This window comes from Microbacterium sp. NPDC087665 (genome assembly GCF_044743285.1).
GTDB lineage: Bacteria > Actinomycetota > Actinomycetes > Actinomycetales > Microbacteriaceae > Microbacterium.
Map to the genome: position 1 here is coordinate 1 of NZ_JBIUWD010000001.1, position 55,874 is coordinate 55,874.

Below are 55,874 nucleotides of genomic sequence, written 5' to 3' on the forward strand. Positions count from 1 at the left end.
GAGACCTTCGTGTGATCGAACAGGAACCTAGACAGCTCCCACTCGACACCGAAGGTCTCTCCTACGTCAACAACGATCCGGGTCAGTACAGCTAGCGCAGCACGAGCGCCGCGGCACCGATGAGCGGCCCCTCGTCACCGAGCCCTGAGCGCACGACGCGCGCGCGGCGGGAGTACTCGTGCGCCGCGCTCGCGGTGAGCGCCTGCTGCACGAGGTCGATGTAGTCGGCCGACACCCGCGAGAAGCCGCCGCCGATCGCGACCATGTCGAGGTCGACGAGGGTCGCGGCATCCGCCAGCGCCTCGCCGACGGCCTTCGCCGAACGCTCGATCGCGGCGCGCGCGATGGTGTCGCCGGCCGCGGCATCCTTCGCCAGGTCTTCGCCGGTCGCTCCGGTCCACCCCTGCTGCTGCGCCCAGGCCGCACTCGCCGGGCCGGAGGCGATCTCCTCGAGCGTGAGCCCACCCTCGCGGCGCACCTGCCCGAGGTGGCCGGCGTTGCCGGAGGCGCCCGGGATGTACGCCCCGTTCACGACGAAACCGCCGCCGACGCCGGTCGAGACGACGATCGACAGCGAGGCCCGGGCATCCTGCGTCGCACCGAGCCAGGCTTCGGCGAGCGCGAGCGCTCCGCCGTCGTGGCCGAGGATGGTCGGGAGGTCGCGCCCGAGAACCGCGGATGCTTCGCGCCGTACTGCCTCGGCGAGGCCGTAGCCGCGCGCCGAGGGCATGTTGACCGGCACGATCGTGCCGGTCGGGCGGTCGACGGGTCCGGCGCTGCCCGCTCCGGCGCCGACGAGCTCGGCTCCGGCGGGGAGGGCGGCCAGCGCGTGCTGCACGATCGCGGCGACCGCGGCGTCGAGCGAGGCGGGGGTGGCCTCGCGGCCGGTCGCCTGGCGGCTGCGGCTGCCGTCGACGAGAGAGCCGTCCTCGGAGACGAGCGCGGCCTCCATCTTCGTGCCGCCGACGTCGACGGCGAGGGCGTAGCGGGTCACTGCGGGTCGAGTCCGAGGTCGTCGAGGTCGAAGGCGGCGAGCCAGGCGAGACCCTCGGCTTCGATGGCGGCCTGCGCGCCGGTCTTGCGGTCGACGATCACGGCGACGGCGACGACCTCGGCGCCCTCGCGGCGCAGCACTTCGACGGCCTTGAGCGCCGACTGCCCGGTGGTCGAGGTGTCTTCGAGCACGACGACGCGCTTGCCCGCGACATCCGCGCCCTCGATCTGACGGCCGCGGCCGTGGTCCTTGGGCTCCTTGCGCACGACGAAAGCGTCGAGCGGGCGGTCGGTCGCGACCGAGGCGTGCAGCACCGAATTCGCGATCGGGTCGGCCCCGAGGGTGAGGCCGCCGACCGAGACGACATCGAGGTCGCCGATCAGGTCGAGCATGATGCGGCCGATCGCGGGGGCGGCCCGATGATCGAGCGTGAGCTTGCGCATGTCGACGTAGTACGTCGCCTTCTTGCCACTGGAGAGAGTGAAGTCGCCATGGAACACCGCCTCGTCCTTGATGAGGTCGAGGAGGTTCTGGCGGTCTGCGTCGAGTGCGGTCACGGCATTCAGTGTAGAAGGTTCGCGCTATGACTGCGCTGTCACATGTCGAACGGATGCTCCGGCCGACGCTGTCCGACCCCGCAACTAGGCTGGACGCATGCGCTTGGCCACCTGGAACGTCAACTCCATCCGCACCCGTGTCACCCGCACCGTCGAATTCGCCGTGCGCGAAGACATCGACGTGCTGGCGATGCAAGAGATCAAGTGCAAGCCCGAGCAATTCCCCTACGAGAAGTTCGAAGAGGCCGGCTACCAGGTCGAGGTGCACGGCCTCAACCAGTGGAACGGCGTCGCGATCGCCAGCCGCCTGCCCATGAGCGACGTGCGCACCGGGTTCGACGGCATGCCCGGGTTCGCCAAGGGCCACGAGGGTCCGGATGCTCCGCTCGAGGCCCGCGCGCTCGGCGTGATGGTCGACGGGGTGCGCGTCTGGAGCCTGTACGTGCCCAACGGCCGCTCGCTCGAAGACCCGCACTACACCTACAAGCTGCACTGGCTCGAAGCGCTCAAGAACTCCACCGCCGCCGAGCTCGCCGCGAATCCCGACCTGCCGCTCGCGCTCGTCGGCGACTTCAACATCATCCCCTTCGACGGCGACAACGGAGACCCCGACATCGTCGAGGGCGTCTCCACCCACGTCTCCCCCGCCGAACGCGCCGCCTTCTTCGCGATGGCCGACGCCGGACTCACCGACGTCGTGCGCCCGCTGATCCCCGAAGGGTTCACCTACTGGGACTACCAGCGACTCAAGTTCCCCCGCAACGAGGGCGTGCGCATCGACTTCATCCTCGGATCCCGCACGTTCGCCGACGCGGTGACCGCAGCATCCATCCACCGCGAGGAGCGCAAGGGCGAACAGCCCAGCGACCACGTGCCCGTCGTCGCCGAGCTCGACTTCGGCGGGGCCGAAGACGACGACGACCTGCCCATGATCTTCTCGTGACGCTGCACCCGTGAGCGTTCAGCTGATCGCGACCGACCTCGACGGCACACTTCTCGACTCGTCATCGTCGGTGACGCCGCGCACCCGTGCGGCCCTCGACGCGGCGCGGGCGCGCGGCTGCCGCGTCATCCCGGTGACGGCGCGGCAGCCGATCGGCCTGCGCGCGATCGCCGGCGACGCCGACTTCCGCGACTGGGCAGTGTGCAGCAACGGCGCCTATGCCACGCACCTCACCGACGGGCGGATGCTGTTCGCCGAAGAGCTTCCCGCGGCCACGATCCGCACGCTGGCCGAGGCACTGCGGGCGAGCATCCCGGGCCTGCTGTTCGCGAGCGTGCGCGAGGGCGGCGAGACGTTCGTCGCACAGCAGGGATACGCCGAGATCGCCGACCTCGCCGATCACAAACGCGACCCGAAGACCATGGGCGGAGTGCCGCTCGACCAGGTGCTCGCCGCCCCCAGCCTGAAGTTCGTGATCCGGCATCCGGAGCTCGCACCGACCGTGCTGTTCGACGCCCTGCGGTCGCTGGGCCTCTCGGGCTTCGAAGCGACCCTGTCGGGTGCCCCATTCGTCGAGATCATGGCCCAGGGCGTCACGAAGGCCACCGGTCTCGCGCGCCTCTGCGGGCACCTCGGCATCGATCGCGCCCACGTCGTGGCCTTCGGCGACGCCCTCAACGACGTCGAGATGCTGCGCTGGGCCGGTCACGGCGTCGCGATGGCCGGCGCCGACGACATCGTGCGGGATGCCGCCGACGAGGTAACGCTGTCGAACGATGAAGACGGGGTCGCGCGGGTGATCGAGAGAGTCGTCGCGGGCGGTTAGATCGCGGGCCGGCTTGGCGTGGGGTGGGGGGCTGGGCGTGGGGTGGTGCATCGGGTCGCCGAGTCACGCATCGGTTGTCGGGCCATCTGTCGGCTCGCCGGGTCACGCATTGGTTGCCGGGTCATCCGTCGGGTTGCCGAGTCACGCATCGGGTTGCCGGGTCACGCATCGGGTCGTCCGACGGTCCGAGGGCCATTTACCGTGCCGCCTAGGCCAGCCATCGGGTCGCCGAATCATCCATCGGGTCGCCGGTCAGTGCATCGAGTCGCACGCATCGAGAAGGCGCCCACCGCCGGCCCGCGATCTGCGTGTCGTGGCGCGCGGCCCCCAGGGGGGGGTAATCGGTCAGGTCACCGGCCGGTGCATCGTCGCCGACGACTAGAAGGTGCCCACCGCCGGCTCGCGATCCGTGCGGCCGTAACGCAGCAGCGTCACACCGTTGTCGTCGGCGACCGGCGGCGCGAGTAGGCGGAGCACCGTCGGGAATGCCCCATCATCGAAGACCTTCTTTCCGGCACCGAGCAGGATCGGATACACCCACAGATTCAGCTCGTCGAACAGGCCCTCAGCGAGCAGGGAATGCACGAAGTCGAGGCTCCCGATCACGTGCACCTCGCGATGCGCCGCGCGCATGTCGGCGATCTCGGCCTCGAGGTCGGCCCCGATGCGCGAACTGCCCTCCCAGTCGAGAACGATGCCGGTATCCCGCGACGCCACGTACTTCGGAACCCTGTTGAAGAGCCGACCGATCGGTCCTTCCTCACCCTCGGTGTGATGAGGCCAGTACCCGGCGAAGATGTCGTACGTGCGCCGCCCGAGCAGCAGCGCGTCCAGCCCGCGCATGCCCTTCTCGATCTCGGGCCCGACACCCTCACTGGGATAACCGGCCTGCCAGCCGCTGAAGCGGAACCCGCCGGAGGTGTCTTCGTCGGTGCCGCCCGGGCCCTGCGCGACCCCATCGAGTGTCATGAACAGATCGATCAGGATGCGACCGCGGCCGTCGTCAGACATGGCTAACTCTCCTTCGCCTGCGCACCGAGATGCGCGTCGGGGCCCTGCTCGGCAGCCGCCTCACTCATATAGAGGAAGCCGAGCGAGTTGCCGTCGGGGTCGTCGAGGTCACGCGAGTACATGAATCCGTGGTCCTGTGCGGGCTTGGGCTCCGAGCCGCCCGCGGCGAGCCCCCGGGCGAGGATGGCGTCGACATCATCGCGCGAGTCACGGCTGAACGAGACCGACACCTGCGCTTCGATGAGCGGATCGATGATCTTCTTTTCGGTGAAGGTCGCGAAGTACGCCCTCGTGAGCACCATGAAGAACACGTCGTCGCTCCACACGATGCACGCGGCATTCTCGTCGCTGAAAAGCGGATTGATCTCGCAACCCAGCGCCGTGTAGAAAGCCTTGCTGCGCTCGAGATCGGCGGTGGGCAGGTTGACGAAGACCTTGGTCATGGGGCTCCTTCGATGGTGTGCGCCCCGACACGTGCCGACTCGCTGCAGCGATCCTCGCAAAGTGCCGATGCGCCGTCAACGGGTTCTCCCCCGAGTTCTCCCCCGGTTCTTTCTTGCGATTCTTCGGGGTTTCGCTTCGGGGTTTCTTCGGGGTGTTTTCAGGGTGTCGAGTTGTCCACAGGACAGGGCGAGTATCGAACCTATGTTCTAATATGGACATCATGACGAACTCCTCCCTGACCCCGCTGACCGAGGCGGTCACTCGCCTGGAACGCGCATGGGCGGGGTCCGATCACGCGTCCGATCTGACCCGCGGCCAGTTGCTTCATGCGAGTGAAGCGATCGGCGTGCTCCAGCGATGCCTCGATGCGGTCCACGCCGATGTCGCGGCAGCGATCGCGCACGAATCACGCGCCGAACTGGGGGCAACGGGCCTTGCGAAGCAGCAGGGCTTCCGCACTCCGGCCGCGATGATCGCATCGACGGTAGGCGGATCGGCGGGTGACGCCGCGCGGCTGGTGAAGGTCGGCGAGGCGACGGCGCCGCGCACGAATCTCGTCGGCGAGCCTGTTGCCGCGAGATACCCGGCGCTGCAGAGCGCCCTCCGCGAAGGAAGACTGGGGGCAGGCGCGGCAGCCCTGATCGTCGCCGTCCTCGATCGGCTACGGGTGCAGGCGAAGGTACGAGCCGGTGACATCGCCGAGATCGAGCGACAGATGGTCGCGCGCTCCCGCGGCCTCGCGCTCGACGAGGTAGGGCGCCTCGTGACTCTTGCGCGCGACCGGCTCGATCCCATCGGAGTGGGCCGACGCGAAGACGAGGCACGCGCTCAGCGCGCGCTGACCATGTTCGAGCGCGACGGCATGCTGCATCTGAATCTGCAGACCGACATCGCCTCCGGCGCGCCGATCAGAGCGGCCGTCCAGGCGTATGTGACGGCGACCTTCCAGGCGCGCGCGACGGCACCGGCTCCCGAGGCGGCGGACGCCGACCACCGCACGGTCGCGATGATCCAGGCCGATGCTCTCACCGCGATCTGCGGGCACGCGACCGGGTGCGACAACGGCGGTATGCCGCTGACGGGCGCGACCGTCGTCGTGCGCGTGAACCTCGACGACCTGCGGGACGGCACCGGTGGCGCCGTGATCGACGGCAGCGATCAGGCCGTGAGCATCGGTGCATGCCGCCGCCTCGCCGCCGGCGGCGGCGTGATCCCCGCGGTGCTCGGCGCACACAGCGAGATCCTCGACTGGGGTCGGGAGAAACGTCTCTTCACCCGGGCGCAGCGTCTGGCACTGGTCGAGCGAGATGGCGGATGCGCGATGTGCGGCCTGCCACCGCAGATGACGAAGGCCCACCACATTCGGTGGTGGAGCCGCGACGCGGGGCCCACCGATCTCGACAACGGCGTGCTGCTCTGCGAGAGCTGTCATCACCGCATCCACGACAACGGCTGGGAGATCCGTATCTCCCGAACAGGCATACGTTCGCGGGTCTGGTTCGTGCCGCCGCCGAACGTCGACGCCGCACGCACACCCCGGCTGGGCGGGAGGGCGCGCTATGACACCGCGGCATGAAGACGCGGCGGGCGAGTCGACGCTGTGCGCGCGACCCACCGGTGCGCTGACGACCGTCGTCCCCCCTGCGGGGGATGCCGTGGAGGCACCCTCCCCCTACGGTGGAGAGATGTCCGTCGAGTTCATCCGCACGCCGACTGCCCGCGAGCGCCGCAGCGACACGCTGCTCGCCGCCGTGCTGTTCGTCGGCGCGATCCTCAGCTCCGTGCTCTCGTCGATCTCTCAGATCTACGGCGACCAACAGGCCGAGATGTGGACCGCGCTCGTCTACGCCGTCGTCGTGACCGTCCCGCTCGCGTTCCGGCGTCGCTGGCCAGGAGCCGTCGCGATCATCGTGTCGGCGGCCTACTTCGCGGCTGTCACGATCCGGATCCCCGAGATCTACGTGGGCAACATCGCGATGTTCATCGGTATCTACACCGTCGGTGCGTGGATGAACAACCGTCGCGCCGCCGTGCTCGTGCGGGTCGGAATCATCGTCGGCATGTTCGGGTGGCTCCTCATCTCGATGTACCGCGACGCGATCAGCGAAGCAGACAAGGCCGATGTCGTCGCGGGAGCCATGTCGCCCTACGTCGCGTTCATGCTCATTCAGATCCTGCTCAACATGCTCTACTTCGGCGGGGCCTACTACTTCGGTGAGCGCTCATGGCTCGCCGCCTCCGAGAAGTCCGTGCTCGAACAGCGCACGACCGAGCTCGAACGCGAACGCGAGGTCACCGCGGCGCAGGCTGTGGCCCTCGATCGCGTGCGCATCGCTCGCGAGCTGCACGATGTCGTGGCGCACCACGTCTCGGTGATGGGGGTGCAGGCCGGAGCGGCGCGGCTCGTGATCGATCACGACACGACGCAGGCGAAACACATCTTGACGGGTATCGAGTCCTCCGCGCGTGATGCGATCGGCGAACTCCGCCAACTGCTCGAGACCCTCCGCACTCCGGGCGGCGACACGACCGAGTCGGCATCGACGCTCGGCCTCGACGACGTTCCGGCGCTCGTCGAAGCATCGACCGAGGCGGGGCTTCCCACGACCTACACCGTGATCGGCGAGCCTGTCGACGTGCCGTCAGTGGTGGCCGTCAACCTTTACCGCATCACGCAGGAGTCGCTCACCAACGCTCGCCGTCACGCGGGTATCGGCGCCACCGCCGACGTGCGGGTGCGATACGACGACCACGGCGTCGAGGTCGAGATCGTCAACACCGGGCGCACCGTCGGACACCTTCGACCGGGCCTCGGGCAACTCGGCATGCGCGAACGCGCCGCGGCCTCCGGTGGCACGATCGAAGTGACGCCTCGACCGCTCGGTGGCCTGCGGGTCCGCGCCCGCGTGCCGCTGTCGAAGACACGCCCCGTTGGCGCGGCAAGAACACCGTCGTCGACAAGTCCCACAGATGCACCGGCAACACCGTCGTCGACACCACCCGCAGACGCAGCAAGGACCCCGGTGAGGAACCCCGAATGACCGACTCCCCGATCCGCGTGCTCCTCGTCGACGACCATGCCATGCTCCGCGCCGGGTTCCGCACGATCCTCGAGACTCAGGCCGACATCACGGTCGTCGGAGAAGCGGCGACCGGAGCAGACGCCGTCGCCCAGGCCTCAGCCCTTCTCCCCGACGTCATCACGATGGACGTGCAGATGCCCGACATGGACGGCATCGAAGCCACCCGGCGCATCGTCGCCGACCCCCGCGTCAGCTCAGCGATCGCCATCGTCACGACCTTCGACCGCGACGACTACCTCTACACGGCGCTCGACGCCGGCGCGAGCGGGTTCCTACTCAAGAACGCGGCGGCGGAAGACCTGATCGCCGCGGTCCGTGCACTCGCCGCCGGCGACGGGATGCTCGCGCCCGAGGTCACGCGCCGCGTCATGGCCCGGTTCGCGTCAGAGCGGGCAGGGACGGATACCGGTGGCCGAGGCACGGCATCCGCGCCTGCTCCCGCTGCAGCATCCGTGCCGGTCGCCACCGTGCTGGCCGAGCCGCTCACCGACCGCGAAGCGGAAGTGCTGACCCTTTTGGCCGATGCCCGCAGCAACGCCGAGATCGCGGCCGCACTGTTCATCGGCGAGGCGACCGTGAAGACTCACGTCTCGCGCATTCTGCAGAAGCTCGGCGCGCGCGATCGCGTGCAGGCTGTGGTGCTCGCCCACCGCCTCGGGCTCGCCTGAAGGCTAGTCCCAGGGGAGGAATTCGACCGTGACCTCTTCGCCGTCGACCGTGTACTTGCCGACGAGAGCGGTCGAGGAACGACTCGTGCCGTCTGACGACCACGTGCCATCCGCAGCGGGGTACGAGAAGACCACGGAGACCATGAATTGGCGACCATCCACGAACGACAGGTCGTGCGGTGCCTGAACGACCGCCGTGGCTGATGGGTCCTGGTGCCTGATGAAGATTGGGCAGGCGGCATCCGTCGAAGTTCCGGGTTCGACGCAGGCGTCGGCCCGGACCTTGGCCGCATCCAGCAGGGCCGTGCTCAGCTCCTCGGTTGGCTCTACCCAGAGGCCCGCCACCGCCGGCGAGATGGCCACCAGCTCGCCGGGCTTGATCGTGAAGTAGGGGCCCAGGTCGGGTCCGGTCACGTCATAGACAGCGGGATACACCTGCACCCCAGCCGTCCGGGAACGCGAAGAGTCTTCGGTGAGATCAATTTCGGTCCCAGCGAGGTCGACCTGCTCTACGTCGAAAGAACCGCCGTCCGCCACGACCACGTCCGCGTCGACCGTCAGCGGCGAGGAGTCTGCGTGCCACCCCGGCTGCAGCAACCAGAAGGCACTCGCATCTCGGGTCACCGTGAACGTATGGGTGAAGGTCTGCGAGGCGAGGCGCATCGTCGCCTCCACGTCCGCGGTGTTGCCCTCACGCTCGGTCGTCGAGACAGACACCACCTCGATGCGCTCGGTGGCGGCGCCGAGGACATCATCGGTCAGGTAGGTCGTATCGATGTCGGACTCTGCGGGGTCGATGATCTGCGCGGCGGCAGACGCATCGCCGTCGGCGATCGCCGCGAGGTACGAACTCACCACCTCCGACGGATCGCTGGAGTTCGATACCAGCACTGCCGCGGTCAGATAGCCACCAACGGCGAGCGCGACCGCGCCCACCATGATCCACACGCGTCGCTCACGGCGTGCCGTAGACATCGTCGGCGAACTGCCCGTCGTAGAAGCTTTCGTCATTGGTCCGATCCCTGTCGCTCAGGTACTCATCGGCCCTTCCCCACACGCAGTATTGCATTCCCGGAGCGATAGCCTCGGATCCATGTCCGTCGACACGTCCGCTGCATCCGCCGCCCCGCTGTCGCGCCCGATTCTGGCGGGCGTCGTCACCGCACTGGTCGGGTTCACCAGCTCGTTCGCGGTCGTCCTCACGGGCCTCCATGCCGTCGGCGCATCCTCCGCGCAGGCCGCCAGCGGACTCCTCGCCGTCAGCATCACGATGGGGCTCTCCTGCGTCATCCTCGCGTGGCGATACCGGATGCCCATCACCGTCGCGTGGTCGACGCCCGGGGCCGCGCTCCTCGCCGCGACCGGCTCCGTCGACGGAGGCTGGCCCGCCGCGGTCGGCGCGTTCCTCGTCACCGCCGCACTCATCCTGCTCACGGCGCTCTGGCCCGCGCTCGGCAGCCTCATCGCACGCATCCCTCCGTCGATCGCGCAGGCGATGCTCGCAGGAGTGCTCCTCCCCCTCTGCCTCGCCCCGATCACCGGCCTCGTCGCCAACCCCTGGGGCGTCCTCCCCGTCGTGCTGACCTGGCTGATCGTCGCCCGACTCGCCCCGCGCTGGGCCGTGCCGCTGGCGTTCGTCGCCGCGGCGATCGTCGTGGCCGCCTCACTCATCCGCGCAGGCGCGCCCGTCGACCCCGGCATCCTCCTCCCCCACATCGAACTCACCGCGCCGACGTTCACCCTCGGCGCACTCGTCGGCCTCGCCCTCCCCCTCTTCATCGTGACGATGGCCTCGCAGAACGTGCCGGGCGTCGCGATCATGCGCAGCTTCGGCTACGAAGTGCCCTGGCGACCCGCCATGCTCGTCACCGGCATCGGCACCGCCCTCGGCGCACCAGCCGGAGGCCACGCCATCAACCTCGCCGCGATCAGCGCCGCCCTCGCCGCAGCACCCGACGCCGACCCCGACCCGAAGCGCCGCTGGGTCGCCGGCGTCTCCACCGGCGCCTCCTACCTGGTGCTCGCCATCTTCTCGGCCGCGTTCGCCGCGCTCGTGCTGCTCGCACCGACCGCCGTCATCCCCGCCGTCGCCGGACTCGCCCTCTTCGCCGCCTTCGGCTCGGCCGTGCAACAGGCGATCGACGACCCCGGCGAGCGCCTGCCCGCCGTCGTCACCTTCCTCGTCGCCGCGTCCGGCATCGCCGTGATCGGCGTCAGCGCCGCATTCTGGGCCCTCGTCGCCGGACTCGTCGTGCGCACCGTGCTGCACACCCGCCGCTGACACGAACCTCAGGACTCCCCGAGGAACGACCGCACGATCAGCATCCACCACGACGCCCAGCATCCCGACCAGCGCCGATCCGGATGCCGAGCGTCACCCGCGTGCAGATCGTCACCGCCCTCCACCCGGGTCATCCGCACGGCGGACAACGGCGGACAACAATGAACAGCCGACTATCCCCCGCACGGGGGATGCCCCGCCCCACCCGCGTTCCCTAACGTGGAGGCATGACCACAGGAAAGCTCGAACTCCACGGCATCACCAAGAGCTACGGCTCGCGGCGCGTGCTCGACGATGTCTCCTTCGACGTCGTCCCCGGCCGGCTCACCGGCTTCGTGGGCGGCAACGGTGCGGGTAAGACGACGACCATGCGGATCGTCCTCGGACTCCTCTCCTCCGACGCGGGAACCGTGAACCTCAACGGCGCCCCGATCACCACCGAAGACCGCCGCAGCTTCGGGTACATGCCCGAAGAGCGCGGCCTGTACCCGAAGATGAAGGTGCTCGAGCAGATCGTGTACCTCGCCCGCCTGCACGGCTTCAGCAAGCCGGATGCCACGACCCGCGCCACCGCGCTTCTCAGTGAGCTCGGGCTCGAAGAGCGCCTGAACGACACGATCGAATCGCTGTCGCTCGGCAACCAGCAGCGTGCGCAGATCGCCGCGGCCCTCGTGCACGACCCCGAGGTGCTGATCCTCGACGAGCCGTTCTCGGGCCTCGACCCTCTCGCCGTCGATGTCGTCGCCTCGACGCTGCAGGCGACCGCGGCCAAGGGCGCGTCGATCCTGTTCTCGTCGCACCAGCTCGACGTCGTCGAACGCCTCTGCGACGACCTCGTCATCCTCGCCAACGGCACCATCCGCGCGGCAGGCTCGCGTGACGGCCTGCGGGCCCAGCACGCCGGAAGCCGCTACGAACTCGTCTCGGCGGGCGATGCCGGATGGCTGCGCACCGAACCGGGCGTCACGGTCGTCGACTTCGAGGGCGGCTACGCCCTCTTCGACGCCGACGGTCCCGAGACGGCACAGCGCGTGCTCCGCGCGGCCGTCGACCGCGGCGATGTCGCCAGCTTCGCGCCCAAGCATCCGTCTCTCGCTCAGATCTTCAAGGAGGTCATCCAGTGAACGCTTCGACAGGCTCAGCGACCGCACCCCGGGGCGGCACGCCCATCCGCAGCTCCAGCGGCATCTGGCTCGTCGCCGAGCGCGAGATCGGATCGAAGCTGCGCAGCAAGGCGTTCGTGATCTCGACCGTCGTGCTCATGCTGATCGCCCTCGCCGGCATCCTGATCGGCGGTTTCGCCAGCAAGAACACCGACGCGACGCCGATCGCCGCGACGTCGCAGACGGCATCCGCCGTGTCGGCCCTGCCCGATGTGAAGGTCACCGAGGTCGCCGACGCCGATGCCGCCGAGGCGCTCGTGCGCGACGGCAAGGTCGATGCGGCCGTCGTGCCGGGTGATGGAGCGACCGGCTTCACGGTCATCGCGCTGAAAGACGCACCGAGCTCGATCGTCGCGGGCCTCTCTCAGGCGCCGACCGTCGAGATCCTCGAACCCGCGACCACCAACCCGCTGCTGCGATACTTCATCGCGCTCGGCTTCGGCATCGTGTTCCTCATGGCCGCGTCGACCTTCGGCGGCACGATCGCGCAGAGCGTGGTCGAAGAGAAGCAGACCCGTGTGGTCGAGCTGCTGCTGTCGGCGATCCCGGCGCGCACGCTGCTCGCCGGCAAGGTCATCGGCAACACGATCCTCGCGATGGCGCAGATCGTCGGTCTGGCCGCGATCGCGACGATAGGACTGATCGTCACCGGGCAGAACGAGGTGCTGTCGGTGCTCGGCGCCCCGATCATCTGGTTCGCGGTGTTCTTCCTGTTCGGCTTCGTGCTGCTGGCCTCGATGTTCGCGGCGGCCGCTTCGATGGTGTCGCGTCAGGAAGACATCGGCGCGACGACCACTCCGATCACGATGCTGATCATGGCGCCGTACATCCTCGTCATCGTCTTCAACGACAACCCGCTGGTGCTCACGATCATGTCGTACGTGCCGTTCTCGGCGCCGGTCGGGATGCCGATGCGCCTGTTCGTCGGCGAGGCGCAGTGGTGGGAGCCGCTGCTGTCGCTGGTGATCCTGCTCGTGAGTTGCGTGGTCGCGATCGCGATCGGCGCGAAGATCTACGAGAACTCGCTGCTGCGCATGGGCTCGCGCGTGAAGCTCGGCGAGGCGCTGCGCGGCTGACACGCGCACGCACGCGCAGAACCCCCGGAGGCGGATGCTCGCCACCGGGGGTTCTGTCATGACACGACGCCACGACACGACGCACAGCGAAACCATCGGGAACACGGGAATATGCATGCGCGCACATGCGTTTTCACCCCCTGTACGCGGACGACGGAGTCCGACCGGCTCTTCCGTCTGAAAGGCACCACCGTGAGCACTCCCACCATCGATCGCACCGCTCCCACCGAACACCCCGTCCTCGACGTGCTCGCAGCGCGCTGGAGCCCGCGTGCCTACGACGCGCAGAACGCGATCGATGAGACCAAGCTCGCCGTCTCGCTCGAGGCCGCCCGCTGGGCGCCCTCGGCCAACAACTCGCAGCCCTGGCGCTTCATCGTCGCGCGCCGCGGCACCGCCCTGCACGCGCAGATCGTCGACTCGCTCATGGGCTTCAACCAGGCATGGGCCGTCAACGCGGCCGTGCTCGTCGTCGCCGTCGCCGAGACCACCACCGAAGAGGGCGCACCGATCACCCACGCGCTCTACGACCTCGGCCAGGCCGTCGCCCACTTCTCGGTGCAGGCGCACCACGAGGGTCTGCTCGTGCACCAGATGAGCGGCTTCGACCCCGAGGTCGTGCGCGAGTTCGCCGACCTCGACCCGCGCTTCTCCGCCGTCACGGTCTTCGCCGTCGGCGAGTTCGGTGACGTCGAGACCCTGCCCGAGGTTCTGCAGCAGCGCGAGACCGCGCCCCGCGTGCGCCGCCCGATCGCCGAGACGGTCATCCTCAGCGCCTGAGCTGAGGCATCCGCTTCGACGCTCCGGTCGCAGAAAAGCCCGGTATGCCTTCCGCATACCGGGCTTTTTCGCGACCGGAGCGTTTTTGTGAGGGACACAGCGCGTCGACCACGACCTAGAATCGTCCGCATGGCCATTCAGCGCAGAGTGAAATCCGTCGAACAGTCGATGGCCGAAACGCACGACGAGAAACGCTCCCTGCGGCGCTCGCTCGGCGTCTGGGACCTCGCGGTCATGGGTGTCGCGGTGGCCGTCGGCGCCGGTATCTTCTCGGTCGGGGCCGAGGCATCCGCCCGCCACGCCGGGCCCGCCGTCATCATCTCGTTCATCATCGCCGCGGCCGTCTGCGGCCTGGCAATCCTCTGCTACGCCGAGTTCGCCTCGTCGATCCCCGTCGCAGGCTCTGCCTACACGTTCACGTACTCGACTCTCGGCGAGTTCCTCGCCTGGATCATCGGCTGGGACCTCATCCTCGAGATGCTCATGGCCTCGGCCGTGATCGCCAAGTACTGGGGCGTCTACCTCGGTGACACGGTGTCGCTGTTCAACCTCGACATCCCCATGTCGATCCAACTCGGCTCGGTCTCATTCGACTGGGGTCCCGTCGTGATCGTCGCGATCTTCACCCTGCTGCTCGCACTGGGCACCCAACTGTCGAGCCGCGTGAACAGCGTGTTCACGATCATCAAGGTCGCGATCGTGCTGTTCGTGATCGTCGTCGGACTGTTCTTCATCAACGGCGCCAACTACTCGCCGTTCGTGCCGCCCGCCGGAGCCGGAGCCGCCTCGGAGAGCGTCTGGACGCAGTCGCTCTTCTCGTTCATGACCGGCTCCGACCCGACGGTCTACGGCGTCTTCGGCATCCTCAGCGGAGCGGCGCTCGTGTTCTTCGCGTTCATCGGCTTCGACGTCGTCGCCACCAGCGCCGAAGAGACCAAGGACCCGAAGCGCACCGTGCCGCGCGGCATCATCCTGGGCCTCATCATCGTCACCGTGCTCTACGTGCTCGTGGCCATCGTCATCACCGGCATGGTCTCGTACACCGAGCTCGCGAAGCTCGATGAGCCGTCTCTGGCCAGCGCCTTCGAACTCGTCGGCGCGACGTGGGCGGCTCAGGTGATCGCGATCGGCAGCCTCGTCGGCCTCACCACCGTAGTGATGGTGCTGCTCATGGGTCTCGCGCGCGTGATGTTCGCGATGAGCCGCGACGGCCTGCTGCCCCGCGCGCTCAGCGTGACCGACAAGAAGCGCGGCACCCCGATCCGCATCCAGCTGATCGTCGGCGTCATCATCGCGATCATCGCGGGATTCTTCGACGTGCAGGTGCTGGGCGACATGATCAACATCGGCACCCTGTCGGCGTTCGTGCTCGTGAGCATCGGCGTGCCGATCCTACGCAAGAGCCGCCCCGACCTGGAGCGTCCGTTCATGGTGCCGCTGTCGCCGTGGCTGCCGTGGATCTCGGCGATCGCCTGCTTCTGGCTCATGCTCAACCTCAGCACCGAGACCTGGGTGCGCTTCGCGATCTGGCTGGCGATCGGCATGGTCATCTACTTCGCGTATTCGCGGCGCCACTCGATCATCGGGCAGGGCCTCGAAGCCGACGCGATCAGCGGGATCCGCAGCGAACGACTGAAGTAGGGCGGCCCTTCGACAGGCTCAGGTCCCGGTTACTGGGTCGCCGAGCCTGTCGAAGCGTCGGGCCGCAACGATCAGTCGTCGAGCAGTTGGGCTTCGATCACATCGTCGTCATCCGGCTCAACGGCCGGAGCGGTCGAGGTGAGCACGAGTCCCGTGCCATCGGCGGCCACATCGACCCGCACCGTGTCGCCGTCGCGCACGCCGCCCGAGAGCAGCGCCGTCGCCAGCTTGTTCTGCACCTCGCTCTGGATGAGGCGGCGCAGCGGCCGGGCTCCGAACATCGGATCGTAGCCGCGCTCGGCGAGCCACGACCGGGCATCCGGGGTGACCGCGAGTGTGAGGCGACGGTCGCGCAGCCGCGCGTGCAGCTGATCGACCGACAGCTCGACGATCTGTGCGAGATCGTCTTCGCTGAGCGCCTGGAACATCACGATGTCGTCGAGCCGGTTGAGGAACTCGGGACGGAAAGCCTGGTGCACGAGCGCCATGACCTGTTCGCGCTTCTGGTCGGGTGCGATCATCGGGTCGATGAGGATCGGGGATCCGAGGTTCGACGTGAGGATCAGGATCACGTTCGTGAAGTCGACCGTGCGCCCCTGCCCGTCGGTCAGGCGACCGTCGTCGAGCACCTGCAGCAGCACGTCGAACACCTCGGGGTGCGCCTTCTCGACCTCGTCGAGCAGGATCACACTGTAGGGACGACGCCGCACCGCCTCGGTCAACTGGCCGCCCTGCTCGTAGCCGATGTATCCCGGAGGGGCGCCGACGAGCCGCGACACGGAGTGCTTCTCGCCGTACTCCGACATGTCGATGCGCACCATGGCGTGCTCGTCGTCGAAGAGGAACTGGGCGAGCGCCTTGGCGAGTTCGGTCTTTCCGACACCGGTGGGTCCGAGGAACAGGAACGAACCGGTCGGGCGACCGGGATCGCTGATGCCCGCTCGCGAACGGCGCACGGCATCCGACACGGCCTTGACCGCGTCCTTCTGCCCGATGAGTCGCTTGCCGAGCTCGGATTCGAGGTGCAGCAGCTTCTCGGTCTCACCCTGCAGCAGACGCCCGACGGGAATGCCCGTCCACGCGGCGATGACGCCGGCGATGTCTTCGTCGGTGACCTGGTCGTTGACCATGCGGCGCTCATCGGATGCTTCGCTCGACTCGGCCTCCATCACCTCGCGCTCCAGCGCGGGGATCTCGGCGTAGAGCAGTCGCGAGGCGCGTTCGAGGTTGCCCTCGCGTTGCGCCCGTTCGGCGTCGCTGCGGGCGGCGTCGAGACGCGTCTTCAGGTCGCCGACGCGGTTGAGCGACGCACGCTCCCGCTCCCATCGGGCCTGCAGCTCGCCGAGCTTGGCCTGTTCGGTGGCGAGGTCGGCGCGCAGCGTCGCGAGACGCTCCTTCGACGCGGCGTCCTTCTCCTTCTTGAGAGCGAGTTCTTCGAGCTTCAGACGGTCGACGTGCCGGCGCAGTTCGTCGATCTCGACCGGCGCCGAGTCGATCTCCATGCGCAGGCGCGAGGCGGCCTCGTCGATCAGGTCGATGGCCTTGTCGGGCAGTTGGCGGGCCGGCAGATACCGGTTCGACAGGGATGCCGCGGCCACGAGCGCACCGTCGGAGATGGCGACCTTGTGGTGCGCCTCGTAGCGCTCCTTGAGCCCGCGGAGGATGGCGATCGTGTCTTCGACCGTCGGCTCGCCCACGTAGACCTGCTGGAAGCGGCGTTCGAGCGCCGCATCCTTCTCGATGAACTCGCGGTATTCGTTGAGCGTGGTCGCGCCGATGAGGCGCAACTCTCCCCGCGCGAGCATGGGCTTGAGCATGTTGGATGCCGCGACCGACCCTTCGCCACCACCCGCGCCCATGAGTACGTGCAGCTCGTCGATGAAGGTGATGACCTGCCCGTCGGACTCGGTGATCTCTTTGAGCACCTTCTTCAGTCGCTCTTCGAACTGCCCCCGGTACATGGCACCGGCCACGAGAGCCGAGATGTCGAGGGTGATCAGCTCTTTGTCCTTGAGCGACTCGGCCACGTCGCCGGCGACGATGCGCTGGGCGAGGCCTTCGACGACGGCGGTCTTGCCGACGCCGGGCTCGCCGATGAGCACCGGGTTGTTCTTGGTGCGGCGGGTGAGCACCTGGCTGACGCGGCGGATCTCGCTGTCACGTCCGATCACGGGGTCGAGCTTGCCCTGGCGTGCACGGTCGGTGAGGTTGATCCCGAACTGCTCGAGGGCGGACTGCTGGTCGTCGTTCTGCGGGGTGGTCATCTGTCCCTCCTGGGAGACTCCTTCTGGTCAGTATCACTCAAAGTTGAGTGACGTTGACTCAAGTTTAACAGGGTGCGGCATTTTCGACAATGTCCAGGTCAGCGCACCATCTGCACCGCATCCCAGATCGCGGTCGCGACCTCTCGTTTGCTTCCGGATGCCTCGCCCACCACCGCGCCATCGGCCCCGATGATCTCGATCGCGTTGTCGGCGCGCTCGAAGCCGTGCTCCGCATCGGCGAGGTTCACCGCCAGCAGGTCGACGCCCTTGCGCTCGCGTTTGCGGCGAGCGCGCTCACGCCGCTCGTCGGCATCCGTGAGGGTCTCGGCGGCGAAGGCGACGATCGTCTGCCCGTCGGGCGCACCACCCGCGGATCGCGCAGCCGCGAGCCCCGCGACCACGTCTTCGTTCTCGACCAGGTCGATGCGGTCGAGCACACCCTGCTCCTTCGTGAGCTTGTGCTCCGCGACCCGCGCCGGCCGGTAGTCGGCGACCGCGGCCGCCATGATGATGACGTCGGCGTCGGCCGCGGCATCCGCCATCGCGACCGACAGTTCGGCCGCCGTACCGACGTTCTCGATGCGGACCGACGGATGCTTCGCCATCGCGCGCACGTCGGACTCGACGTGCGCGGCCACGAGCACCACGTCGGCGCCGCGCGCAGCCGCCTCGGCGGCGAGAGCGACACCCTGCCGACCGCTCGATCGATTGCCGAGGAAGCGCACGGGGTCGATCGGCTCACGCGTGCCGCCGGCCGACACGACCACGCGCAGACCGGCGAGATCGCGCGGGGTGAGCAGCGCCTCGGCGGCGGCGAAGATCTCCTCGGGCTCCGACATGCGCCCGGGGCCCGTGTCGCCGCCCGCGAGCTCGCCCTCGGCCGGTCCCACCAGGTGCACCCCGCGACTTCGCAGGGTCGCGATGTTCGCCTGCGTCGCCGGATGCCGCCACATTTCGGCGTGCATGGCGGGGGCGATCACCACCGGGGCGACCGTGGCGAGCAGCGTCGTGCCGAGCAGGTCGCTCGCGAGGCCCGCCGTCATCGACGCGATCGTGTTCGCGGTGGCCGGGGCGACGATCACCAGGTCGGCCGCCTGGCCCAGGGCGACGTGGCGCACCTTCGCGACGTCGTCGTGCACGCTCGTCGTGACCGGGTGCCGGCTGATCGCCTCCCAGGTGGGCGTGCCCACGAACCGCAGCGCGTCTTCGGTCGGCACCACCGTCACGTCATGACCGGCCTTCGTGAGCAGGCGCACGAGGTGCACGGTCTTGTAGGCGGCGATCCCGCCCGTCACTCCGACGACGATGTTCACCCTTCTGATTCTGCCGCAGCATCCGGCGGCGCGGGCGGTCACCTCTCGGGGTGGCTCTGCCCTCGCCCCTTCCCCGCGAGGGGTCAAGACACGCCGCACGCACCCTCGTTCACGCGGCGTGTTGTGGCCCCTCACGATCCGTCAGCCCTCGCCCTTCCCCGCGAGGGGTCAAGACACGCCGCACGCACCCTCGTTCACGCGGCGTGTTGTGACCCCTCACGCGGATCGGTCTCCTTGCTCGGGGGCCGATCTAGACTCGAAGACGTGTGCACGGTCGTGATCGATGTCGAAGATGCTGGATCCGCGCGACTGCTCGCGGTGCGCGATGAAGACCCCCTCCGCGAGTGGGACGGGCTTGGCCCCTGGTGGCCCGAGCAGTACCCGGGAGTGATCGGCATCCGCGACCGGCGCGCGGGCGGCGCCTGGCTGGCCGTCAACCCGGCCGAGCGGCGTCTCGCCGTGCTGCTCAACCGCGCCGACGTGCGCGACCTGGCCGACGACCGAGCGGTGTCACGCGGCTCGCTCGCCCTCGAATCGGTCAGCGGACGTTCCCCCGACGGTCCCCTGCCGATGCACGGGTTCAACCTGCTCGAGGTCGGGCCCGACGGCGCTCGCGTGATCTCGTGGGACGGCGTGACCCTGCGCGTGACGCCGGTCACACCGGGCACGCACATGATCGCGCACGATGATCTCGATGATGCCGTGACCCCGCGCATCCTCACCTGGTTGCCGCGCTTCCGCGCTCTCGAACCCGCGTCGGCGCGCGACGACTGGGCCGCGGACTGGATCGCCCTGCTCGCCGAGAGCGCCGGACTCGCGCCCGAAGACGATCGCGCGATCATTCGCGACAACCGTCCCCACGGCTACCCCACGCAGTCGCTGCTGTACGCCACGGCATCCGTCACTACCGCGGGCGTCGACGTGCACGACCACGCCCTCCCCTCGCCCGCGCACTGGGAGTGAGGCCGGGCTCTGCGCGGGGCCCTCGTGACGACGGTGAACCCTTCGTCTCGTCGCTGCGCTCCCCGCTCGGTTCCTGAGCGAGCGCAGCGAGACGAAGGATGCCGGATGCTCAGGCGGCGGGCGCCTCCGACGTCGCGCACGAGAACCGGGCGCGATAGGCCGTCGGAGTGGTGCCGATCACGCGCGCGAAGTTCTGGCGCAGCACGGCCGCCGATCCGAAGCCGCACTCGTCGGCGATGCGCTCGAGCGAGAAGTCGGTGCGTTCGAGCATCCGCTGGGCATGGATGATCCGCTGTCGGGCGAGCCAGGCCGCCGGCGTCGCGCCGTACTCGGCCTTGAACCGGCGGGCGAAGGTGCGCGGCGACATGAGAGCGCGCGCCGCCAACTGATCGACGCCGAGGTCGTCACGCAGATGCTCGACGGCCCAGTCGGCCACCGCGGCGAGCGAATCGCTCGGCACGACCGGGATGGGGCGGTCGATGAACTGCGCCTGGCCACCGTCGCGCTGGGGCGGCACGACCATGCGGCGGGCGATGCGGTTGGTGAGCTCGGCGCCGATCTCCTGACGCAGCAGGTGCAGGCAGGCGTCGATGCCGGCGGCGGTGCCGGCGCTGGTGATGATGCGCCCGTCCTGCACGAACAGCACGTCGGGGTCGACGTCGACCTCGGGGTACATCGACGCCATGATGTCGGAGTACATCCAGTGCGTGGTCGCGCGGCGGCCGTCGAGCACTCCGGCAGCGCCGAGGATGAACGAGCCGCTGCAGACGCTCAGCACCCAGGCTTCGCGATCGACCGCATCGCGTGCCACCTCGAGCAGGAGCGGGTCGATCTGGGGCCAGTACGACCGCGGCACCGGGCAGAAGACGACGAGGTCGGCCTCGTAGGCGAACGAGAGGTCGTGCTCGACGTTGATCGAGAAGCCGAGCTTCGACTGCACGACGCCGGGGTGCGGAGCGACGACCCGGAAATCGAAGTTGGGCACGCCGTCGTCGGCCCGGTCGAGACCGAAGGCCTCGCACGCCAGGCCGAACTCGAACGGCGCGAAGCCGTCTTGCACGATGCAGGCGACCGTCTTCATGCACACACTCCCCGGTTGGCAGATTTCCTACGATATACGTCTAATCTGCCACTCGTGGCAGATTCCCGACAACCGTAGCATTTCTGCCATGGTACTCCTCATCGCTCTCGCCGCACTCCTCATCTGGGCGGTCGTCGCCACGGTCATCGAGCTCCGCCGTGACGGCTACCGCGCCACCCCCACCGACTGGACCCGCGTGACGAACGGCGACCCGGTGCACCGCGCCGAGTCGGGTCACGTGTATCGCTGATCGACGGGCCTCTCCCGCACCGGAGCGCACCCGGCTACGCTCGGGGACATGAGCGAGCCGCAGCAGCCCCCTGTTCCCCCGACAGACCCGAACGCGCCGTCGGCGCCGTCGTTCCCCGCCGAGTCGTATCCGCCGGCTCCGCCCGCCGCGGCTCCGCTCCCTGCCGAGCCCCAGTACCCGTCGGGCGGGCAGCCGCCCACCGCCCCGCCGCACCCCTCGGCACCGCAGTACGCGCCTCAGCAGGCGGCACCTCAGCAGGCGGCACCGCAGCCGCCGTCGGCACCCGCGCATGCGCCGAGCACCCCGGAACAGTCCGCTCCGCAGCCGCCGTTCGGACAGTCCGCTCCGCAGCCGCCGTACGGACAGCCGACCTACGGACAGCCGACACCGCAGCACAGCGCCCCGCAGTACGGTGCCCCGCAGTACGGTGCCCCGCAGCAGCAGAATGCCCCGCATCCCGGCGCCGCGCCCTACGCGGCCACGCAGCCGAACTATGCCAGCGCCCCCTCCGCGCCCGCTCGCCCGAAAGAGGCGGGCGACCCGCTCGGGCGCACGGCCTTCATCATCGCGCTGGCCGCACTGGGAGTCGCGCTGATCACCACCCTGAGCGGCCCGTTCCTCTGGCTCTCGTCTGTGAACACCTATTCCACGTATGGCGTGGTCGGCGGGTTCGTCAACCTCCTCGTGCTGGCAGGGGCCGCCACGGCCCTGGTCCTCGGCCTGCTCGCCGCGCGCCGGCCCGGTTCGAAGCTGCTCCCCGGCATCGCGATCGGCATCGGTGGAGCGCAGGTCGCCAGCATCATCGTCAGCTGGATCTCGACGCTCTTCTACTCGTTCTTCTGAGCGCGACGATCTGCACTCGGTGCGACGCTCGGCATCCGCCGGCCGGCCATTCCGGGTGCAGATCGTCCGCGTGGATGCGGATCGTCACGGCTGAACCATCCGGGGGCTCAGCGCCCCGCGAGCACCCGCTCGTAGACCTCGATCATGGCCGCGGTGCGCGATGACTGACGGAACGCCTCGGCGACTTCGGGCAGCGGGGTCGGTGCACCTCCGACGGTGATGTCGGATGCTGCGCCCCGCAGCGTCTCGGCCAGCGCGGCGACGCGTCGCGGCTCGGGCGCATCGGCATCCGGAACCGTCCAGAATCCGCCGCCGAGCTCGTCGGCGATATCGGGGTCGCAGATGATCGACGGGGTTCCGAGGGTCGCCGCCTCGAACGGGGTCATGCCCTGCGTCTCGAAGCCGATCGACGTCTGCACGAGCGCGTCGGCGGCGGCGATGCGGGCGAGCGTCTGCGGGTACGTGAGGCGTCCGGCGAACCGCACGCCCTCGCGTCCGGCGACGATCTTCTCGGCCGCCGCGCGCTGCCCTCCGCCGCCGATGATCTCCAGGTCGGCGTCGATGTCGGCCGCGACCCATGCCTCGAGAAAAGGCAGCAGCCGCTTCTCGGGGCTCATGCGCCCGAGCCACACGAACCGCGGTCGACCCGCCGGGCGTGACGCCGGCGCGGCGGCGAGCGTCGCCTCGCGCACGTCGTCGTCGATGCCGTTCCAGATCACGTCGACCGAGTCGAAGACGCCGTGCTGTTCGAGCCGACGGGCGAAGTGCGTCGAGGGAGCGGTGACGGCGGATGCTCCGGCCGCGAGACCCCGCAGGAACGCCCATCCGTCACTCCCGGCGACGCGGGCGCCGATCGAGCGCATCGCCGTGCGGCGCCATACGTTGAGCGCCCCGAGCACGGGACGGTGCAGCGGAGTGACCGCGGCGATGCCGACGTCGACGCGGTTGTGCATGGTGTGCACCACGGGGATGCCGTGGCGCTGCGCGAACCGGTGACCGATGAACGCCCCCCAGAAGTCGGCCTGCACGTGCACGAGGTCGACGGGCGCACGCGTGGTCATCGCCCGATCGAGCACGCGGTCGGTGCCGCGCCCCGGCCAGCTCATCGAGTACTCGCGGTCGAGGGTGATGGGCATCGAGGGCAGGTCGAGGTACGCGGCATCCGCCTGTCCGCCCGCCGCCGCGCGCGCGCCGTGCATCCGGGGCGCGACCACCGTCACCGTGTGCCCGGCGCGTTCGAGGAACTCCCGCTGCAACCGCATCGACACCTGCGCCCCGCCGAGCGAGTCGAGGTGCTGGTCCCCGAAGAACACGACGTGCATGGGTGTCACTCGGGCAGCGGTGCGTCGCGGTACAGCGCCTCGAAGGTGTCGAGGGTGCGGTTGATGTCGTGGATCAGCACGCCGTCGAGCGATGCCTGCTGCATGCGCTCGTACTCGGCGGGCTCCGCGGTGAGCACGTCGGTGAGGCGGGCGGCGAGCTCGTCGACGTTGCCCGGCTCGAACAGGTAGCCGTTCTCGCCGTCGTGCACGAGGTGCGGCAGGGCCACGGCATCCGCTGCGACGATCGGCAGCGCCGACGCCATCGCCTCCATCGTCGCGATCGACTGCAGTTCAGCGATCGACGCGATCACGAACAGGCTCGCCCGCGACAGCACGGCCCGCAGTTCTTCGTCGGAGGTGCGCCCGTGGAAGGTGACCCGATCGGCGAGGCCCAGCTGGGCCGTGAGGCTCTCGAGCTGCTTGCGCTGGTCGCCACCGCCGACGATGTCGAACGTGGTCTCGAGCGCAGGGTCGAGCTTCGTCATCGCCTGGAGGATGACCTCGACCTGCTTCTCGGCGGTGAGGCGACCGACGAACACGATGCGGTTCTTGTCGCGCGGGCCGATGACCGGCGTGTACTGGGTGCGGTCGATGCCGCAGCTGACCGGGATGACGCCCGTGATGTCGACCGTCTTCTCGAGGAAGTCGGCCGCACGACGGGTGGGCGTCGTGATCGAGCGCGTGAGGCCGAAGGTGCGCTTCGCGTCGGCCCAGGCGAACTTCAGCACCAGGTTGTCGATGAAGTCGGGGAAGACCGAGTGGTCGAGGATGTTCTCGGCCATGACGTGGTTGGTGGCGATCACCGGAATGCCGCGCTCGTGGGCGATGTGGGCGAGACCGCGGCCGATCACGATGTGCGACTGGATGTGCACGACGTCGGGGTTGACCCGATCGAGCACGGTGCGCGCGTAGTGCTTCGAGCGCCACGGCCACACGAAGCGCAGCCAGTCGTGCGGTGCCCAGCGCACCGACGGCAGCCGGTGCAGCGTCATGCGCTCGCCCTCGATGATCTCGGTGTGCGCCTTCGCCCGGCGGTAGGCCTGGTTCGGAGCCGAGACGTGCACCTCGTGCCCGCGCTGCACGAGGCCGGCGGCGAGGCGCTCCGCGAAACGAGCGGCGCCGTTGATGTCGGGGGCGAACGTGTCGGCGCCGATCAGGATGCGCAGCGGTCGCTCCCCGGTGTCGGGTGCGCTCGTCGGGTCGGAGGGAGAAACAGACATGCTGCCTTACGGTTCGCGGCCAGGAGTGCCCCTGCGGGCGCTGGCAACTCTACCCGAGGGGCATGAGCGGGCGGCCCAGGCCCACCGGCATCCTCCCGGCAACACCGTCTACCGTGGAAGCATGCGACTGACTGCCGATGCCGACCCCGCGCTCTGGATCCCTGTGACGGACTCCCTGGGCTGGAAGGGCCGTCGCCACCGCAAGGCGGCGATTCGGATGCTCCTGGGCCAGGCGAACACGGCCCTCGGCGCGACCGAGCGCCCGGGCTCCCGGTTCGGCGCCTGGGTGATGAGCCAGGCGGCCCCCGCACTGATGAAGCGCGCCGACGGCCGCGTGCTCGTGTGGACGTGGAAGGCCGACCCCGAACTCGTCGTCGCGATGGCGACCGCACAGGAGCTCACCCCCGAAATCCGCATCGCCCGCGCCTCGATGCCGATGGACTACGACGACACACAGTCGTTCCCCACCCGGCTCGGCGCCGGCGAGAAGCTGGTCGTCGCGATGCCCGAATCGCCGACCGCTCCCCCGTTCACCACCTACACGTGGGACACCGGCACGCATCTCATCACCCTCACCGCGATCGGCAACGAGCGCGAGCGGTTCGGCACGCTGTCGGGCGCCCTCGACGACCTGGCGCGCAGCATCCGCATCTCCGACGACCTCACCGGCGGCGAGACGCCGGGCGTGCTGCGGCTGCCGCCCGCCTGAGCGCCCGTCGGGGGCGGACGATCTGCATCCCGTCCAGGGTCACTCGAGTCCGTGGGCGTCCAGCCACTCGCGCACGACGCGCGCCGGCGCCCGCGTCAGCCAGGCATCCGCGATGATCTCGCCCAGCCGCTCACGGTCGATGTTGTCGAGGCGGGCGAGCACCGCCGGGTAGCCGTCGAAATGCGGGATGGTGAAGAGCGCGTCGGGCTCCGCGGCGAGGAGCGCCTCCTTCTCCTCCAGACTCCCCACACGGATTCCGAGCACCGGGCCGTCCGGCCACTGCCGACCGAGCTCGGCGAGCTGCCGCAGGTCGGTGCCCCGCGGCCGCGGCCCGCGCATCCAGGCGAACTGACCGCTCTTCAGTCGCCAGGCCGGCTCGCCGGTGTGCCCGCCCACCTTCTCCTCTGCGCCGGGCAGGGCGAGAGCGATCGCGCGCACGTCATCGAGGGTCGCCATCGCGTCATCGTCTCACCTCGGGCGCCGCCGTGGAACCCGCTGCGAGCGGCGCTCGTAGACGCGGGAGGCTCAGCCGCGCTGCATGCAGACGAGCCGCTCGCGCGATTCCCACGACGGCATGCGCACGAAACCCCGCGACTCGTACAGGCGGATGACGTCGGTGCGCCAGTCCCAGACCGACAGCCGCGCAGCCCCACCGCCCGCCGCGATCGCCGCGTCGAGCAACCCCGACCCCACGCCGCGGCCGCGCGCCCGCGGCAGAGCCCAGAGCCGCTTGATCTCGGCGACCCCCGGCTCGGCACCTGAGGTTCCGGGGCGCAGCACGACCACGCCGGATGCCTCGCCGTCGACCTCGGCGACGAACACCCGGTATCCGGCGTAAGCACTCGCCGGGGCATCGACCTCACGCCGATGAGCATCGTCGAGCACGTCGGCGGCACGCGGCGGGATCACGCCGTGCTCGGCCTTCTCCCGCTCGGTCTGCAGCAGATACTCCGCCACGAGTCGCCCCACGGCGACGGCATCCGTCCCACTCAGATCTGCCTCACGAATCACCCCTCAAATCTCTCACGCCGCCGGCCCCGCTCCGCACCCGGGAGGAGATCGGCGTTCGGGAGGGTGCTTTCGCGAAATCCGCCCTCCCGAACGCCGATCTCCTCCCGAATGACAGCGAGAACGCGGCCCGGCAAGGCGGATGCCCCTGACTAGGCTGGCCCGATGGACACCGTCGCCCTCACCCCCGCCGACCCCCTGCGCTTCGGCGCGAACTACACGCCGCGATCGCAGTGGATGCACGCGTGGATGTCGCTCGATCTCGACGAGGTGCGCCGCGACTTCTCGGCCCTCGCCGATCTCGGCCTCGACCACCTGCGCATCTTCCCGCTGTGGACCGTGCTGCAGCCCAACCGCACCCTCATCCGCCAAGAGGCCATCGACGACGTGCGCGCGGTGATCGACGTCGCCGCCGAGTTCGGACTCGACGCGAGCGTCGATGTGATCCAGGGACACCTGTCGAGCTTCGACTTCATCCCCTCGTGGCTGTTCACCTGGCACGACAAGAACATGTTCACGCACCCCGAGGCTCTGAGCGGGCAGGCCGAGTTGGTCACGCGCCTGGGCGAACGGCTGACGGATGCTCGCAACTTCCTCGGCTTCACCCTCGGCAACGAGACGAACCAGTTCTCGGCGCAGACGCATCCGTCACCCTGGCCGGTCACCGAGGCCGAGGCGGCGAACTGGATCACGACGCTGCTCGATGCGGCCGAAGCATCCGCCCCCGCGCAGCAGCACGTGCACAGCGAATACGACGCCGCCTGGTACATGGATGGCCACGGCTTCACCCCCGCGCTCGCCACTCGGCTCGGCGCCCTGACGACCGTGCACTCGTGGATCTTCAACGGCACCGCGCAGAGGTACGGCGGGCGCTCGGGCGCCTCCGACCGCCATGCCGAGTACATGATCGAGCTCGCGCGCGGCTTCGCCACCGATCCCACCCGCCCCATCTGGCTGCAGGAGGTCGGCGCCCCGTCGAACTGCCTCACGCCCGAGCAGACGCCCGACTTCCTCGAGGCGACGCTGCGCTCGGTCGTGCGCAGCGACAACCTGTGGGGCGTCACCTGGTGGTGCTCGCACGACGTGAGCCGCGATCTCGCCGACTTCCCCGAGCTGGAGTACACCCTCGGCCTCGTCGACCAGACCGGCACGGCCAAACCGATCGGCCGCCGGTTCGCCGAACTCATCCCCGAGCTGCGCGAGCGTCAGCCGGTGCCGGCCCGCCCGCTCGGCATCGTGGTCGAGGTCGACGAGAACGAGACGCCGATCAGCCGCGGTGCGATGAGCCCCGGCGGCACGATCTTCCAGGCGTGGGTCGACGCGTGCGAGGCCGGGGCCGACCCGACGTTCGTCACCTCGAAGGATGCCGCCTCCCCCGCCGCGCTCGCGGCCCGCGGCATCTCCGAGCTGGTGCGACCCGTCGTCGAACGCACCGAGTACGCCTCGCAGAACACCGTCGTCTGAAGCTTGCGGGCCCCTTCCGATTCGGTGAGAGGTCAAGACACGCCGCGCCTCGCACGTTGCGAACGGCGTGTCTTGACCCCTCACCGTGGGCCGGGACGCAGACAGAGAGGGGCGGATGCCGAAGCATCCGCCCCTCCTCCCCCTCCGGGGGCTCAGACCGCGACGTCTCCGACGAGGTTGACCTTGATGCCCATGCCGGCGAACATGGCGGCCTTCGCCACGAGCGCCTTGTCGGCGGTCTCGGCGTCGGGCGTGTAGACGAGCTGGGCGTGGTTGGCCTTGTGACGGGCCATGAACTGGTCGCGCGAGATGCCGTGCAGCACGACGTGCGCGATCGGCCACTCCGGGTTGGTGGCGTCCTTGCGGCGCTGGGTCTCTTCGGCGGGCAGCTCGACGACCGACGCACGGAAGATGTCGGCCTGCAGGATGCCGTCGGCGATGAACACGCGCGAGAGCACGATCTCACCCGGCTTCGAGACGCCGTTGATCGTGGCGCCGCCCGCGGGGAAGAACACATGGCCCTGACGCCAGCCCTCGGCGTTCTGCCATCCGCCGAGGTGTGAGGCGGGGACCGATCCCGAGATCTCGTAGACCCACACGAACTGGCCGTCGTAGTCCTCGCCCCAGCGCACGTCGTGCAGGGTGTTGTCGGGCACGAGGCCCATCGCACGCCACACGCGATCGGTGACGAGCGCGTCGACCGCGACGCCCTCGTCGGCCTCGTTGAAGTGCGGGAAGGCACGCCCCTCGTGTAGCACGCGCGAACCGTCGCGCGAGGTGACCGGCGGGCGCTCGGTGGAGTTCAGGATGCCTTCGGCGAGGTCGGATGCCGGCACCAGGTCCTTCAGACCCTGCTGGTACTGGATGCCGACCGCGTCGAGACCGAAGTCATCGGCGATGCGGAGCGCGGCGATGTACATCTTCAGCTGCCACTGCACCTGCTCGCGGGTGAGCTCGGTGGCGGCATCCTCGCCGTACTGGAACGTCATCCCCGCGTCGATCAGCCAGTCGTAGGCGGCGTTCGCCTCGTCTTCGGAGACCTCGAGCATCTCGGCGTAGAGCGCCGACTGCGACAGGCGCTCCTTGTAGATGCCGGTCTGGTTGAGCAGCTCGTCGTCGAAGATGGCGTTGTACATGCCCATGCAGCCCTCGTCGAAAACGCCGATGATGGCCTTCTCCGCGAGCAGCTCGGCGGCGAGCGCCTCACCCAGCTGCTTCTCGGGGCTCTCGGGCAGCTCGGGCAGGGGGCGCACGTGCGAGGCGTCGTGGGTGATGGCGCCGGTCTCGGTCCACTCCTTGATGCCGTTCTTGAACCACTCGTCGCTGAAGTCGACCGACCAGATCGATGCGTAGGGCTTGTCCATCTTGGTGAGACCGGCGTTCAGGCCGAGCAGACCGACGAGTCCGGGCCAGTCGCCCGCGAAGTTCGCGACCGTGAGGATCGGCCCCTGGTGCGTGCGCAGGCCGGCGAGCACGTGGTGCGAGTACTGCCAGACGGCCTCGGCGACGATGAGCGGAGCATCCGTCGGGATGTTCTTGAAGACCTCGAGGCCCATGCGCTGGCTCGAGATGAAGCCGTGGCCGGTGGCGGGGTCGACGCCGTTGGCGCGGATGACGGTCCAGCCGAGGTCGTTGAAGACGCCGGTGACGCCGGCTTCGAGTTCGACCTGCACGGGCCAGCCGCCGGTGTTGGCGGCCTCGCGCAGGTCGCCCGAGGCGATCAGGTAGGCCGTCTTCGGCGCGGATGTCGGGCGGGATGCCGTGGTCGGGAGTGCGTAGGTCATGATTCCTCCGTTGCGGGGGTGGATGCGGTGGTCGATGAGGTCGTGGGGCGGGTGGTGCCGCGCTGCTCGGCGGCGAGTTCGTGCACGATGTCTTTCGTTCCGGCGTACAGGCGCACGTACCGGTCGAAGAGGGTGTCGTACTGGGCGCGCAGCGCCGGGTTCGGGGTGATGGTCTGGGCGACCGGGTTCCAGTCGGTGATGAGCGGGGTCGGTCCGTCGGTCGCGACGGCGGTCGCGGCGAGGAAGGCGGCGCCGTAGCTCGCGCCGATCGTCGTCGCCGGAACCTCCTGCACGAGGCCTGTCACATCGGAGACGACCTGCAGCCAGAGCTGCCCCTGCGTGCCGCCGCCGACGGCGACGATCCGGCGGATGTCGGCACCCGCCGACCGCATGGTCTCGACGTTGTGTCGCACGCCGAGGGCCGTCGCTTCGAGCGCCGCACGGTACAGGTCACCGCGGGTGTGCTCGAGGGTGAGGCCGGCGATCACGCCGCGGGCATCGGGATCCTGGATGGGGGTGCGCTCCCCCGCGAAGTACGGCAGCACCAGCAGGCCGCGGGCGCCGGGCCCGGATGCTTCGGCCTCGGCGAGCAGCTGCGGGTAATCGGCATCCGTCAGGTCTTTGAGCCACGCGGTGAGCGCACCCGAGGTCGAGAGGCCGCCGGCGAGGTTGCGGGTGCCGGGGAAGGCACCGGCCGTGGTCCACATCGACGGGGTGCGGAGGGTCTCGTCGCCGGTCGCGACGAGGAACATCGTCGTGCCGTACATGAGCATGAGATCGCCGACCTCGTGCGCGCCGACGCTGACCGCCTCGGTCCACGCGTCGATCGTGCCGGTGATGACGGGCGTGCCGACCGGGATGCCGGTGAGCTCGGCGGCCTCGGCGGTGACGGAGCCCGCGATGTCGCCCGCCCAGGCGAGGGTCGGCTGCTCGATCGTCGCGGCGTACCGCTCCCAGAACGGCGCGTGCCAGCGCTCGTTCTCGATGTCGTAGAGGGGCGAGACCTGGCTGGCCGACTGGTGGTCGAGCACGTACGCGCCCGTCAGCTTGCGGGCGAGCCACGACGCCGGCATGAAGAGACGGCGGGCGCGCGCCCAGGCATCCGCTTCTTCGTCGGCGACCCAGGCGATCTTCGGACCGCCGGCCTGCGAGGTGAGCACCGATCCGCCGACGCGGGTGATCTCGTCGGTGCCGAGCTCGGCGGTCATGCGCTCGATCTGCGCGGTCGCGCGCGTGTCGACGCCGTAGAGGATCGCGGGGCGCACCGGCTCGTCGCGCTCGTCGGCGAGCAGCACGCACGGGCCCATGCCGCTCACGCCGACGGCGGAGATCTCGGCATCCGGGTGGGCGGCGATCAGATCACGCGCGATCGAGACGAACTCGTCCCACCAGATCGCTGCATCCATCTCGACCCAGCCCGTGTGCGGGCGCGAGACGTCGTGCGCGCGGGTCGCCGCGGCGACGATCGTGCCGTCGCCGGTCACGAGCACGCCCTTGGTGCTCGATGTGCCGACGTCGACCCCGAGGGTGTGCCGCATGGTGTCCTCCTTGATCACGCTGCTCTCCGGAAAGAATATCTGAAATCGATTTCATGGCGCAAGCGCGAGTGCGGTCTCGGCTCGGGGCTGTCCCTAACTCAGGAAAAAGCACCGATTCGAGGTGGCCCACGCCCCCTCAGCCGGGTTTGTGCCCGACCTGTCCTGAGTTAGGGACGGAGATCCGTCGGCAGGGCACCCTTCGACGGGCTAGACGCGCACGGCGCTCGCGTGCTGCACGTCGCCCCGCAGCACCACGGTGCGGGCGGGCTGCGCATCGCCCGCGATGCGCTCGATCAGCATGCGCGCGGCCGTCACGCCCATGTGCCGGGCGGGCAGTCGCACCATCGTCACCGCGGTCGGCGAAAGCGTCGTGAACGGCAGCGAACCCACCACGGCCACCCCCACCTGCGGCGGGGTGAGCTCCCGTTCGGTGAGCACCTGGATCGCGCCGACACCGATGAGATTGTTGCCGGCGACGACGGCATCCGGCGGTTCGGGCAGGTCGAGCAGCTCTTCCATGGCGGCGCGCGCCCCGTCGACGCGGAACGTCGCGAACCGCTGCAGCGCGTCGATGTCGGACGAGCGTCCTGATGCGGCGAGCGCGGCCCGCCACCCGGCCGCACGGTCGGCGGCGGTGTCGATGTCTTCCGGCCCGCCGATGTAGGCGATGCGCCGGTATCCGGCTTCGATCAGCGATTCGGTGGCCGCGATGCCGGCGGCCCGGTTCGCGATCACGACGCCGTCGACGTCGTAGCGGGTGGCGCGGTCGACGGCCACGACCGGTCGCCGGGTGGCGAGGATGCTGTCGAGACTCGATGATTCGGATGCCGTGGCGATGATGACCCCCGACATGTTCTCGGCGATCGCGATCTGCAGGTACGTCGCCTCTTTCTCGGTCTGCGAGTCGGAGTTGCAGAGCACGACCGAGTACCCGGCCTCACTGGCGACGTCTTCGACCCCGCGCGCCATCTCGGTGAAATACGGGTTCTCAATGTCGGGGATGACGAGTGCGATGACCTCGGAGCTCTGCGTGCGCAGCGTGCGGGCGGCACGGTTCGGCGTGAAGTTCAGGTCGGCCGCGGCCTTGCGCACCGCGGCGACCTTCTCGGGCGAGACGTTGGTGCCGTTGAACACCCGCGAGACGGTCGCGGGCGAGACGCCGGCGCGCTCCGCCACATCGTAGATCGTGGTCATGGGCACTCACTGTAACCGATTTCATCCCTCTCGACGGAGGGGCGGCGCACCACAACGGCGCACCACCCCTCCGTGCCGACTTCTCAGATGTCGGCGAGGAACCCGTCGAGCGTGCGTCCGAGCACGTCGAGACGCGCACGGTCATCCGCCGAGAGCGACCGGAACGGCTTGCGGCAGTCGCCGAGAGAACCGGCGCCCTCCGCGCTGCGACCCGAGAGGTACTTCGCCGCGGGGAACACGTCGACCGCCACGAGCTCGGCGATGACGTGGTTGATCCGCCCCTGCACCCGCTGCGCGCCCGCCAGATCGCCGGCGTCGAGCAGGGCGCGAGCCGCACGGAAGAGCTCGACCTGCAGGCCGACCGTGGTGCCGATCGTGCCGCGCGCGCCCGCCGCGATGGCGGGCACGAACACCTCGTCAAACCCGTTGATGTAGGCCTTGTCAGGGAACGCCGCCTTCATCCGCTCCAGCGCGTACATGTTGTGCGCCGTCTGCTTCACCCCGATCACCCGGGGGTCGCCGAGCAACTCCGCGCCGGAATCGACGGTGAACTCTGTGCCGGTGAACTGCGGGATGTTGTAGACGATCAGCGGCAGATCGACCGCATCGAGCACGGCCCGGTAGTGATCGATGACCGCCGCGTTGCCGTACGAGTAGTAGATCGGCGGGATCATCGAGATGGCGGATGCTCCGGCCCGATGCGCGCGCTGCGCCAGGTCGATCGCCTCTCGCGTCGACAGGGCACCCACGTGCGCGACGACCGGGATGCGTCCGGCGGCGGCATCCACGGCGGCCTCGACGACCGCCGTGCGCTCGTCGGCGGTCAGCAGCAGCCCCTCGCCCGACGACCCGCAGCAGTAGATGCCCTCCACCCCGCGCGACACGTAGTCGTCGACGAGGGTCGAGATGGCGGCGGTGTCGACCGCGTCGTCGGCGTCGTAGGGAGTGGCGATGGCCGCCATCAGCACGCCGAGGTCGGCGGCGGTCACCATGCCGTCCACCCTCCGTCGACGACCAGGTTGGCGCCGGTCATATAGCTCGAGGCATCCGACAGCAGGAAGACCGCCGCACCGTTGAAGTCGGTCGCATCGGCCATGCGCCCCACCGGGATGCGGTCGGTGTAGTTCTTCTGGAACGTCGCGTCCTGCGTATCGCGCCCCACCCCCGACGGGGTGAGAGTGTTGACGCGGATGCCCTGCCGGCCCCAGTAGGTGGCGCAGTAGCGGGTGAGGTTGTAGAGCCCCGACTTCGCCGCCGAGTAGGCAACGGGCTTCACGAACGGCACGCCCGTCTGCTCCTCCTTGTAGGCGTAGATGTCCTGCACCGGCGAGACCATGCCGTAGATCGACCCCACGTTGATGATCGACCCCGGTCGCCCCGCAGCCCGCATGCGAGAGCCGGCAGCCTGGGTGACGATGAACGTGCCGACGAGGTTGACGTCGACGACCTCGCGGAACACCTCGAGGGGGAAGTCCTCGAACGGACCGGAGACCTCGGGCGGGGCGCTGGGCTGCGTGTCGATGCCGGCGTTGTTGATGACGGCATCCGGCGCCGCACCCCAGTGGCGCTCGATCTCGTCGAGCCCGGCGTTGACGCTCTCCTTAGAGACGATGTCGATCGCGACGGGGAGCAGACGGTCGCTGTCGGCGATGTCGGGGAAGACACTGCGCAACCGCTCGGCGTCGGCGGTGCGCGATGCCACGGCGACCCGCGCACCGCGCGCATGCAGTTCGCGCACGAAGGCGGCACCGATCTGGCCGAGGCCGCCCGTCACGAGGACGATGCGGTGGGAGACGTCAAAGATGTCTGTCATGGCGTGCACTCCTCGACTCAACGCACCGCGAGGCGCGCGAGGTTCTCTCGGTCGTACTCGAGGCCGTTGCCCGGAGTCTGGTTCGGCACGAAGAAGCCGTTCTGCGGCAGCTGCGGCTTGATGACCCCCAGGTCGGTGAGCGTCCCGCCGTCGGTCATCTCACCGAACAGCGCGTTGGGCACCGCGCACAGCACGTTGGCCGTGAGCTCCATGACGAAGTGGGGCGTCATGGGGGCGTTGTACGCGCGACCGAGGGCGGCGATGTCCATGTACGGCGTGATGCCGCCCACGCGACCCACGTCGGCCTGGATGAAGTCGCACGCGTCGGCCACCAGGTACTGGTTGAACTGCTGCAGCGTGTACACGTTCTCGCCGAGGCCGATCGGGATCGGCGAGCGAGCCCGCAGGCGCGCGTGCGACTCGACATCGTCGACCCGCAGCGGCTCCTCGACCCAGTAGAGGTTGAGATCGCGGAAGCGCGTGACGGCCCGCACGGCCTCGCCGTAGGTCCACCCCTGGTTCGCGTCGACCATCAGCGGGTATTCGCCGACCGCTTCACGGATCTTCGTCAGGCGGTACACGTCTTCTTCGAGGTCGGGCTTGCCCACCTTGACCTTGGCGGCTGCGTAGCCGTCGGCCTTCCAGCCCTTGACCTGCTCGACGACCTCTTCGGCCGAGAGGTTGAGGTTGATGCCGCTGCCGTAGAGCGCGACGCGATCGCGCACCTGTCCGAGCAGCTTGGCGAGCGGCTGCTGGTAGTTCTTGCCCAGCAGATCCCACAGAGCGATGTCGATCGCGGCGATCGCGAGAGTGGTCGTGCCGCCGGGGCCGTTGTCGCGCAGGTACTGCCACGAGTGGTGCCAGATGCCGCGCGGGTTGACCTCTTTGCCGATGAGGGTGGGGATGAGCTCGCGCAGCGCGGCCATCATCATCTGCCCGCCGACGCCCGACGTGTGGCTGAAGCCGGTGCCGACGAGTCCGGTGTCGGTCGTGATGTCGGCGAGGATGATCTCGATGTGCGTGACCTTGTGGATCTGATCACCCCACGGCCCCTTGGGCAGGGGGATCCGGGAGAGCTGGATGTCGATGGATTCGATTTTCACGCGTGGTCCTTCCGATGGGCGTGGGGGAATGAGGGGTGTGCGGGGTCAGCCCTTGACGGCGCCGGCTGCGAGGCCGGCGACGAGGCGCTTCTGCACGATGAGGAAGCCGATCACGACGGGGAGCACCGAGAGCACTCCTCCGGCGGTGAGCAGGTCCCAACGGATCTGGTATTCGCCGATGAAGAGGTGCAGTCCCACCGGCAGGGTGCGCGTGGCGGTCTGCGAGGTGAATGTCAGGGCGTAGAGGAACTCGTTCCAGGTCAGGATGAACGCGTACGTTCCCGCCGCGACCATTCCCGGGCGCAGCAGCGGCAGCAGCAGGATGCGGATGATCTGCGCCGAGGATGCTCCGTCGATCTGCCCGGCCTCTTCGATCTCGCGCGGGATGGAGTCCGCGAAGCCCTTGAGCAGCCAGGTCGCGAAGGGGGTGGCGAACGCGGCGTGCACGAGCGCGAGCCCGAGGGTCGTGTCCATCAGCCCCATGCCGCGCAGCTGCCCCTGCAGCGAGATGACGAGCAGCACGGCCGGGAACATCTGGGCGAGCAGCAGACCGATCATCACGGCGCCGCGGCCACGGAAGTCGAACCGCGACATCGCGATCGCCGCCCCGGTCGACACGATCAGGGTGATCGGCACCGCGATCGCCGCCACCAGGAGGCTGTTGCGCAGGTAGCTGAGGAACGGCGTCGTCGTGACGAGCTCCTCGTACGAGGCGATCGTGAACTCCGACGGGATCAGGTTCGCCCCTGCTCCCACGAGCTCTTCGCGGGGAGTGAGCGAGGTGAGGAGCATCACGATGTACGGCCCGAGAACGAGGGCGAGCACACCGATCAGGGCGATGCCGAATCCGGTCTTCCCGGCGTAGCGTCCGACGCGGATGCGTGTGGGCGTCGAGGTACTCATCGGTTGGCGTCCTTCCGGGTGAGGCGAACGTAGAGCGCGATGAACACCGCGAGGAACAGCGCCTGGATGACCGCGTAGGCGGCACCGGAACCGAAGTCGCTCGCCTTGTAGGTGGTGAGGTACGACTCGAGGGCGAGGGTCGTCGACGATGTGCCGGGGCCTCCGCCGGTGAGGATGAAGATCAGGTCGACGTAGTTCGAGGTCCAGATCAAGCGCAGGAGGGTCGTGATGAGGATCGTCGGCAGGATCGCCGGCAGAACCACGTGGCGGAACACCGACACCGGCCCGCATCCGTCGATCTGCGCCGATTCCTTGAGCTCGCCCGACACGCTCTGCAGCGCCGCAAGGATCATGATCGCGAAGAGCGGGATGCCCTGCCAGACGTCGATCATGATGAGCGTCGGCAGTGCGGTGCTGTTCTGCGAGAGGAACTCGATCGGCGCGTCGATGATGCCCGCGCCGAGCAGCCACTGGTTGAGGACTCCGTTGTTGGGGTCGAGGATCCACTTCCACATGAGGGCGACGAGCACGCTCGGGGTGGCCCACGGGATCATGATGAGCCCGCGGTACACACCGCGCATCGGGAACCGGTTGTTGAGCATGAGCGCGAGGCACAGCCCGCCCACGAGCTGGAGCGAGACAGCACCGAACGTCCAGACCGCCGTGCGGCCGAGCGTCGGGTAGAACTCCGCGGTTCCGATGACGCTTGCGAAGTTCTCGAATCCGACGAACTCGAGCACCCCCGTGAACACGCTGACGTCGTTGAGGGAGAACCAGATGGAGCGCACGAGCGGGTAGCCGGCGAACACGGCGACCAGCACGATCGCCGGCGCGAGCAGCACCAGGGGTGCGATCGCGCCGCGCCGGGCCGGGCGACGGCGCCGGGTCACCGGCCGGCGCGGTGCCGGCCGGCCGGTGACGACGGCTTCAGTGAGTGTGGAGCTTGTCATGTCGACTCTCAGCGCAGGACGTCAGCCATCTTGGTCAGCACGTCCTGGCTGCTGATCTCGCCCTGGAACGCCTGCTGGATCAGCGGGTTCCATTCCTTCGCCGCGAGCTCGGCCACACCCGCGAGGGCGGGCCAGGTCTTCGCGGTGCGGATCGCGTCGACGGCGACCGCGAGCTGCGGGTCGCTCGTGTACGCGTCCGAGCTGATGACCGATTCCAGGACGGGCAGCTGGCCCTGCGGCGACGCCGACATCTTCTCGATCTGCGGCTGTTCGCTCAGCCACGAGATCCACTCCCACGCGGCATCCTTCTTGTCCGATCCTTCGAGGATGACGTTCCCGCTCATGCTGCCCAGCGTCGCGCCCGGCTTGCCGTCGCCCGTGGGGATCGGGACCACGCCGAGGTTGTCACCGAAGACGCCCTGCAGTTCCTTCAGGGAGCCGGGGTGGTGGATCATCATGCCCGTGAGTCCCTCGACGAAGTTCGTCTTCACATCGGCGAAGGCCGCGGTGATCGACCCGGGAGGGGCTGCCTGCAGGTCGGTGACGAGGCTCAGGTAGTCCTCGTTGACCTTGACGGCGTCGGCGTCGTCGAGAACGACCTCGCCCTTGTCGTCGACCACGGATGCCCCGCCGGCGTACATCCAGGCGAGCCACTGGTCCTGTCCGCCCGCGCCGCCGCGCACGTCGATGCCGTAGCGTCCGTCGCCGGTGAGCGCGGCCGCGGCGTCGAGCAGGTCCTGCTGCGACTTCGGCGGCTCGAGGCCGAGTTCGGCGAAGTAGTCGACGCGGTAGTAGAGGTACAGCGTCGTGTACTGGTGCGGAAGCATGTAGACCGCGTCGTCGCCGGGCAGCTCTCCGGTCGCCCAGAGGGAGTCGACGACGTCGTCGGACGCGTCCCACTCGTCGATGTAGGGGGTGAGGTCGGCGATGGCGCCCTCCGGCGCGAACTGTCCGAGCCACCAGTCCTTGCTGCGTGCGGCATCGGGGCCGGTGCCGTTCATCGCGGACGACACGAGCTGGTTCTGGTACTGGTCGAGGGGGATGGTCTCGAGCACGACCTCCACGTCGTCCTGCGAGCTGTTGAACTCTTCGGCGAGTTCGGTCCAGGTCGCGTCCGTCGCGTCATCCTGCCAGAGCCAGTACGTGATCTCGACCGGGCCCGACCCTTCGGACTCCGAGGGGGCGCCGCTCGCGCAGCCCGCCGTCAGCGCCGCGACGCCGAGGATGGCGACGGCAGGGAGGAATCTCTTCGTGAAGCTCATGATGTGTACTCCTTCGTCCATCAGTTGAGGGTGTTCGTTCTAGGGTGAAATCGATTTCATGCCGCGTGCGGAAAAGAGTTGATCCATCCGCCCGGTTCAGACGGTCAGATCCGCCGTCGCCCCGAAGGCGATGTCGGGGTAGCGGTTGCGCACGCCGTAGAAGTGCACGTCGAGCTCGTGCACCGCTCGGCGCGCGTCGCCGGCTTCGATCGCATCGATGATGCGGCCGTGCATCGCGGCGATCGCCGGGTCTTCTTCGACCTTGTCGCTCTCCGAGGCGGAGAAGACCACCCAGAAGGAGTGCAGGAACTGGTCGACGAAGGCATTGCCCATGGGGGCCAGGAGGCCGCGATGGAACTTCTGGTCCTGCTCGGCGAAGCTCTCACCGCGCAGCGCCCGCTCCACCATCTCCTCCGACAGGGCGCGCAGGCGCGCCAAATCATCGGGGGTGAGCCGAGGGATGACCATGGGCAGAAGCGACGTCTCGAGCGCGTGCCGCACTTCGAGCAGCTCGCGCGTCGCGACCTCGGGGTCGTCGACGAAGGCGATCCAGCGCGTCGCGAGATCAGACGCGCGGAAGCCCCGCCACACACGGCGCGCACCCTGGCGCGAGACGACCACGCCGAAGGCCTCGAGCACGCCGAGCGCTTCGCGCACACGCTGCCGGCCGAGGCCGAGGTCGTGCCCGAGTTCGGCTTCGGTGGGGAGCGGGTCGCCGGGCTGAAGACCGGAGCGCTGCAGGTGCTGAGCGAGGCGGCGGTAGAGCGCATCAGACAAGTCAGTGTCTTCACTGAGATATTTGTCTGACATCTTCTGTCGCTCCTTCGCGATTTTCTGGGCCTCGGTGCCGAGATTGAGCCTAGCTGTCGGTCAAGTTGTCGTCAAGTATCCGAAACACGGAACCTAAAAACCGCGACTTGTCCTACAAGTCAGTGCGATGAAACGACGGATGCCGCGGGGGCACTCCCCCGCGGCATCCGTCACCGTACTGCTGGCTAGCGTCAGGCGAGCCAGGCCGGCGCACGCCCGCGCAGCACACCGCGGTCGACCGAGAACCGACCGGCGCCGGTGAACGCGAGCGCCAGGGCGACCGCGCCGAGAACGGCCACAAACTCGTAGCCGCCCTCACCGACCCAGAGGCCCGCGGGCAGGTGCACGAGCACCAGGGCGACGAGCATGTCGACCGCGAGCAGGATGCCCGCGAGACGCGTGAACAGACCGACGAGAAGCATCGCTCCGCCGATCAACTCGACGAAGGCGACGAGCGGTGCCGCGATCTCGGGCAGGGGCACGCCCATGCCCGCGAAGCTGCCGATCGTGCCGGCGAGCGTGTACTCGAAGATCTTCTGCGCACCGTGTGCGACGAAGATCGCGCCGACGACGACGCGGAGGACCAGGAGTCCCCACGAGGTGGCGGCGGTGTTGCGGGCGGTGGTGTTCGTCATGAGGAGGCCTTCCTTCGTGGCAGGACACCGCGCCAGGCGCGGAGCGGGCGGGGGAACCCACCATCGACGCTAGGGAACACCACCTTTCGATCTCCTGTGTTGCGCCATCCCCGGATCCCGGAACGGCAAGAAGGACGGATGCCCGAACCACGGGCATCCGTCCTCCGAAACAGCACTCAGCGGTTCGCGGCGACCACCTCGGCCACGGCGGTGCGCTCGGCGTCGGTCGGCTCGGCGATCGCCATGCGGCAGTACGCGTCGACCACGTTCAGCACGCGGTACGCCTCTTTCATGCGGGCCATGTCTCCGCCGATGAGCGAGACGACGTCGTCGACCGCGGTCTGGGCGGCGGCGATCGCCCCGGCATCGCCCGAGCGGCCGGCATCCGCGAGAGCGCGGAACGGCTTCGGGGTGACCGACGAGACGCCCGAGACGACGCCCTGCGCGCCGGCGTTGACGGCGGCGATGAGGTCGCGGTCGGCTCCGGTGTAGAGGTCGAAGTCGGCGGGAACCACGGCGCGGTACGCGGCGATCTCGTCGAGCGACAGCTCGCTGAGCTTCGCGCCCACCACGTTCGGCAGTGCCGAGAGCCGCACGAGCAGCTCGGGCGAGACGGTGTTGCCGCTGCGCGCCGGGTAGATGTACACGTACAGGCGCCCGTCGCCGACGGCATCCGACACCGCCTGGTAGTAGTCGAAGATCGCGTCTTCGGTCGACTTCAGGTAGTACGGGGTGAGGGCTGCGAACTCGGTCGCGCCGAGGCCCTTGGCGATCTCGACGAGGCGCACGGCCTCGAAGGTGCTGGGCTGACCGACGTGCACGATCACGCGCATCTTGTCGGCGAGCTCTTCGACGGCCGCACCCACGAGAGCGGTGAACTCCGCGACGTCGACGGCGGGGAACTCCCCCGTCGTGCCGAGCACGAAGGCGCCCTCGTTGCCCGACTGGCCCACGAAGCGGAAGATCGCACGCGAGCCTTCCAGGTCGAGGCTGCCGTCGCGGTGGAACGCCGTGGGAACGGCGGTCACGATGTCGTAGCGGGTCACTTCTCGTTCTCCTTGGAGTTCTTGCGCGCCTTGCGGCGTGCGCGGGGGGATGCATCGACGTTGCGCACCGTGGAGGTGAGCAGGTCGGGTTGGGATGCGAGTTCGTCGTGCGCCTTCTCGATCTGCTGGATGCTCTCGTCGTGCAGGATCGAGTCGGCGAGCGAGGCGCGCTCGTCGCGCGGCTTGCGGGCGGCGCGGATGGCCGGCATCACGATCGAGAACACGGCGAGGGCGAGCAGCGCGATCGCGATCGGGCTGACGACCTCGAAGAACGGACGCGTGGGCAGGATCGCCAAGGTGCGAGCGAGGTTCTCCTCGGCCAGCGGGCCGAGCAGCAGACCCAGCACGACGGGGCCCGCGGGCACCTGCATGCGCTTGAGCATCACGCCGATGACGCCGAACACGAGCATCGTCACGACGGTCGACAGGCTGTTCGACGTGGCGTAGGTGCCGATGATGCAGAAGATCAGGATGCCGCTCCACAGGTACGGCTGCGGCACGTCGAGCAGCTTCACCATGCCCTTCATGCGCACCAGGCTCAGCGCGAGCGACAGGATCGTCGCGATCAGCATGATGCCGACGATCGAGACGACGAGGTCGGGGCGGTTGGTGAACAGCGTCGGGCCGGGGGTGATGCCCCAGATGATCATCGAGCCGATCATGACGGCCATGACGGAGTCGCCGGGGATGCCGAGCGCCATCGTGGTCGTGAGCGATCCGCCGAGCGTGGCACTCGAGGCCGTGTCGCTCGCGGCGACGCCCTCGATCGAGCCCTTGCCGAACATCTCGGGGTGCTTCGACGCCTTGCGTGCCCGCTCCCAACCGATGAGGCCGGCGATATCGCCGCCCGCTGCGGGGATCAGGCCGACGCCGAGGCCGACGGCGCCGCCGACCGCGGTCGCGCGGCCCGACTGCTTGAGTTCCGCCTTGTTCGGCCACCAGCGACCGAGGCTCGAGATTGGCCGCACGTTCGACTTCTTGTACGTGAGCAGCTGGTCGAACAGCTCGGCGATGCCGAAGAGACCAATGATCACGGCGATGAAGTTGACGCCCTCGACGAGCTCCAGCACCCCGAAGGTGAAACGCTGGTCGGCGGTCGCGGCGTACGTGCCGACGGTGCCGAGCATGAGACCGAAGAGACCGGCGAGGATGCCCTTGAGCATCGACTTCGACGAGATGCCGATCATGATCGAGATGCCGAAGATGACCAGGGCGAACAGCTCCGGCGACTTGAAGTAGTCGCGGGCGAAGCTGGCGATCGGTACGGCGGCGACTGCGAACAGCACGAGGGAGGCGAGGATGCCCACCGCCGAGACGATCGCGGAGATGGTGAGCGCGAGCCCCGCCCTGCCCTGTTTCGCCATCGGATATCCGTCGAGGGTGGTGGCGATGGATGCCGGGGTGCCGGGTGTGTTGATGAGGATCGACGGCACGCGGTCACCGAAGTTCGCGGCGACGTAGATCGTGAGCAGCACCGCAAGGCCCTGCACCGGCTCGAGGGTCATCGTGAAGCCGGCGGCGAGCGCGACCGCCATGGTCGCGGTGATGCCGGGGAAGGCTCCGACCATGAAGCCGAGCACGAGGCCGACGAGCATGTAGAGCAGGATCGAGATGTCGAGGAGCGAGTTCAGCCCCTCCATGAGTGCGTTCACAGGGGAATCCTCAAGAGCATCCCGAACACGACGTAGACGAACGCCGTGAGGGAGACGGAGTAGATGATCAGGCTGATCCAGCGGCGGTGGCCGTAGAGCAGCATGAGGGCGGCCATCAGCACGGCGGCGGCGATCGGGAAGACCTCGATGCGGTAGCCGAAGAGGATGACGGTGCTGAGCGACCACACGGCGATGAAGGCACCGGTGATGGCGAGCGTGGCGATGACGCGAACGTAGCCGCCGGGCTGGATCTGCTCGAGGTCTTCGCGGGTGGGTGCCGGCTTGGCCAGCGCGAACGCCAGGATCGCGACGGCGATCACGACGGCGGTGATGCCGATGACCAGGGGCCAGAAGCGGGCGTCGATCTGCCCGGGGGCGGCCTCACGGCGCAGAGGGATCTGCGTGGTGAGGAACACGTAGCCGGAGCTGAAGGCGAGGGCGACGATGCCGAAGACGATCTCGAGCCGCTTCGAAGCGGGTGCGCCTTCGTACTCGTCCGACGCCGCCGGGTCTGTCGTGATGTCGGGGGTGGACATCTGTGTCTCCTTCTTTGGAGGGGAACGGGTGCGGGGCCGGCGGTGGGCCGGCCCCGCAGCGGTGTTCTCAGCCCAGGAGGTCCTTGAACAGCGTGAACTGCTCGTCGACGTAGGTGGTCCATTCGGCCGAGTCGCGGTACACGACCAGGTTTCCGGCATCCGCCTGGAACTGCTGGTAGCTGTCGGACTCGACGGCTTCCTTGACGGCGGCCTCGAGGACCTCCTTGACGTCGTCCGGCAGGCCCTTGGGGGCGTAGATGCCGCCCCAGCCGCCGAACACGACGTCTTCGCCGATGGCCTCTTCGACCGTCTCGACGTCTTCGGCGTCGGGGTGGCGCTCGTCGTTCATGACGGCGAGGATGCGCACGGCGTCGCCCTGCGCGAGGGCTTCGCCGAGGCCCGAGACGGCGGCGACGGTCTCGCCGGATGCCGCTGCGGCGACGGCGGTCGCGCCACCGTCGTAGGGAACCGGGGTGAAGGTGGCGCCGGTGGCGTCGCCGAGGCCGAGGGTCGCGGCTTCCCAGATCGAGCCCGCACCGGAGTTGGCGACCGTGACGGCGCCGGCCTCTGCCTGCGCGACGAGGTCTTCGAGGGTCTCGATGCCGCTGTTCGCGCCGACCGTGATGACGCCGGGGGCGAGCATGATCTGACCGAGCAGGTCGAAATCGTCGGGCTGCACGTTGGCGCCCTGGGTGGTGTTGAGCATGGCGATCTCCACCGGCGCGAAGCCGATGACGTAGCCGTCGGCGTCCTGAGCGCCGACGTACTCCATGGCGAGAGCACCGGCAGCGCCGGGCATGTTCTCGGGGATGACGCTCACGCCGAGGATCTTCTCGAGCTCGGTCGCGAGTGCACGCGACGACAGGTCGGATCCACCGCCCGGGTTCGCCTGGATGATCAGTCGGATGTCGTTCTCGGGGAATGCCGTCGCGGCATCTTCGTTCTCCTCGACCTTGGTGCAGGCCGAGAGGACGAGGGCGGTGGCTGCGAGGGCGGCGATTGCGGCGGCCGCCCGGGTGATGCGCTTGCGGGGCATCTTTGCTCCTCTACGTGGGTCGACCGTGTTGTCGACATTCGCGAGGCTAGCAGTGTTGACTGTTAACAGTCAACACTCGGTGAGTCAGTCCCGCGCGGAGATCTCGCTGAGCATGCGATCGCGCGCGCCGTCGAGGTGCGCAGCGAGTACGGTCGACGCCTGCTCGGGCGTGCCGGTGCGCATGACGTCCATGAGAGTGAAGTGGTCGCCCGAGGACTCGTGCAGGTCTTCGTCGTGGTTGATCGTGACCTCGAGCAGCGCCGCGAAGGTCGGCAGGTACTGGCTCCACGCCCCCTCGAGGCGCGGGTGGTCGGCGAGCGCGTAGATCTGCGAGTGGAAGTCGAGGTCGGCGGTCACGAACGCCGCGTGATCACCGGCATCCGCCGCCGCTCCCATGCGCCCGACGGCAGCGGCCATCGGCGCCCAGCGCGACGCATCGTCGACGCGCATCGCCCGCGAGAGCGCGAGCTGCTCGAGCGCACCGCGCAGGCTGTAGAGCTGGTCGACGTCGTCTTTCGTGAGCCCGGTGATGTAAACGCCGCGCGGACGCTGCACCTCGACGAGGTTCTCGAAGCTCAACTGCGTGAGGGCATCGCGGATCGGACCGCGGCTCACGTCGAACTCCTCCGCCAGCGCCTCTTCGGTGATGCGGGTGCCGGGGGCGAGTTCTCCGCGCACGATGCGCTGCCGCAGGGCACGCGCCACCTGGGCGCCGAGGGATTCTGCTCGCTTGACCATCTGTGTCACGCCGACCTCCTGTTAACAGTTGACAGGATACACACCGGGCGCTCGCTCGGGCCGTGCGACGCTTGCGAAGTCAGTCGCGGGCTTCGCGCGGGTTCCAGAGAACGACCTCGGTGGAACGGCGCATGCGTCGGCCACCCGGCATCGGCACCACACCGGCGGAACCGGCGGCGAACACCCGCACACCGGGGCGGTTCTCGCGCTCGGCGCGCAGCGCGGCTTCGAGCTCGGTGACGCGGCGGCGGAGCATCCGCGTCTCGTCTTCCAGGTCGAGCAGCCGCGCGATCGCAGGCAGGCTCATCCCTTCGGAGGAGAGCTGCGCGACCTCGCGCAGCTGCTCGATGTTGCGGCGGGAGTATCGGCGGGATCCCCCACGCGTGCGGCCCGGGGTCACCAGGCCGATGCGGTCGTACTGCCGCAGCGTCTGCGGGTGCATGCCCGCGAGTTCGGCGGCCATGGCGATCGCGAAGACCGGGGTGTCAGCGTCCATGACGCGCCCCTTCGCCGGGTCGCACCGAGCGCTCAGGGACCGGGAAGAGTACCCGGTTCCTGAGCGAGCGGAGCGAGACGAAACACGTCATCGCCGAGCCTTCGCCATGAGTTCGGCACGAGGGTTCTCGGTCGGCTCCAGAGCCTGGAACTTCTCGAGGGCTTCGCGCGCGGCCTCGTCGAGGTGCGTCGGCACGGCGACCTGCAGCTCGGCGAGAAGATCGCCGGTGCCCTTGCTCGTCGTGACGCCGCGGCCCTTGACGCGCAGCACCCGCCCGGAGGGGGTGCCGGGTGCGACGCGCAGCTTGACGACGTCGCCGCCGAGCGTCGGAACCTCGATGGTCGCGCCGAGCGTCGCCTCGGTGAACGTCACCGGAACGACGAGACGCAGGTTCAGCCCATCGCGGGTGAAGACGGGGTGCGGTCGCACCGCGATCTGCACCACGATGTCACCGCTCTCTCCCCCATCCGGCGACGGACGACCGCGACCGCGCAGACGGATCTTCTGCCCGTCGGCGACCCCGGCCGGGATCTTCACCTTGAAAGGCTTGCCGTCTTCGCCCTGCAGCGAGATCGTCTCCCCTTGCACGGCGGTGATGAAGTCGAGCGTGGTGCGCGCGGTCACGTCGGCACCGCGCTGCGGCCCGCCGTACCCTCGGAAGCCCCCGGACGTCTGGCCGAACCGGCCGTTACCGAAGCCGCCCTGACCCTGATTGAACATCGCGAAGATGTCCTCGAAGTCGGCCGTCTGCCCACGGCCCTGCTGACCGTAGCGGCTGAAGACGTCTTCGAACCCGCCGGCGCTCGAGCCGGGCGCCGTGAAACGGGCACCCGAGCCCATGGCGCGGATCTCGTCGTACTCCTTGCGCTGCTCGGAGTCGGAGAGCACCGAGTAGGCCTCGCTGATCTCCTTGAACTTTTCCTCTGCTTTGGCGTCGCCCGCGTTGGAGTCCGGGTGGTACTTGCGCGCGAGCTTGCGGTACGCCTTCTTGAGGTCGGCGTCGCTCACGTCCTTCGAGACCCCGAGGGTCTTGTAGAAGTCCTTATCGAACCAATCCTGGCTAGCCATTCATCACCTACTCTGCAGGAACGGCGACGACGACCTTCGCAGGACGCAGCTCGACGTCTCCGAGGCGGTAGCCCACCTCGACGACTTCGAGGATCGTGGTCTTGTCGACGCCGGGCGTCGGCTGCTGGAAGATCGCCTCGTGGCGCTGCGGGTCGAATTCCTCGCCCTTCTCGCCGTACGAGACGACACCGAGACGCTCCACGATCACGCGCACCTTGTCGGCGATCACGGCGAAGGGCGTGCCCTCGACCAGGTCGCCGTGCTGGCTGGCGCGGTCGAGATCGTCGAGCACGGGGATGAGGCCCTTCACGGCCTCGCCCTTCGCACGCTCGATCTCGACCTGGCGCTGCTCTTCGGTACGGCGACGGTAGTTCGCGTACTCGGCCTGCAGGCGCTTGAGGTCGTTCAGCAGCGTCGACTCGAGGTCGGCGAGCACGACGTCTTCCGCCGCGGCCTCGCCGGTCTGGGTAGCGCCGAGGATGTCGTCGACCGTGAGGTCGTCGGGGGCGCCGTCGACCGGCGTCTCGTCCGAGCCCTCGGCCGCTGCGGCCTCGGTGGAGTCCGGGTTCTGCGGCGCGGGGCCGGATGCCTGAGCATCCGACCCCTCACCGTGAACCCCGGCGTTTTCGTCGAAGTTCTTGTCAACCATGATTACTTCTTCTCGTCCTCGTCGTCGACGACCTCGGCGTCGATGACGTCTTCCTCGGAGGAGGGAGCGTCACCCGCGGGGGCGTCACCTTCGGGAGCAGCCGCGGCATCCGCCTGGGACTGCGCGTAGATCGCCTCGCCCAGCTTCGTCTGCGACTCGTTGAGCTTGTCGAACGCCGTCTTCACGGCCTCGTCGTCGTCGCCGGCGAGAGCCGTCTTGAGGGCGTCGACATCAGCCTGGACCGACTCCTTGACGTCGGCCGGGAGCTTGTCGTCGTTGTCCTTGATCAGCTTGTCGATCGAGTACGCGAGGGTCTCGGCCTGGTTGCGGACCTCGGCAGCCTCACGGCGCTTCTTGTCTTCCGCAGCGTTCTCCTCGGCCTCGCGCACCATGCGCTCGATGTCGTCCTTCGACAGCGACGAACCACCGGTGATCGTCATCGACTGCTCCTTGCCCGTGCCCTTGTCCTTGGCGGACACGTGCACGATGCCGTTCGCATCGATGTCGAAGGTGACCTCGACCTGCGGGACGCCACGGGGAGCCGGGGCGATTCCGGTGAGCTCGAAGGTTCCGAGCGGCTTGTTGTCGCGGGTGAACTCGCGCTCGCCCTGGAAGACCTGGATCGCGACCGACGGCTGGTTGTCGTCTGCCGTGGTGAAGGTCTCGCTGCGCTTGGTCGGGATCGCGGTGTTGCGGTCGATGAGCTTGGTCATCATTCCGCCCTTGGTCTCGATGCCGAGGCTCAGCGGGGTGACGTCGATGAGCAGGACGTCCTTGCGCTCGCCCTTCAGGACACCGGCCTGCAGGGCGGCGCCGACGGCGACGACCTCATCCGGGTTGACGCCCTTGTTGGCTTCCTTGCCGGTCTCGCGCTTGACGAGCTCGGCGACGGCGGGCATACGGGTCGATCCACCGACGAGGACGATGTGGTCGATGTCGGCGACCTTGATGCCGGCTTCGCGGATGACATCCTCGAACGGCTTCTTGGTGCGGTCGAGCAGGTCCTTCGTCAGGTCCTCGAACTTGGCGCGGGTCACGGTCTCGCTGAGCGACACGGGGCCCGAGTCGGTGAGCGACAGGTACGGGAGGTTGATGGAGGTGCTCGTCGAGGACGACAGCTCCTTCTTCGCCTGCTCCGCAGCCTCCTTGAGACGCTGCAGGGCGATCTTGTCACCCGAGACGTCGACGCCCGTGGTCGCCTTGAACTGCTGGATCAGGTAGTCGACGAGACGCTGGTCCCAGTCGTCTCCACCGAGGCGGTTGTCACCGGCGGTCGAGCGCACCTGGATGGTCGAGAAGTCGTCGTCCTTGCCCACTTCGAGCAGCGAGACGTCGAACGTTCCGCCACCGAGGTCGAAGACCAGGATGAGCTCGTCTTCCTTGCCACGGTCGAGACCGTAGGCGAGGGCCGCAGCGGTGGGCTCGTTGATGATGCGCAGCACGTTGAGGCCCGCGATCTCACCGGCCTCTTTGGTGGCCTGACGCTCGGCGTCGTTGAAGTACGCGGGGACGGTGATGACCGCATCGGTCACGGTGTCGCCCAGGTACGACTCGGCGTCGCGCTTGAGCTTCATGAGGATGCGCGCGGAGATCTCCTGCGGCGTCCACTTCTTGCCGTCGACATCGAAAGTCCAGTCGGTACCGATGTGACGCTTGACCGACGCGATGGTGCGGTCGACGTTGGTGACGGCCTGGCGCTTGGCGGTCTCGCCGACCAGCACCTCGCCGTCCTTGGTGAAGGCGACCACCGACGGGGTGGTGCGGAAGCCTTCGGCGTTGGCGATGACCTTCGGCTCGCCGCCCTCGAGGACGCTGACGACGGAGTTCGTCGTACCGAGGTCGATTCCCACAGCACGTGCCATGTTGTTCTCCTTTGTGTAGCTGACGTTGATTGGTCTGAAATCTGCGGCGGTCAGGAAAACCTGAGTCGCGATGACTCAACTGTACCTGGACGCCGAATGTCTGTCAAACAAACTTGATATGAATTGGCTCAACTTTGAATTCGCGGTCTCTGCGGCGGTCGGCAATCGGTCACCCGTCACAACTCCTCAGATTCTGGCCGGACGGCACTGATCCGGCGCGCGAGACCCGGGAATCGGGCGCTTTTGAGGAGTTGTGCGCGCCGCCTCCGGCCATAACTCAGGACGGATGCCGCCCGCGCACCCGTTTCCGCACCCACCCGGCCCCCGAGCAGCCGGTTGTCCTGAGTTATGGCCGGCTCCTCCGCCGGCCGGCCGGCCGGAGCATGCCAGGATAGGAGTTAGGCGAGCCTTACCCGACTGCAGGGCTCGCGGCGGCGTCGCCCGGGCGGCGCGGCCGCATCCCTCCGAGACGGCATCCGCGACGAACATCGGTGAGGAGGATGCTGTGAACGACACCCCCGAGTACGACGTGCTCATCATCGGAGGCGGGCCCGCCGGGCTCTCGGCCGCCCTCAACCTCGGCCGCTCTCTCGCCCGCGTGCTCGTGGTCGATGCCGACCGTCCGCGCAACGCCGCGACGCTCAACTCCCACGGCTTCCTCACGCGCGACGGCATCCCGCCGCATGAGCTGCGGCGTCTCGCCCGCGAAGAGCTCGCGGCTTACCCGAACGTCGAGGTGCGATCCCGGATACGGGTCGTGTCGCTGCGACGGACGGATGCCTCGTTCACCGCCGAGATCGGGCGACGCGAGCCCGCCGGCACCGCGTCGGCTGCGGCCGTGCTGCTCGCGACGGGGTTGCGCGAGACCTTGCCCGAGGTGCCGAATCTGCGCGGCTTCTACGGCATCAGTCTGTTCAGCTGCGCCGCCTGCGACGCGTGGGAGTTGCAGGGCCGGCGACTCGCACTGATCGGCGAAACGGCCGACCTCGCCGACCGCGCCCGGCTCATCGCACGCTGGACCGAGAGCCTCACGGTGTTCACGAACGGCACCGCGGCGGTAAGCGCCGCGCAGGAGGCGGACCTCGCCACTGCGGGGGTGGTCGTGCAGCGGCATCCGATCGTCGAGCTGATCGGAGACCGCGGTCGCCTCGAGGCCGTGCGCCTCTCCGATGGCGCGGTCATCGCGGTCGACGGCGGATTCGTGCGGCCGGAGTGGGATGCCTCGCTGCCCTTTCTCGAGGGCATCGACCCCGCCCGCGACGATGCCGGGCATCTGCTCACCGACCGCGCCGGACGCACCGACGTGCCGGGGCTGTACTCGGCCGGTGACATCGCGGCTCCCGGTCCGCAGCAGCTGATCGTCGCTGCCGGAGCCGGCGCACGGGTCGCGGCGGTCATCGTGCACGACGGACTCGGCATCGCGACCGCGCACTGAAACTGCACAGCCCTCGCACGACCGACCCACGTGCACAGATGCCGGAGGTGGGCAGTGCTGCCCTGGGCATGGGGAACGCTGCGGGTTTAGGCTGACCGGCATGACCCGCACTCGCTTCGCCCGACTCGCCGCTGCCACCGTCGTCGCCGTGGCGTTGCTGCCATTGAGCGGGTGCGTCTACGCGCAGATCCCCACCGATGTTCCCGCCGCCGAGCCCAGCGCGTCGTCTGAGCCGAGTGAGACGCCTAGCGACGAGCCGAGCACGTCGTCAGAGACGCTCACCTTCGCCGAGGGACTCGACCTCACCAGCTCGTCGTTCGTGCAGTGGGGCGACGGGCTGATGGTCGACGACGAGTGGAAGGTCGCCTCGCCCGACGACGGCAACGGAAACTGGAGCTACAGCACCCTCGACGACTCCTGCACGGTGCACTTCTGGCAGGGCCTGCTCGGCGCCGGCATCGCGGTGCCCGGCGACGACAGTGCGACGACCGATGCTCTGATCGCGGCGATCCTGGGCGGCGCCCCCGCCGACGTCACCCCGAACGCCCAGAACGGCGAGCTCAGCTACCAGCTCGGCGGCAGCGGCGGTGTCGACGCGCGCCAGGTGATCGGCGAGGAGACCGGGCGTACGTGGATCATGACGGCCCGCGGTTTCAGCCAGGTCGGCGCAGGGCTCTACATGATCGCGGACTGCACGGGAACCAAGGCCGATGTCGAGGCGATCATCGACCAGGTCAACGCCAAGAGCGCCGTCATCGTCGTGCCGTGAGCCGTTTCGCCCAGCCGGAAGACTGAGCCGGGTCACTTGCCTCCGGGCGGGCCGACCAGCAGAAGAACCACATAGAGCCCGACGATCGCGATGACGAGCAGCGCGGCGAGCACCCACGGGCGACGCAGCAACCAGCGCATCAGCCGGTCGTACCAGCGGCGGTCGCGCGGATCGTCGGTGGCGTCGAGGCGCCAGGGGCCGTCGAGGTGCCCGGTGCGGTGCAGCCAGATCTCCATCGGGATGGTCGCGTAGGGCACGACGGCACTGGCAACGGCCAACACCGCGACGCCGATGTGCCAACGCTGATTCACCGCCACCAGCAGAGCTGTCGCTCCGTAGGCGAGGAACACGAACCCGTGGATGCCTCCGCCGATCGTCACCACGACGCCCGGCGCTCCCACGGCGCGGGCGATGATCGCGCCGATCAGGATGGTCCAGGTGATGGCCTCGGCGATCGCGAGAACTCGGTACAGGCGGTCGGGCGAACGGAACACGGCACTCCTCGGGTGGGGGGGTGGTTCCAGGCTATCGGGGGCACCTATGGCCTCCGGGCGAGGAATACCCCACTCCGCGGAGACGTTTGCCACAGCATGACTGTGGATGCGGATGCTCTGGCGCGCGTGCTCGCGACCGTCGACCTCCGCGTGGGCGTGGGACGCCGCGTCGCCGTCGCTCCAGACGACCTTCTTCCGCTCTCGCCGGGTGCCACGACGCTCGTGTATGTCGCCGAGGGCAGTGTGCACGGGCATCCGCCGCTCCGACCCGGATGCCGCCTCGATGTCGATCCCGCCTCTCAGCGCGTGGCCGTCGATGTCGATGAGCCGCGCGATCGACTCACCGCCGGCGACGCGTTCCTCACGCTCGGCGGGAGCCCGTTCGCCCTGCAGTCCGATGCCGGGGCCACGCTGATCGTCGTCGACCTCGAGCTCTCCGACGCCACGGCCCCGCTGGGCGCCGTACTCCCCGACCTGATCACCGTGACGGGTTTCGACACGCTCGAACCGGCTGCCGCGACCCTGGCCGAGGGCATGGGCCTCGTCGACCCCACCGCCGCGCCGAAGCGCCGCACCGACCCGGTGATCTGCCGCCTCATGGCGATGACGGTGCTGCTCTCGGTGATCCGGGCGTGGGCCGAGAACGGCTGCGCGCCCGCCGGGTGGCCGTCGGTGTCGAGCGACCCGTTCCTCGACCGCGTCGTCGAGGCCATCCACGACGAGCCAGGACGTGAATGGACGGTCGAGCGACTCGCCAACGTCGGCGCGATGTCGCGGTCGGTCTTCGCCGAGCGGTTCCGCAACGCGCTCGGCCGCTCCCCCGCCGACTACGTCACCGAGGTGCGCATCGATGCGGCCAAGCGGATGCTCGACGCCGGACGCTCCGTATCCGACACCTCGCGCGCGCTGGGCTACGCCTCGGACGAGGGGTTCAGCCGCGCCTTCCGCCGGCGCACCGGCATGACGCCCTCGTCGTGGCGTCTGGCACACCGCCTGCCCGTCTCGGCCTAGCGGCCCGGGCATCGTTCGCGTGCGCGGGACTTCCGAGCACTCGCTCCCTGGGTCCCTGAGCCCGTCGAAGGGCCCGCCCCAGGACGCTTCGACAGGCTCAGCGACCCACCTCGAGAGCTCGGCGACCCAGATCGGAAGCTCGGCGACCCAGATCGGAAGCTCGGCGTCCGGCTCCGCGACCCGGCGTGCTCAGGCGCGCACGCGGTTCGACAGGCCGAAGAGCACGGCGCCGATGACGAGCATCGCGGCCCCCAGCACATAGGCGAACTCGACTCCCGCGCCGTCGACGAGGAACCCTCCAACTCCGGCGGCGATCATGATCGCACCCTGGAATCCGACGACCACGAGGCTGCCACCGGCTTCGAGGCGCGACGGCATCCGGTGCCCGACCCAGGTATTCACGACGATCAGCCACGAGGCGAAGAAGAAGCCCCACACGAACACGACGACACCGACCGCCACGATCGACCCCGACAGCAGCAGCATCGCGGCGACCGAGACCGCGATCACGACGGGCGCCAGCACGGCGAAGAGCCGGAAGGTGCGGTCGATCACGAATCCGATCACGAGGTTGCCGATGAGGCCGCCGGCGCCGAACAGCGCGAGCAGCACGACGATGGTCGAGGCGTCGACGTCGGGGATGCGCTCGAGCGCGAGTCGCACGTAGGTGTAAGCGAGGAAGTGCCCCAGCACCACGAAGACGTGACCGATCAGGCCGAGTCCGATGCCGGGCTGTCGCACTGTGTCGACCAGGAGGCGGATGCTCGACGCCTGCGCCGCGGGCACCGAGGGCAGCAGCGCGCGCAGCGCGATGGCGAGGAGTCCGGTCACGACGCCGGCGATCGCGAAGACCATGCGCCAGTCGACGAGCTCGGCGAGCATGACGCCGAGCGGCACACCCGCGACCGTGGCGAGCGAGGTGCCGGCGGCGGTGAACATCACGGCGTGGCCGAGACGCTCGGGCCCCGCGATGCGAGCGGCGACGGTGATCGACATTGACCAGAAGGCGCTGATCGCCGCTCCCAGCAGGAACCGGGCGAGCAGCACGATGATCAGGTTCGGCGCGATCGCGACGATGAGGTTCGACACGGCCGCGGCGAGCGCCATCCACACCAGCAGTGACCGCCGGTCGAGCCGCGGGAAGATCAGGCCGATGGTGGGGGCGACGAGCAGTCCCACGAGCGCGGTGACGGTCACGGTCTGACCCGCCTGGCCGGGCGTGACACCGAGGGCGTCGGCCATCTCGGTGAGCACCCCGTTGGGCAGGAACTCCGCCGTCACGAGCAGGAAGCTCATCATCATCACGACGATGAGTCCGCCGTAGCGCATCCGCTCGGGTCGAGTGGTCGCCGCGGTCGGGATGGGCGCTGTGGTTGTCATGCTTTTACATTCGCAGCGCACGGATGCCGTCGCCCGACCGCCCGTCCACGGCACCCGACCATTCGTCCGGGGTGCGGTGGGCGCTTCGATGCGCGGGCTGGGATACCGGTACGGCGCGCCGTCACCGGCCGTTCACCGGGTGCGGCCAGACTTCGACACATGAGCGCACCCGATCCTCAGCCCGGCGTCCCCGAGCCCGCGGCGACGGCGAGCACCGGCGCTGTCGCCGTGCTCGGCCTCGACCTGCGCGGCGAGACTCCCGCACCCAAGAAGCAGGTCTACTCGTGGGCGCTGTGGGACTGGGCGACGCAGCCCTTCAACACGGTGATCCTCACCTTCGTCTTCACGGCCCTGTATCTGGTGAGCTCGTCGTTCCTGCCGGCCGATATCGCCGCCCTCGACAAGACCGACCCGGTGCGCATGGCCGCCGAGGCCGATCTCGCCTCCGGGTTGGGCCTCGGTTCGACGATCGCGGCCTTCGGCATTTTGCTGCTGGCGCCCGTGCTCGGGCAGCGGGCGGATGCCGCGGGCCGACAGAAGCTCTGGCTCGGAATCGGCACCGGCGCCCTCGTGTTCTGCATGCTCGGGCTCTGGTTCGTCGAGCCTCGGCCGAGCCTCTTCTGGCTGGGTGTGGCCCTGATCTCCGCGGCCACCGTGTTCCAGGAGATCGCGGCCGTCAACTCCAACGCCATGCTGATCGGCATCGCGAACCCGAAGAACGTCGGTCGCATCTCGGGCCTCGGATGGGGCTTCGGCTACCTCGGCGGCATCATCGCGCTCGTGATCGTCGTCGTGCTCGACTCGAACGACTGGTTCGGGATGTCGACCGAGAACGGCCTGGCGTATCGCCTGATCGCGGTCGGCTGTGCGGTCTGGGCGATCGTGTTCAGCATCCCGATCTTCCTCAACGTGCCCGAGCCGTCGCTGGGCCGTCCCGAGCGCCGGGTCGGATTCTTCGCGTCGTACAAGCTGCTGGTCAAGGACGTCGGCGGTCTCTACCGCGATCCCGAGACCCGCCCCACTTTCTGGTATCTGCTGTCGAGCGCCGTCTTCCGCGACGGCCTCGGAGGCGTCTTCGCCTTCGGCGCGATCATCGGCACCGCGGTGTTCGGATTCGAGACGCAGGACATCATCATCTTCGGCATCGCCGCCAACCTCATCGCGGGCGTCTCGACGATCATCGCCGGACGCCTCGACGACCGCGTCGGCCCGAAACGCATCATCCTGGCGTCGATCGGCTCGATGATCGTGGCCGGTCTCGCGGTGTTCTTCCTGCGCGACGGCGGCACCATGGTCTTCTGGATCGGCGGGCTCATCCTCTGCGCCTTCGTCGGCCCGGCGCAGGCAGCGGCCCGCTCGTTCCTCGCCCGCCTCACTCCGGCCGGCCGCGAGGGCGAGATCTTCGGCCTCTACGCCACCACCGGGCGCGCGGCGAGCTGGATGGCCTCCGGCGCCTGGACGCTGCTCATCGTTCTGACGGCGCAGACGGCCTACGGCATCCTGGGCATCATGATCGTGCTGATCGCCGGCTTCCTGCTACTGCTGCCGGTCAAGGCGCCGCGCTGAGCCCTCCCCGGCTTTCGAAGAGGAGAAGTCAGCGCCGCCAGTTGTCGGCGAGCTTGTTGAGCAGGCGAGCGAGCTCGGTGCGCTCCTCGTCGGTGAAGGCAGCGAGCGCGCCGCTCAGCATCTCGCGCCGCTCTCCGCGCACGCCGCGGGCGATCTTGCGTCCTTCGTCGGTGAGCGCGATGCGCGTGCGGCGGGCGTCGTCGGGGTCGGCCTCGCGTCGAACGAATCCGTGCGCGACGC

55 protein-coding genes (1 of these 55 running past the window's edge) are annotated in these 55,874 nt (G+C 68.9%); 19 read left to right on the forward strand and 36 right to left on the reverse strand.

What is annotated here, in order from left to right; all coding sequences use genetic code 11:
• Positions 1 to 91 precede the first annotated feature (91 nt).
• Together ACIOSY_RS00005 and pyrE are read right to left on the reverse strand one after the other, a co-directional pair.
• The gene (locus ACIOSY_RS00005) at positions 92 to 994 is read right to left on the reverse strand and encodes an ROK family protein (protein ID WP_400847033.1); all 903 of its coding nucleotides are present in this window, start codon (positions 992 to 994) and stop codon (positions 92 to 94) included.
• A complete protein-coding gene (gene pyrE, locus ACIOSY_RS00010) occupies positions 991 to 1,551 on the reverse strand; it encodes an orotate phosphoribosyltransferase (protein ID WP_400847036.1) in 561 nt (186 codons plus the stop codon). The genes ACIOSY_RS00005 and pyrE overlap by 4 nt, the downstream gene beginning before the upstream one ends.
• Positions 1,552 to 1,648: 97 nt before the next feature.
• Between pyrE and ACIOSY_RS00015 the strand changes: the two genes are divergently transcribed.
• Positions 1,649 to 2,494 carry an exodeoxyribonuclease III gene (locus tag ACIOSY_RS00015; protein ID WP_400847039.1) on the forward strand — a complete coding sequence of 282 codons (846 nt, stop codon included), beginning with the start codon at positions 1,649 to 1,651 and terminating at the stop codon, positions 2,492 to 2,494.
• Positions 2,495 to 2,504: 10 nt separating this feature from the next.
• Positions 2,505 to 3,320 carry a Cof-type HAD-IIB family hydrolase gene (locus ACIOSY_RS00020; RefSeq protein ID WP_400847042.1) on the forward strand — a complete coding sequence of 272 codons (816 nt, stop codon included), beginning with the start codon at positions 2,505 to 2,507 and terminating at the stop codon, positions 3,318 to 3,320.
• A 378-nt stretch (positions 3,321 to 3,698) separates the two neighbouring features.
• Here ACIOSY_RS00020 and ACIOSY_RS00025 read toward each other — a convergent pair whose 3' ends face one another.
• The gene (locus ACIOSY_RS00025; protein ID WP_400847045.1) at positions 3,699 to 4,331 is read right to left on the reverse strand and encodes a dihydrofolate reductase family protein; all 633 of its coding nucleotides are present in this window, start codon (positions 4,329 to 4,331) and stop codon (positions 3,699 to 3,701) included.
• Positions 4,332 to 4,333: 2 nt separating this feature from the next.
• On the reverse strand, positions 4,334 to 4,774 hold the full coding sequence (locus ACIOSY_RS00030; RefSeq protein WP_400847047.1) for a VOC family protein: 441 nt from the start codon (positions 4,772 to 4,774) through the stop codon (positions 4,334 to 4,336).
• 221 nt (positions 4,775 to 4,995) lie between these two features.
• Here ACIOSY_RS00030 and ACIOSY_RS00035 point away from each other — a divergent pair, with 221 nt between their 5' ends.
• Genes ACIOSY_RS00035 through ACIOSY_RS00045 form a run of 3 tightly spaced genes read left to right on the forward strand, consistent with a single transcriptional unit; the run spans position 4,996 to position 8,526 of the window.
• Entirely contained in the window at positions 4,996 to 6,351 is a 1,356-nt protein-coding gene (locus tag ACIOSY_RS00035) for a DUF222 domain-containing protein (RefSeq protein ID WP_400847050.1), read from the forward strand.
• Complete coding sequence (locus tag ACIOSY_RS00040) at positions 6,335 to 7,816, forward strand: sensor histidine kinase (protein ID WP_400847053.1); 1,482 nt, start codon at positions 6,335 to 6,337, stop codon at positions 7,814 to 7,816. The genes ACIOSY_RS00035 and ACIOSY_RS00040 overlap by 17 nt, the downstream gene beginning before the upstream one ends.
• Positions 7,813 to 8,526 (forward strand): response regulator, encoded by a 714-nt coding sequence (locus ACIOSY_RS00045; protein WP_400847056.1) that lies wholly within the window; start codon positions 7,813 to 7,815, stop codon positions 8,524 to 8,526. The genes ACIOSY_RS00040 and ACIOSY_RS00045 overlap by 4 nt, the downstream gene beginning before the upstream one ends.
• 3 nt (positions 8,527 to 8,529) lie before the next feature.
• On the opposite strand, the gene ACIOSY_RS00050 is transcribed toward ACIOSY_RS00045, so the two are convergent.
• Positions 8,530 to 9,537, reverse strand: a complete 1,008-nt coding sequence (locus ACIOSY_RS00050; protein WP_400847059.1) for a hypothetical protein — start codon at positions 9,535 to 9,537, stop codon at positions 8,530 to 8,532.
• 82 nt (positions 9,538 to 9,619) lie between these two features.
• On the opposite strand from ACIOSY_RS00050, the gene ACIOSY_RS00055 reads away from it, so the two are divergent.
• Positions 9,620 to 10,807, forward strand: coding sequence for a benzoate/H(+) symporter BenE family transporter (locus tag ACIOSY_RS00055; RefSeq protein WP_400847063.1), 1,188 nt, complete (start codon positions 9,620 to 9,622; stop codon positions 10,805 to 10,807).
• 8 nt (positions 10,808 to 10,815) lie between these two features.
• On the opposite strand, the gene ACIOSY_RS00060 is transcribed toward ACIOSY_RS00055, so the two are convergent.
• Positions 10,816 to 10,941, reverse strand: coding sequence for a hypothetical protein (locus ACIOSY_RS00060; RefSeq protein ID WP_400847066.1), 126 nt, complete (start codon positions 10,939 to 10,941; stop codon positions 10,816 to 10,818).
• A gap of 93 nt (positions 10,942 to 11,034) precedes the next feature.
• Between ACIOSY_RS00060 and ACIOSY_RS00065 the strand changes: the two genes are divergently transcribed.
• From ACIOSY_RS00065 to ACIOSY_RS00080, 4 genes are all read left to right on the forward strand, one after another.
• Positions 11,035 to 11,931 (forward strand): ABC transporter ATP-binding protein, encoded by an 897-nt coding sequence (locus ACIOSY_RS00065; RefSeq protein ID WP_400847069.1) that lies wholly within the window; start codon positions 11,035 to 11,037, stop codon positions 11,929 to 11,931.
• Complete coding sequence (locus ACIOSY_RS00070; protein WP_400847072.1) at positions 11,928 to 13,046, forward strand: ABC transporter permease; 1,119 nt, start codon at positions 11,928 to 11,930, stop codon at positions 13,044 to 13,046. Before ACIOSY_RS00065 ends, ACIOSY_RS00070 begins: the two co-directional genes overlap by 4 nt.
• A 192-nt stretch (positions 13,047 to 13,238) precedes the next feature.
• Positions 13,239 to 13,826 carry a nitroreductase family protein gene (locus ACIOSY_RS00075; RefSeq protein WP_400847075.1) on the forward strand — a complete coding sequence of 196 codons (588 nt, stop codon included), beginning with the start codon at positions 13,239 to 13,241 and terminating at the stop codon, positions 13,824 to 13,826.
• A gap of 129 nt (positions 13,827 to 13,955) precedes the next feature.
• On the forward strand, positions 13,956 to 15,467 hold the full coding sequence (locus ACIOSY_RS00080) for an APC family permease (protein ID WP_400847078.1): 1,512 nt from the start codon (positions 13,956 to 13,958) through the stop codon (positions 15,465 to 15,467).
• A 71-nt stretch (positions 15,468 to 15,538) separates the two neighbouring features.
• On the opposite strand, the gene ACIOSY_RS00085 is transcribed toward ACIOSY_RS00080, so the two are convergent.
• Together ACIOSY_RS00085 and coaBC are read right to left on the reverse strand one after the other, a co-directional pair.
• The gene (locus ACIOSY_RS00085; protein ID WP_400847081.1) at positions 15,539 to 17,731 is read right to left on the reverse strand and encodes an ATP-dependent Clp protease ATP-binding subunit; all 2,193 of its coding nucleotides are present in this window, start codon (positions 17,729 to 17,731) and stop codon (positions 15,539 to 15,541) included.
• 98 nt (positions 17,732 to 17,829) lie between these two features.
• Positions 17,830 to 19,044 (reverse strand): bifunctional phosphopantothenoylcysteine decarboxylase/phosphopantothenate--cysteine ligase CoaBC, encoded by a 1,215-nt coding sequence (gene coaBC, locus ACIOSY_RS00090; RefSeq protein WP_400847084.1) that lies wholly within the window; start codon positions 19,042 to 19,044, stop codon positions 17,830 to 17,832.
• Between the two features lie 264 nt (positions 19,045 to 19,308).
• Between coaBC and ACIOSY_RS00095 the strand changes: the two genes are divergently transcribed.
• Positions 19,309 to 20,007 carry an NRDE family protein gene (locus tag ACIOSY_RS00095; RefSeq protein ID WP_400847088.1) on the forward strand — a complete coding sequence of 233 codons (699 nt, stop codon included), beginning with the start codon at positions 19,309 to 19,311 and terminating at the stop codon, positions 20,005 to 20,007.
• Between the two features lie 109 nt (positions 20,008 to 20,116).
• Here the strand turns inward: ACIOSY_RS00095 and ACIOSY_RS00100 are convergent, their stop codons facing one another.
• Positions 20,117 to 21,088, reverse strand: a complete 972-nt coding sequence (locus ACIOSY_RS00100) for a GlxA family transcriptional regulator (protein WP_400847092.1) — start codon at positions 21,086 to 21,088, stop codon at positions 20,117 to 20,119.
• A gap of 88 nt (positions 21,089 to 21,176) precedes the next feature.
• On the opposite strand from ACIOSY_RS00100, the gene ACIOSY_RS00105 reads away from it, so the two are divergent.
• Positions 21,177 to 21,338: a hypothetical protein gene (locus ACIOSY_RS00105; RefSeq protein WP_400847095.1), complete on the forward strand. Its 162-nt coding sequence runs from the start codon at positions 21,177 to 21,179 to the stop codon at positions 21,336 to 21,338.
• Positions 21,339 to 21,386: 48 nt separating this feature from the next.
• A complete protein-coding gene (locus tag ACIOSY_RS00110) occupies positions 21,387 to 22,181 on the forward strand; it encodes a hypothetical protein (protein ID WP_400847098.1) in 795 nt (264 codons plus the stop codon).
• Positions 22,182 to 22,288: 107 nt separating this feature from the next.
• On the opposite strand, the gene ACIOSY_RS00115 is transcribed toward ACIOSY_RS00110, so the two are convergent.
• Positions 22,289 to 23,503 carry a glycosyltransferase gene (locus tag ACIOSY_RS00115; protein ID WP_400849050.1) on the reverse strand — a complete coding sequence of 405 codons (1,215 nt, stop codon included), beginning with the start codon at positions 23,501 to 23,503 and terminating at the stop codon, positions 22,289 to 22,291.
• A 5-nt stretch (positions 23,504 to 23,508) separates the two neighbouring features.
• Entirely contained in the window at positions 23,509 to 24,723 is a 1,215-nt protein-coding gene (locus ACIOSY_RS00120) for a glycosyltransferase (RefSeq protein WP_400847101.1), read from the reverse strand.
• 121 nt (positions 24,724 to 24,844) lie between these two features.
• Between ACIOSY_RS00120 and ACIOSY_RS00125 the strand changes: the two genes are divergently transcribed.
• A complete protein-coding gene (locus ACIOSY_RS00125) occupies positions 24,845 to 25,432 on the forward strand; it encodes a hypothetical protein (protein WP_400847104.1) in 588 nt (195 codons plus the stop codon).
• 39 nt (positions 25,433 to 25,471) lie between these two features.
• Here the strand turns inward: ACIOSY_RS00125 and ACIOSY_RS00130 are convergent, their stop codons facing one another.
• Both ACIOSY_RS00130 and ACIOSY_RS00135 read right to left on the reverse strand, forming a co-directional pair.
• Positions 25,472 to 25,888, reverse strand: coding sequence for an MmcQ/YjbR family DNA-binding protein (locus tag ACIOSY_RS00130; RefSeq protein ID WP_400847107.1), 417 nt, complete (start codon positions 25,886 to 25,888; stop codon positions 25,472 to 25,474).
• Between the two features lie 69 nt (positions 25,889 to 25,957).
• Complete coding sequence (locus ACIOSY_RS00135; protein ID WP_400847110.1) at positions 25,958 to 26,443, reverse strand: GNAT family N-acetyltransferase; 486 nt, start codon at positions 26,441 to 26,443, stop codon at positions 25,958 to 25,960.
• Positions 26,444 to 26,605: 162 nt separating this feature from the next.
• On the opposite strand from ACIOSY_RS00135, the gene ACIOSY_RS00140 reads away from it, so the two are divergent.
• On the forward strand, positions 26,606 to 27,904 hold the full coding sequence (locus ACIOSY_RS00140) for a glycosyl hydrolase (protein WP_400847113.1): 1,299 nt from the start codon (positions 26,606 to 26,608) through the stop codon (positions 27,902 to 27,904).
• 152 nt (positions 27,905 to 28,056) lie between these two features.
• Here the strand turns inward: ACIOSY_RS00140 and ACIOSY_RS00145 are convergent, their stop codons facing one another.
• From ACIOSY_RS00145 to dnaK, 20 genes are all read right to left on the reverse strand, one after another.
• Entirely contained in the window at positions 28,057 to 29,688 is a 1,632-nt protein-coding gene (locus ACIOSY_RS00145; RefSeq protein WP_400847116.1) for a fucose isomerase, read from the reverse strand.
• A complete protein-coding gene (locus tag ACIOSY_RS00150) occupies positions 29,685 to 31,226 on the reverse strand; it encodes an FGGY-family carbohydrate kinase (protein WP_400847119.1) in 1,542 nt (513 codons plus the stop codon). Before ACIOSY_RS00150 ends, ACIOSY_RS00145 begins: the two co-directional genes overlap by 4 nt.
• A gap of 207 nt (positions 31,227 to 31,433) precedes the next feature.
• The gene (locus tag ACIOSY_RS00155) at positions 31,434 to 32,420 is read right to left on the reverse strand and encodes a LacI family DNA-binding transcriptional regulator (protein WP_400847122.1); all 987 of its coding nucleotides are present in this window, start codon (positions 32,418 to 32,420) and stop codon (positions 31,434 to 31,436) included.
• A gap of 83 nt (positions 32,421 to 32,503) precedes the next feature.
• The gene (locus ACIOSY_RS00160) at positions 32,504 to 33,412 is read right to left on the reverse strand and encodes a dihydrodipicolinate synthase family protein (protein WP_400847125.1); all 909 of its coding nucleotides are present in this window, start codon (positions 33,410 to 33,412) and stop codon (positions 32,504 to 32,506) included.
• Entirely contained in the window at positions 33,406 to 34,233 is an 828-nt protein-coding gene (locus ACIOSY_RS00165; RefSeq protein ID WP_400847128.1) for an SDR family oxidoreductase, read from the reverse strand. Before ACIOSY_RS00165 ends, ACIOSY_RS00160 begins: the two co-directional genes overlap by 7 nt.
• Before the next feature lie 17 nt (positions 34,234 to 34,250).
• A complete protein-coding gene (locus ACIOSY_RS00170; RefSeq protein WP_400847131.1) occupies positions 34,251 to 35,336 on the reverse strand; it encodes a mandelate racemase/muconate lactonizing enzyme family protein in 1,086 nt (361 codons plus the stop codon).
• 45 nt (positions 35,337 to 35,381) lie between these two features.
• Positions 35,382 to 36,239, reverse strand: coding sequence for a carbohydrate ABC transporter permease (locus tag ACIOSY_RS00175; RefSeq protein ID WP_400847135.1), 858 nt, complete (start codon positions 36,237 to 36,239; stop codon positions 35,382 to 35,384).
• Complete coding sequence (locus ACIOSY_RS00180; RefSeq protein ID WP_400847138.1) at positions 36,236 to 37,189, reverse strand: carbohydrate ABC transporter permease; 954 nt, start codon at positions 37,187 to 37,189, stop codon at positions 36,236 to 36,238. The genes ACIOSY_RS00175 and ACIOSY_RS00180 overlap by 4 nt, the downstream gene beginning before the upstream one ends.
• A gap of 8 nt (positions 37,190 to 37,197) precedes the next feature.
• Complete coding sequence (locus tag ACIOSY_RS00185; protein WP_400847142.1) at positions 37,198 to 38,451, reverse strand: ABC transporter substrate-binding protein; 1,254 nt, start codon at positions 38,449 to 38,451, stop codon at positions 37,198 to 37,200.
• A gap of 96 nt (positions 38,452 to 38,547) precedes the next feature.
• Positions 38,548 to 39,228 carry a FadR/GntR family transcriptional regulator gene (locus ACIOSY_RS00190; protein WP_400847145.1) on the reverse strand — a complete coding sequence of 227 codons (681 nt, stop codon included), beginning with the start codon at positions 39,226 to 39,228 and terminating at the stop codon, positions 38,548 to 38,550.
• A 224-nt stretch (positions 39,229 to 39,452) separates the two neighbouring features.
• Positions 39,453 to 39,896, reverse strand: a complete 444-nt coding sequence (locus ACIOSY_RS00195) for a DoxX family protein (protein WP_400847148.1) — start codon at positions 39,894 to 39,896, stop codon at positions 39,453 to 39,455.
• Positions 39,897 to 40,072: 176 nt separating this feature from the next.
• Positions 40,073 to 40,942, reverse strand: coding sequence for a dihydrodipicolinate synthase family protein (locus ACIOSY_RS00200; RefSeq protein WP_400847151.1), 870 nt, complete (start codon positions 40,940 to 40,942; stop codon positions 40,073 to 40,075).
• Positions 40,939 to 42,594 carry a tripartite tricarboxylate transporter permease gene (locus tag ACIOSY_RS00205; protein WP_400847154.1) on the reverse strand — a complete coding sequence of 552 codons (1,656 nt, stop codon included), beginning with the start codon at positions 42,592 to 42,594 and terminating at the stop codon, positions 40,939 to 40,941. Before ACIOSY_RS00205 ends, ACIOSY_RS00200 begins: the two co-directional genes overlap by 4 nt.
• Positions 42,591 to 43,130 (reverse strand): tripartite tricarboxylate transporter TctB family protein, encoded by a 540-nt coding sequence (locus ACIOSY_RS00210; protein WP_400847157.1) that lies wholly within the window; start codon positions 43,128 to 43,130, stop codon positions 42,591 to 42,593. Before ACIOSY_RS00210 ends, ACIOSY_RS00205 begins: the two co-directional genes overlap by 4 nt.
• A 67-nt stretch (positions 43,131 to 43,197) precedes the next feature.
• Positions 43,198 to 44,166 carry a tripartite tricarboxylate transporter substrate binding protein gene (locus ACIOSY_RS00215; RefSeq protein WP_400847160.1) on the reverse strand — a complete coding sequence of 323 codons (969 nt, stop codon included), beginning with the start codon at positions 44,164 to 44,166 and terminating at the stop codon, positions 43,198 to 43,200.
• A gap of 84 nt (positions 44,167 to 44,250) precedes the next feature.
• Complete coding sequence (locus ACIOSY_RS00220) at positions 44,251 to 44,904, reverse strand: GntR family transcriptional regulator (protein ID WP_400849053.1); 654 nt, start codon at positions 44,902 to 44,904, stop codon at positions 44,251 to 44,253.
• A gap of 79 nt (positions 44,905 to 44,983) precedes the next feature.
• Positions 44,984 to 45,400, reverse strand: a complete 417-nt coding sequence (locus tag ACIOSY_RS00225) for a heat shock protein transcriptional repressor HspR (protein ID WP_400847163.1) — start codon at positions 45,398 to 45,400, stop codon at positions 44,984 to 44,986.
• An 87-nt stretch (positions 45,401 to 45,487) separates the two neighbouring features.
• Positions 45,488 to 46,468, reverse strand: coding sequence for a DnaJ C-terminal domain-containing protein (locus ACIOSY_RS00230; protein WP_400847166.1), 981 nt, complete (start codon positions 46,466 to 46,468; stop codon positions 45,488 to 45,490).
• 7 nt (positions 46,469 to 46,475) lie between these two features.
• On the reverse strand, positions 46,476 to 47,117 hold the full coding sequence (locus tag ACIOSY_RS00235; protein WP_400847169.1) for a nucleotide exchange factor GrpE: 642 nt from the start codon (positions 47,115 to 47,117) through the stop codon (positions 46,476 to 46,478).
• Positions 47,118 to 47,119: 2 nt separating this feature from the next.
• Positions 47,120 to 48,979 carry a molecular chaperone DnaK gene (dnaK, locus tag ACIOSY_RS00240; RefSeq protein WP_400847172.1) on the reverse strand — a complete coding sequence of 620 codons (1,860 nt, stop codon included), beginning with the start codon at positions 48,977 to 48,979 and terminating at the stop codon, positions 47,120 to 47,122.
• A 505-nt stretch (positions 48,980 to 49,484) separates the two neighbouring features.
• Here dnaK and ACIOSY_RS00245 point away from each other — a divergent pair.
• Positions 49,485 to 50,414, forward strand: coding sequence for an NAD(P)/FAD-dependent oxidoreductase (locus tag ACIOSY_RS00245; protein ID WP_400847175.1), 930 nt, complete (start codon positions 49,485 to 49,487; stop codon positions 50,412 to 50,414).
• 100 nt (positions 50,415 to 50,514) lie between these two features.
• Complete coding sequence (locus tag ACIOSY_RS00250) at positions 50,515 to 51,183, forward strand: hypothetical protein (protein WP_400847178.1); 669 nt, start codon at positions 50,515 to 50,517, stop codon at positions 51,181 to 51,183.
• Between the two features lie 32 nt (positions 51,184 to 51,215).
• On the opposite strand, the gene ACIOSY_RS00255 is transcribed toward ACIOSY_RS00250, so the two are convergent.
• Complete coding sequence (locus tag ACIOSY_RS00255) at positions 51,216 to 51,677, reverse strand: DUF3817 domain-containing protein (protein WP_400847181.1); 462 nt, start codon at positions 51,675 to 51,677, stop codon at positions 51,216 to 51,218.
• Between the two features lie 96 nt (positions 51,678 to 51,773).
• Here ACIOSY_RS00255 and ACIOSY_RS00260 point away from each other — a divergent pair, with 96 nt between their 5' ends.
• The gene (locus tag ACIOSY_RS00260) at positions 51,774 to 52,688 is read left to right on the forward strand and encodes a helix-turn-helix transcriptional regulator (protein ID WP_400847184.1); all 915 of its coding nucleotides are present in this window, start codon (positions 51,774 to 51,776) and stop codon (positions 52,686 to 52,688) included.
• Between the two features lie 189 nt (positions 52,689 to 52,877).
• On the opposite strand, the gene ACIOSY_RS00265 is transcribed toward ACIOSY_RS00260, so the two are convergent.
• Positions 52,878 to 54,068: an MFS transporter gene (locus ACIOSY_RS00265; RefSeq protein WP_400847187.1), complete on the reverse strand. Its 1,191-nt coding sequence runs from the start codon at positions 54,066 to 54,068 to the stop codon at positions 52,878 to 52,880.
• Positions 54,069 to 54,227: 159 nt separating this feature from the next.
• Here ACIOSY_RS00265 and ACIOSY_RS00270 point away from each other — a divergent pair, with 159 nt between their 5' ends.
• A complete protein-coding gene (locus ACIOSY_RS00270) occupies positions 54,228 to 55,634 on the forward strand; it encodes an MFS transporter (RefSeq protein WP_400847190.1) in 1,407 nt (468 codons plus the stop codon).
• A gap of 28 nt (positions 55,635 to 55,662) precedes the next feature.
• On the opposite strand, the gene ACIOSY_RS00275 is transcribed toward ACIOSY_RS00270, so the two are convergent.
• Positions 55,663 to 55,874: the end of a MarR family winged helix-turn-helix transcriptional regulator gene (locus ACIOSY_RS00275; protein ID WP_400847193.1), read on the reverse strand. The gene runs 352 nt beyond the window's last position; only the last 212 of its 564 coding nucleotides appear in the window; its start codon lies off the right edge, out of view; its stop codon occupies positions 55,663 to 55,665.

Excerpts from the sequence above, each read along its gene's own strand:
- ACIOSY_RS00015 (WP_400847039.1), top strand. The coding sequence starts at position 1,649 with ATGCGCTTGGCCACCTGGAACGTCAACTCCATCCGCACCCGTGTCACC.
- ACIOSY_RS00025 (WP_400847045.1), bottom strand. The coding sequence starts at position 4,331 with ATGTCTGACGACGGCCGCGGTCGCATCCTGATCGATCTGTTCATGACA.
- ACIOSY_RS00030 (WP_400847047.1), bottom strand. The coding sequence starts at position 4,774 with ATGACCAAGGTCTTCGTCAACCTGCCCACCGCCGATCTCGAGCGCAGC.
- ACIOSY_RS00035 (WP_400847050.1), top strand. The coding sequence starts at position 4,996 with ATGACGAACTCCTCCCTGACCCCGCTGACCGAGGCGGTCACTCGCCTG.
- ACIOSY_RS00040 (WP_400847053.1), top strand. The coding sequence starts at position 6,335 with ATGACACCGCGGCATGAAGACGCGGCGGGCGAGTCGACGCTGTGCGCG.
- ACIOSY_RS00045 (WP_400847056.1), top strand. The coding sequence starts at position 7,813 with ATGACCGACTCCCCGATCCGCGTGCTCCTCGTCGACGACCATGCCATG.
- ACIOSY_RS00050 (WP_400847059.1), bottom strand. The coding sequence starts at position 9,537 with ATGACGAAAGCTTCTACGACGGGCAGTTCGCCGACGATGTCTACGGCA.
- ACIOSY_RS00055 (WP_400847063.1), top strand. The coding sequence starts at position 9,620 with ATGTCCGTCGACACGTCCGCTGCATCCGCCGCCCCGCTGTCGCGCCCG.
- ACIOSY_RS00060 (WP_400847066.1), bottom strand. The coding sequence starts at position 10,941 with ATGACCCGGGTGGAGGGCGGTGACGATCTGCACGCGGGTGACGCTCGG.
- ACIOSY_RS00065 (WP_400847069.1), top strand. The coding sequence starts at position 11,035 with ATGACCACAGGAAAGCTCGAACTCCACGGCATCACCAAGAGCTACGGC.
- ACIOSY_RS00080 (WP_400847078.1), top strand. The coding sequence starts at position 13,956 with ATGGCCATTCAGCGCAGAGTGAAATCCGTCGAACAGTCGATGGCCGAA.
- ACIOSY_RS00085 (WP_400847081.1), bottom strand. The coding sequence starts at position 17,731 with ATGACCACCCCGCAGAACGACGACCAGCAGTCCGCCCTCGAGCAGTTC.
- ACIOSY_RS00100 (WP_400847092.1), bottom strand. The coding sequence starts at position 21,088 with ATGAAGACGGTCGCCTGCATCGTGCAAGACGGCTTCGCGCCGTTCGAG.
- ACIOSY_RS00105 (WP_400847095.1), top strand. The coding sequence starts at position 21,177 with ATGGTACTCCTCATCGCTCTCGCCGCACTCCTCATCTGGGCGGTCGTC.
- ACIOSY_RS00110 (WP_400847098.1), top strand. The coding sequence starts at position 21,387 with ATGAGCGAGCCGCAGCAGCCCCCTGTTCCCCCGACAGACCCGAACGCG.
- ACIOSY_RS00115 (WP_400849050.1), bottom strand. The coding sequence starts at position 23,503 with ATGCACGTCGTGTTCTTCGGGGACCAGCACCTCGACTCGCTCGGCGGG.
- ACIOSY_RS00120 (WP_400847101.1), bottom strand. The coding sequence starts at position 24,723 with ATGTCTGTTTCTCCCTCCGACCCGACGAGCGCACCCGACACCGGGGAG.
- ACIOSY_RS00125 (WP_400847104.1), top strand. The coding sequence starts at position 24,845 with ATGCGACTGACTGCCGATGCCGACCCCGCGCTCTGGATCCCTGTGACG.
- ACIOSY_RS00130 (WP_400847107.1), bottom strand. The coding sequence starts at position 25,888 with ATGGCGACCCTCGATGACGTGCGCGCGATCGCTCTCGCCCTGCCCGGC.
- ACIOSY_RS00140 (WP_400847113.1), top strand. The coding sequence starts at position 26,606 with ATGGACACCGTCGCCCTCACCCCCGCCGACCCCCTGCGCTTCGGCGCG.
- ACIOSY_RS00145 (WP_400847116.1), bottom strand. The coding sequence starts at position 29,688 with ATGACCTACGCACTCCCGACCACGGCATCCCGCCCGACATCCGCGCCG.
- ACIOSY_RS00150 (WP_400847119.1), bottom strand. The coding sequence starts at position 31,226 with ATGCGGCACACCCTCGGGGTCGACGTCGGCACATCGAGCACCAAGGGC.
- ACIOSY_RS00155 (WP_400847122.1), bottom strand. The coding sequence starts at position 32,420 with ATGACCACGATCTACGATGTGGCGGAGCGCGCCGGCGTCTCGCCCGCG.
- ACIOSY_RS00160 (WP_400847125.1), bottom strand. The coding sequence starts at position 33,412 with ATGGTGACCGCCGCCGACCTCGGCGTGCTGATGGCGGCCATCGCCACT.
- ACIOSY_RS00165 (WP_400847128.1), bottom strand. The coding sequence starts at position 34,233 with ATGACAGACATCTTTGACGTCTCCCACCGCATCGTCCTCGTGACGGGC.
- ACIOSY_RS00175 (WP_400847135.1), bottom strand. The coding sequence starts at position 36,239 with ATGAGTACCTCGACGCCCACACGCATCCGCGTCGGACGCTACGCCGGG.
- ACIOSY_RS00180 (WP_400847138.1), bottom strand. The coding sequence starts at position 37,189 with ATGACAAGCTCCACACTCACTGAAGCCGTCGTCACCGGCCGGCCGGCA.
- ACIOSY_RS00185 (WP_400847142.1), bottom strand. The coding sequence starts at position 38,451 with ATGAGCTTCACGAAGAGATTCCTCCCTGCCGTCGCCATCCTCGGCGTC.
- ACIOSY_RS00195 (WP_400847148.1), bottom strand. The coding sequence starts at position 39,896 with ATGACGAACACCACCGCCCGCAACACCGCCGCCACCTCGTGGGGACTC.
- ACIOSY_RS00210 (WP_400847157.1), bottom strand. The coding sequence starts at position 43,130 with ATGTCCACCCCCGACATCACGACAGACCCGGCGGCGTCGGACGAGTAC.
- ACIOSY_RS00215 (WP_400847160.1), bottom strand. The coding sequence starts at position 44,166 with ATGCCCCGCAAGCGCATCACCCGGGCGGCCGCCGCAATCGCCGCCCTC.
- ACIOSY_RS00220 (WP_400849053.1), bottom strand. The coding sequence starts at position 44,904 with ATGGTCAAGCGAGCAGAATCCCTCGGCGCCCAGGTGGCGCGTGCCCTG.
- ACIOSY_RS00225 (WP_400847163.1), bottom strand. The coding sequence starts at position 45,400 with ATGGACGCTGACACCCCGGTCTTCGCGATCGCCATGGCCGCCGAACTC.
- ACIOSY_RS00230 (WP_400847166.1), bottom strand. The coding sequence starts at position 46,468 with ATGGCTAGCCAGGATTGGTTCGATAAGGACTTCTACAAGACCCTCGGG.
- ACIOSY_RS00235 (WP_400847169.1), bottom strand. The coding sequence starts at position 47,117 with ATGGTTGACAAGAACTTCGACGAAAACGCCGGGGTTCACGGTGAGGGG.
- dnaK (WP_400847172.1), bottom strand. The coding sequence starts at position 48,979 with ATGGCACGTGCTGTGGGAATCGACCTCGGTACGACGAACTCCGTCGTC.
- ACIOSY_RS00250 (WP_400847178.1), top strand. The coding sequence starts at position 50,515 with ATGACCCGCACTCGCTTCGCCCGACTCGCCGCTGCCACCGTCGTCGCC.
- ACIOSY_RS00260 (WP_400847184.1), top strand. The coding sequence starts at position 51,774 with ATGACTGTGGATGCGGATGCTCTGGCGCGCGTGCTCGCGACCGTCGAC.
- ACIOSY_RS00265 (WP_400847187.1), bottom strand. The coding sequence starts at position 54,068 with ATGACAACCACAGCGCCCATCCCGACCGCGGCGACCACTCGACCCGAG.
- ACIOSY_RS00270 (WP_400847190.1), top strand. The coding sequence starts at position 54,228 with ATGAGCGCACCCGATCCTCAGCCCGGCGTCCCCGAGCCCGCGGCGACG.